At 74.3% G+C, this 57,671-nt stretch carries 39 protein-coding genes and 1 pseudogene (2 of these 40 only partly in view); 20 read left to right on the forward strand and 20 right to left on the reverse strand.

From position 1 onward, the window contains the following. From AB0N63_RS12690 to AB0N63_RS12705, 4 genes are all read right to left on the reverse strand, one after another. Positions 1-6,723, reverse strand: the 5' portion of a protein-coding gene (locus tag AB0N63_RS12690) for an amino acid adenylation domain-containing protein (RefSeq protein ID WP_365527838.1). Its footprint begins 3,024 nt before the window's first position; the window shows 6,723 of its 9,747 coding nt (coding positions 1-6,723); its start codon is at positions 6,721-6,723; its stop codon lies off the left edge, out of view. A gap of 113 nt (positions 6,724-6,836) precedes the next feature. After that, positions 6,837-7,670 (reverse strand): sterol desaturase family protein, encoded by an 834-nt coding sequence (locus tag AB0N63_RS12695; protein ID WP_365527841.1) that lies wholly within the window; start codon positions 7,668-7,670, stop codon positions 6,837-6,839. 175 nt (positions 7,671-7,845) lie between these two features. Beyond that, positions 7,846-8,277, reverse strand: a complete 432-nt coding sequence (locus AB0N63_RS12700; protein WP_365527843.1) for a response regulator — start codon at positions 8,275-8,277, stop codon at positions 7,846-7,848. 3 nt (positions 8,278-8,280) lie between these two features. After that, positions 8,281-8,646, reverse strand: coding sequence for a hypothetical protein (locus AB0N63_RS12705; RefSeq protein WP_365527845.1), 366 nt, complete (start codon positions 8,644-8,646; stop codon positions 8,281-8,283). Between the two features lie 118 nt (positions 8,647-8,764). Between AB0N63_RS12705 and AB0N63_RS12710 the strand changes: the two genes are divergently transcribed. The 3 genes from AB0N63_RS12710 (at position 8,765) to AB0N63_RS12720 (ending at position 12,374) form a co-directional block, all read left to right on the forward strand. Continuing rightward, positions 8,765-10,342 carry an ATP-binding protein gene (locus tag AB0N63_RS12710; RefSeq protein WP_365527848.1) on the forward strand — a complete coding sequence of 526 codons (1,578 nt, stop codon included), beginning with the start codon at positions 8,765-8,767 and terminating at the stop codon, positions 10,340-10,342. Beyond that, positions 10,339-11,550: a SpoIIE family protein phosphatase gene (locus AB0N63_RS12715; protein WP_365527850.1), complete on the forward strand. Its 1,212-nt coding sequence runs from the start codon at positions 10,339-10,341 to the stop codon at positions 11,548-11,550. Before AB0N63_RS12710 ends, AB0N63_RS12715 begins: the two co-directional genes overlap by 4 nt. A 287-nt stretch (positions 11,551-11,837) precedes the next feature. Then, positions 11,838-12,374 carry an EF-hand domain-containing protein gene (locus AB0N63_RS12720; protein WP_365527852.1) on the forward strand — a complete coding sequence of 179 codons (537 nt, stop codon included), beginning with the start codon at positions 11,838-11,840 and terminating at the stop codon, positions 12,372-12,374. A 52-nt stretch (positions 12,375-12,426) separates the two neighbouring features. Here the strand turns inward: AB0N63_RS12720 and AB0N63_RS12725 are convergent, their stop codons facing one another. Continuing rightward, positions 12,427-14,487: a restriction endonuclease gene (locus AB0N63_RS12725; RefSeq protein WP_365527854.1), complete on the reverse strand. Its 2,061-nt coding sequence runs from the start codon at positions 14,485-14,487 to the stop codon at positions 12,427-12,429. 211 nt (positions 14,488-14,698) lie between these two features. Beyond that, on the reverse strand, positions 14,699-16,600 hold the full coding sequence (gene htpG / locus AB0N63_RS12730; protein WP_365527857.1) for a molecular chaperone HtpG: 1,902 nt from the start codon (positions 16,598-16,600) through the stop codon (positions 14,699-14,701). 186 nt (positions 16,601-16,786) lie between these two features. On the opposite strand from htpG, the gene AB0N63_RS12735 reads away from it, so the two are divergent. The 5 genes from AB0N63_RS12735 to AB0N63_RS12755 all read left to right on the forward strand — a co-directional run bounded on the left by AB0N63_RS12735 (position 16,787) and on the right by AB0N63_RS12755 (position 26,251). Then, positions 16,787-17,206 carry a DUF2267 domain-containing protein gene (locus tag AB0N63_RS12735; protein WP_365527860.1) on the forward strand — a complete coding sequence of 140 codons (420 nt, stop codon included), beginning with the start codon at positions 16,787-16,789 and terminating at the stop codon, positions 17,204-17,206. A 482-nt stretch (positions 17,207-17,688) separates the two neighbouring features. Continuing rightward, positions 17,689-19,473 carry an N-acetylglutaminylglutamine amidotransferase gene (locus tag AB0N63_RS12740; protein ID WP_365527862.1) on the forward strand — a complete coding sequence of 595 codons (1,785 nt, stop codon included), beginning with the start codon at positions 17,689-17,691 and terminating at the stop codon, positions 19,471-19,473. 695 nt (positions 19,474-20,168) lie between these two features. After that, positions 20,169-22,388, forward strand: coding sequence for an alpha/beta fold hydrolase (locus AB0N63_RS12745; protein ID WP_365528156.1), 2,220 nt, complete (start codon positions 20,169-20,171; stop codon positions 22,386-22,388). A gap of 71 nt (positions 22,389-22,459) precedes the next feature. Beyond that, entirely contained in the window at positions 22,460-23,947 is a 1,488-nt protein-coding gene (locus AB0N63_RS12750; protein WP_365527865.1) for a hypothetical protein, read from the forward strand. A 144-nt stretch (positions 23,948-24,091) separates the two neighbouring features. Next, entirely contained in the window at positions 24,092-26,251 is a 2,160-nt protein-coding gene (locus AB0N63_RS12755) for a SpoIIE family protein phosphatase (RefSeq protein WP_365527869.1), read from the forward strand. Positions 26,252-26,279: 28 nt separating this feature from the next. Here the strand turns inward: AB0N63_RS12755 and AB0N63_RS12760 are convergent, their stop codons facing one another. The 5 genes from AB0N63_RS12760 to AB0N63_RS12780 all read right to left on the reverse strand — a co-directional run bounded on the left by AB0N63_RS12760 (position 26,280) and on the right by AB0N63_RS12780 (position 30,123). Then, positions 26,280-26,477 carry a hypothetical protein gene (locus AB0N63_RS12760; RefSeq protein ID WP_365527872.1) on the reverse strand — a complete coding sequence of 66 codons (198 nt, stop codon included), beginning with the start codon at positions 26,475-26,477 and terminating at the stop codon, positions 26,280-26,282. Between the two features lie 237 nt (positions 26,478-26,714). After that, complete coding sequence (locus AB0N63_RS12765; protein ID WP_365527875.1) at positions 26,715-27,773, reverse strand: urea transporter; 1,059 nt, start codon at positions 27,771-27,773, stop codon at positions 26,715-26,717. 165 nt (positions 27,774-27,938) lie between these two features. Beyond that, positions 27,939-28,820 (reverse strand): alpha/beta hydrolase, encoded by an 882-nt coding sequence (locus tag AB0N63_RS12770; protein ID WP_365527877.1) that lies wholly within the window; start codon positions 28,818-28,820, stop codon positions 27,939-27,941. Between the two features lie 240 nt (positions 28,821-29,060). Continuing rightward, the gene (locus tag AB0N63_RS12775; RefSeq protein WP_365528159.1) at positions 29,061-29,498 is read right to left on the reverse strand and encodes a cell envelope biogenesis protein OmpA; all 438 of its coding nucleotides are present in this window, start codon (positions 29,496-29,498) and stop codon (positions 29,061-29,063) included. A gap of 199 nt (positions 29,499-29,697) precedes the next feature. Continuing rightward, positions 29,698-30,123 carry a pyridoxamine 5'-phosphate oxidase family protein gene (locus tag AB0N63_RS12780; RefSeq protein WP_365527880.1) on the reverse strand — a complete coding sequence of 142 codons (426 nt, stop codon included), beginning with the start codon at positions 30,121-30,123 and terminating at the stop codon, positions 29,698-29,700. Positions 30,124-30,521: 398 nt separating this feature from the next. Here AB0N63_RS12780 and AB0N63_RS12785 point away from each other — a divergent pair, with 398 nt between their 5' ends. Beyond that, positions 30,522-33,611, forward strand: a complete 3,090-nt coding sequence (locus AB0N63_RS12785; RefSeq protein ID WP_365527883.1) for an NPCBM/NEW2 domain-containing protein — start codon at positions 30,522-30,524, stop codon at positions 33,609-33,611. A gap of 130 nt (positions 33,612-33,741) precedes the next feature. Next, positions 33,742-36,969 carry a SpoIIE family protein phosphatase gene (locus AB0N63_RS12790; RefSeq protein WP_365527886.1) on the forward strand — a complete coding sequence of 1,076 codons (3,228 nt, stop codon included), beginning with the start codon at positions 33,742-33,744 and terminating at the stop codon, positions 36,967-36,969. 70 nt (positions 36,970-37,039) lie between these two features. On the opposite strand, the gene AB0N63_RS12795 is transcribed toward AB0N63_RS12790, so the two are convergent. Next, the gene (locus AB0N63_RS12795) at positions 37,040-37,909 is read right to left on the reverse strand and encodes an SGNH/GDSL hydrolase family protein (RefSeq protein WP_365527888.1); all 870 of its coding nucleotides are present in this window, start codon (positions 37,907-37,909) and stop codon (positions 37,040-37,042) included. A gap of 549 nt (positions 37,910-38,458) precedes the next feature. Between AB0N63_RS12795 and AB0N63_RS12800 the strand changes: the two genes are divergently transcribed. The 9 genes from AB0N63_RS12800 to AB0N63_RS12840 all read left to right on the forward strand — a co-directional run bounded on the left by AB0N63_RS12800 (position 38,459) and on the right by AB0N63_RS12840 (position 49,119). Further along, positions 38,459-38,983 (forward strand): hypothetical protein, encoded by a 525-nt coding sequence (locus AB0N63_RS12800; RefSeq protein WP_233359617.1) that lies wholly within the window; start codon positions 38,459-38,461, stop codon positions 38,981-38,983. Between the two features lie 395 nt (positions 38,984-39,378). After that, entirely contained in the window at positions 39,379-41,514 is a 2,136-nt protein-coding gene (locus tag AB0N63_RS12805) for a hypothetical protein (protein WP_365527891.1), read from the forward strand. Between the two features lie 90 nt (positions 41,515-41,604). Further along, the gene (gene pelF, locus AB0N63_RS12810; RefSeq protein ID WP_365527893.1) at positions 41,605-43,266 is read left to right on the forward strand and encodes a GT4 family glycosyltransferase PelF; all 1,662 of its coding nucleotides are present in this window, start codon (positions 41,605-41,607) and stop codon (positions 43,264-43,266) included. Beyond that, on the forward strand, positions 43,263-44,669 hold the full coding sequence (locus tag AB0N63_RS12815) for a hypothetical protein (protein WP_365527896.1): 1,407 nt from the start codon (positions 43,263-43,265) through the stop codon (positions 44,667-44,669). The genes pelF and AB0N63_RS12815 overlap by 4 nt, the downstream gene beginning before the upstream one ends. A 191-nt stretch (positions 44,670-44,860) precedes the next feature. After that, on the forward strand, positions 44,861-45,862 hold the full coding sequence (locus AB0N63_RS12820; protein WP_365527899.1) for a GDP-mannose 4,6-dehydratase: 1,002 nt from the start codon (positions 44,861-44,863) through the stop codon (positions 45,860-45,862). A gap of 30 nt (positions 45,863-45,892) precedes the next feature. Beyond that, positions 45,893-46,606, forward strand: a complete 714-nt coding sequence (locus AB0N63_RS12825) for a sugar phosphate nucleotidyltransferase (RefSeq protein ID WP_365527901.1) — start codon at positions 45,893-45,895, stop codon at positions 46,604-46,606. 7 nt (positions 46,607-46,613) lie between these two features. Beyond that, complete coding sequence (locus AB0N63_RS12830) at positions 46,614-47,543, forward strand: NAD-dependent epimerase/dehydratase (RefSeq protein ID WP_365527903.1); 930 nt, start codon at positions 46,614-46,616, stop codon at positions 47,541-47,543. Beyond that, the gene (locus AB0N63_RS12835; RefSeq protein WP_365527904.1) at positions 47,540-48,202 is read left to right on the forward strand and encodes a spherulation-specific family 4 protein; all 663 of its coding nucleotides are present in this window, start codon (positions 47,540-47,542) and stop codon (positions 48,200-48,202) included. Before AB0N63_RS12830 ends, AB0N63_RS12835 begins: the two co-directional genes overlap by 4 nt. Beyond that, positions 48,199-49,119 (forward strand): endo alpha-1,4 polygalactosaminidase, encoded by a 921-nt coding sequence (locus AB0N63_RS12840; protein WP_365527907.1) that lies wholly within the window; start codon positions 48,199-48,201, stop codon positions 49,117-49,119. The genes AB0N63_RS12835 and AB0N63_RS12840 overlap by 4 nt, the downstream gene beginning before the upstream one ends. Before the next feature lie 22 nt (positions 49,120-49,141). Here the strand turns inward: AB0N63_RS12840 and AB0N63_RS12845 are convergent, their stop codons facing one another. From AB0N63_RS12845 to AB0N63_RS12855, 3 genes are all read right to left on the reverse strand, one after another. Then, positions 49,142-50,338 carry a cytochrome P450 gene (locus AB0N63_RS12845; protein WP_365527909.1) on the reverse strand — a complete coding sequence of 399 codons (1,197 nt, stop codon included), beginning with the start codon at positions 50,336-50,338 and terminating at the stop codon, positions 49,142-49,144. A 180-nt stretch (positions 50,339-50,518) separates the two neighbouring features. Beyond that, positions 50,519-51,442 (reverse strand): Rieske (2Fe-2S) protein, encoded by a 924-nt coding sequence (locus AB0N63_RS12850; protein ID WP_365527911.1) that lies wholly within the window; start codon positions 51,440-51,442, stop codon positions 50,519-50,521. Between the two features lie 156 nt (positions 51,443-51,598). Further along, positions 51,599-52,447 carry an SAM-dependent methyltransferase gene (locus AB0N63_RS12855; protein WP_365527914.1) on the reverse strand — a complete coding sequence of 283 codons (849 nt, stop codon included), beginning with the start codon at positions 52,445-52,447 and terminating at the stop codon, positions 51,599-51,601. 67 nt (positions 52,448-52,514) lie between these two features. Between AB0N63_RS12855 and AB0N63_RS12860 the strand changes: the two genes are divergently transcribed. Further along, positions 52,515-52,931 (forward strand): MarR family winged helix-turn-helix transcriptional regulator, encoded by a 417-nt coding sequence (locus tag AB0N63_RS12860; RefSeq protein WP_365527917.1) that lies wholly within the window; start codon positions 52,515-52,517, stop codon positions 52,929-52,931. Positions 52,932-52,996: 65 nt separating this feature from the next. Here the strand turns inward: AB0N63_RS12860 and AB0N63_RS12865 are convergent, their stop codons facing one another. The 5 genes and pseudogenes from AB0N63_RS12865 to AB0N63_RS12885 form a co-directional block, all read right to left on the reverse strand. After that, positions 52,997-54,190, reverse strand: a complete 1,194-nt coding sequence (locus tag AB0N63_RS12865) for a spore photoproduct lyase family protein (protein ID WP_365527919.1) — start codon at positions 54,188-54,190, stop codon at positions 52,997-52,999. 135 nt (positions 54,191-54,325) lie between these two features. After that, entirely contained in the window at positions 54,326-54,580 is a 255-nt protein-coding gene (locus AB0N63_RS12870; protein WP_365527921.1) for a DUF2945 domain-containing protein, read from the reverse strand. Between the two features lie 116 nt (positions 54,581-54,696). Continuing rightward, positions 54,697-55,237 (reverse strand): annotated as a pseudogene (locus AB0N63_RS12875) (carbonyl reductase); the annotation flags it as partial. Between the two features lie 415 nt (positions 55,238-55,652). After that, positions 55,653-57,059: an FAD-dependent monooxygenase gene (locus AB0N63_RS12880; RefSeq protein WP_365527924.1), complete on the reverse strand. Its 1,407-nt coding sequence runs from the start codon at positions 57,057-57,059 to the stop codon at positions 55,653-55,655. Beyond that, on the reverse strand, positions 57,052-57,671 hold the 3' portion of the coding sequence (locus AB0N63_RS12885) for an MAB_1171c family putative transporter (RefSeq protein WP_365527926.1). 571 nt of this gene lie beyond the right edge of the window; only the last 620 of its 1,191 coding nucleotides appear in the window; its start codon lies off the right edge, out of view; it ends in the stop codon at positions 57,052-57,054. Before AB0N63_RS12885 ends, AB0N63_RS12880 begins: the two co-directional genes overlap by 8 nt.

Raw genomic sequence — 57,671 nt, forward strand, 5'->3', positions numbered from 1 at the left:
GCTCGGATCGTGCTGGAGGCCCAGCTCCTCCACCAGCAGGACGAACGGGTACTCCTGGTTGTCCAGACCGCCGAGCACCACGTCGCGGACGCGGGCCAGCAACTGCTCCACCGACGGCCCGTCGCCGAGGTCGAGGTGGAGGGGCAGCGGGTTGACGAAATAGCCGTAGACGGAGGCGAACTCCTCCTCGGTGCGGCCGGTCACAGGGCTGCCGACGATGATGTCGTCCTGTCCGGAGTAGCGGTGGAGCAGGACGTAGTAGGCGCTGAGCAGCACCATGAACACGGTGACGTGGTGGGTGCGGGCCACGTCGTGGACCCGGGCGCTGAGGTCGGCGTCGAGGACGAAGAACTCGGAGGCGCCGTTGTGGGTCTGGACGGCGGGGCGGGGCTTGTCGGTGGGCAGTCCGAGGACCGGGACCTCGGCCGGCAGCGCGGCCTTCCAGTAGTCGAGCATCCGGCGCGCCCGGGGTCCGGCGAGGAACTCGTTCTGCCGGTTGAGGAAGTCGAGGTACCGGGCGGAGGCGGGCGGCAGTTCGGGCGTGCGGCCCCGGCGCAGCGCCTCGTAGACGGCGAGCAGTTCCTCGATGAAGGTGAACGTCGAGATCGCGTCGGAGACGATGTGGTGGACGGCCTTCATCAGTACCCAGCGGTCCGGGCCGCGCCGGAACAGCCGCAGCCGGACCAGGGGGTCGTGGGCGAGGTCGTAGGGCTTGCGGTATTCGCGCACGATCATCGCGTGGATGTCGTCCCAGGGGGTGCCCTCGACGTCGAGGAGGGCGACGTCCACGTGCTGCGCGGCCTCGGCGGCGGGCGTGACCGTCTGCACCGGGCGGCCGTCCTCGTGGACGAAGTTGGCGCGCAGGCAGGGGTGGCGTTCGACCAGCACGCGGAACGCGTCGAACATCAGCTTCGGGTCGAGCGGTGTGCGCACCTCGACCGCTCCCCCGATGTTGTAGGCGAAGCCGTCGGGGTTGAGCTGTTTGAGGAACCACAGCGCCTTCTGGTTCTGGGTCAGCGGGTGCCGTGTCTCGTCGTGGAACAGCTCGACCGCGGTGGCGGTGGCCGTCGCGTCGCCGTCGGCCGCGACCAGCTCGGCCAGCGCGTCGTGGAGCTGTGCGGTGAGGTCGGAGACCGAGGCGCTGCTGAGCAGGGTGACGACGGGCAGGGTGACCCCCAGGAGTGCCTGGATGCGGGAGCGCAGTTCCATCGCGAGCAGGGAGTCCAGGCCGAGCACGCCGAGGGCGGCGTCGCGTGCGACCCGGTCCGTCCCGACCCGCAGGACGCCCGCGACGACCTCGGTGAAGCGCGCCGTCACCAGGGCGCGGCGGGCGGTGGCGTCGGCGGCGCGGAAGTCGTCGAGGAAGGTGCCCTGTCCGCCGGGCGGTACGGCCGGGCCGCCGGCCGCGGCGAGTTCGGCGACCAGGGGCGGCGGCGTGGGGTACCAGGCGAGGAAGACGGGCCAGTCGACCACGGTGGCGACGAGCAGCTGGGCGCGGTCCTGTCCGATGACGCGCTCCAGCACGGCCGTTCCGGCCTCGGGCGACAGGGAACTCATGCCGCGGCTGGTGCGGTAGTGCTCGACCAGCCCGAGTTCCTCGATCATGCCGGTCGCCCACGGCCCCCAGTCCAGGCTGAGCCCGGGCAGGCCGCGGGCGCGGCGGTGGTGTGCCAGCGCGTCGAGGAAGGCGTTGCCCGCGGCGTAGTTGGTCTGTCCGGCGGTGGTGAGCAGGGAGGCGATCGAGGAGAACAGGACGAAGTGGTCGAGGGGCTGGTCGGCGAGGTGGCGGTGGAGGAGGTAGGCGCCGAGGACTTTGGGGTCGTGGACCGCGTCGTAGGCGTGCCGGTCCATCTCGGGCAGCAGGATGTCGCGGACCTGACCGGCGAGGTGGAAGACGCCGCGGATCGGCGGGGCGTCGCGGAGCCGGTACTCCGCGAGCCAGGCGGTGAGGCTCGCCTCGTCGGCGATGTCGAGGGTGGCGACGACGGGCTGGGCGCCGAGTTCCTCCAGCTCCCGGACGAAGCGGGCGGCACGGGCGGCGGCGGAGTCTGGGCCGGTGCCCGTATCCGTGCTGGTGCTCGTGTTCGTGCCGGGAGCGGCGGCGGAGTCGGGGCCGAGGCCGGTGAAGGGGCTGGTGCCGGCGGCGGACTCCGTGTCGACGTCGGGCCGGTGGCCGCGGTCGGGCAGCGGGGTGCGGCCGACCAGGATCAGCCGCCGCCCGCCCCAGGCGACGAGGGCGCGGCACAGCAGCCGGCCGAGCGCGCCGAAGGCGCCGGTCACCAGGTAGGCGCCGTCCGCACGCAGCCGCAGCGGCAGCGGCCGGGTGAGGCCGGCGGCCGGGATGAGGCGGCTGGTGCGGCGTCGGCCGCCGCGCAGGGCGATCTCGTCGTCGCCGTGGGGCGTTCCGCCCGGTGCCGTCAGTTCGCGCAGCACAGCCTCGGCCTCGGCCCTGCGGGCGGTGGTGTCGGCGCCGGAGGCCGGGTCCAGATCGATCAGCTTTCCGCGCTGGGCGGTGAGTTCCTGCTGCCACAGCACTCGGCCGATCCCCCAGGCGGGGGCGGCGGACGGCTCGACCGGGTCGTCGGCGGTCACGGCCTGGCTGCCGCGGGTGACGATGTGCAGCCTCGCGTCCGGCAGAGCGCCGGGCAGCGACTGGGCGAGGGCGATGAGGGAGTAGCCGCCGGTGCCGGATGCCTCGCGCAGTTCGGTGGCGGCCGTGGTGTCGAGGGCGGGCAGGTCGAGGTTCCACAGGTGCACGACGTGGTCGTACGGTCCGGCGCCGGCCGATCCCAGGTCCGCGAAGAGGCGTTCCAGGTCGGCGGCGGAGCCGGGCCGGACGGTCGACCGCCGCGTCTCGTGGTCCGTGCCGTAGGCGGCGCCGGGGCGGACCAGGTGGCAGTGCCCGCCGCGGGTGGTGACCAGTGCGGCGAGTTCGTCGGCGAGGCCCTGCGTGTCGGCGAACACGAGGCAGCCGGGTGCCGGCGTGCCGCCCGCCGCGGCGGCATCGGCCGGGTGCGGGGCGTCCACCCAGGTGAGGTCGGCGAGCCAGGAGTCGATGGTGTTCAGGCCCACGGCGGCGGTGGTCCTCTCGACGTCGGCGGCGCGGAAGCCGCCGATACGGCCGAGCGGTGCGCCGGTGTCGTCGTGGACCGTGATGTCGCCGACGAGTTCACCGGCGGCCCGGCGGGTGACGACGGCGTGCGCCCACACCGCACGGTCGCCGACGGCGGCCATGCGCACCTCGTCGATCGACAGGGGCAGCCGGATGCCCGGCGCGCCGTCGGAGGGGTCCTGCGAGGCGTCGTCGGGACGCGGGATCTGCGGGGTCAGCAACGTCTGGAAACAGGCGTCGAGCAGGACCGGGTGCATGTGGTGACGGGCCGCGTCGGCCCCGATCGCCGCCGGAGGACGGATCCGCGCCAGCGCCTCGCCGGGACCGGTCCACACTTCCTCGATGGCCTGGAACGCCGGACCGTAGTGGTAGCCGAGCGCCTCCAGCGCGGCATAGCAGTCGGCGCCGTCGAGGCGGCGCAGGCCGCGGGCACGGACCCGGTCGGCGTCCAGCCGCTGCCCGGCCGCGACCGGTTGCCCGGAGCGGACGACGCCGCGCGCGTGGACGACGCGCTCGCCCGCGTCGCCGGTGGGCGGGGTGGCGACGGTGAAGGCCGCGTCCTCCGGGGAGAAGGAGAACTGCACGGTGGCGGAGGAGCCGGAAGGGCCCGAGGGCCTGGCCGGTGCGTCCTCCGCGTCGGTCCCGCCGGTCAGGAAGAGCGCCCTGCGCAGCTCGATGTCCGCGAACACGGCCTCGCCGCCGGTCATGGCGCGCACCGCCTGCGCCGCCATCTCCACATAGCCCGCCGCCGGGAACACCACGCTGCCCTGGATGCGGTGGTCGTCCAGGTAGGGCAGTTGCTCGGTGTCGAGCCGGGCCTCCCAGGCCGGTTGGGCCGTGGCGAGCCTTCGGCCCAGCAGCGGGTGGTCGCGGCGGCCGAGCCGGACCTGCTCGACCGGCTTGGGCTCGGCCCAGTGGCGGTCGCGCCGCCAGGGGTAACGGGGCAGCGCGACCGGCCGTCCCTTGGGGTGCAGCGTCTCCCACGCGATGTCGACGCCCGCGTTGTGCAGGGCGGCCAGGGAGAGGGTGAACCGTTCGCGCTCGTCCTCCCCGCGGCGGATCGAGGGGAGGCTCTGCCCCTCGGCGTCCTTGGCGGCCAGGCACTCGGCGATGGAGTGGCCGAGGACGGGGTGCGGGCCGATCTCCAGGAAGAGGCCGTGGCCGTCGTCGGCGAGCTGATCGACGGCGGCACGGAAGTGGACGGTGTCGCGGACGTTGCTCCACCAGTAGGCGGCGTCCAGCTCGGGGCCCTTGGCGGGACCACGGGTCGCCGCCTCCTGCCCGCCCGTCGGATACAGCGGGACCTGCGCGGCGCGGGGCCTGAGCCGGGAGAGCGAGGACAGCAGCTCGTCCTTGATCAGGTCCATGCGGGGGCTGTGGTACGGGACGCGCACGGAGAGGAACTTCGCGAAGATCTCCCGCTCACCGAAGCGCGCGGCGAGTTCGGCGAGCGCCTCCTCGTCCCCGGCCAGGGTGATCGCGCTCGGGCTGTTGACGGCGGCCACCGACACGCGGTCGGCGTACGGTCGCACCCATGGCTCGGCCTCCCGCGCGGGGAGACCGACGGCGAGCATCGTGCCGGTGCCCACGAGTCTTTGCTGGAGGCGGCTGCGGTGCAGGACGACCAGGGCGGCCTGTTGCAGGGTGTAGACCCCGGCCTCGTGGAAGGCGGCGACCTCGCCGGTGCTGTGGCCGACGATCGCGTCGGGGCGGACGCCCCGGCTGCGCCACAGCGCGGCGAGACCGATCTGGACGGCGAAGTTCGCGGGCTGGGCCAGCCAGGTCTCGCCCATCCTGGAGTCCGTTTCGCCGGTGGAGAGTTCCTCCACCAGGGACCAGCCGGCCAGTTCGCGGATCTCGCGGTCGCAGCGCTCGACTGCGGCGCGGTACACCGGCTCCGTCTCGAAGAGTTGCCGGCCCATCCCCCACCACTGGGGTCCCATGCCGGTGAAGACCCATACCGGCCCGCGCCGCCGGCCTTCCCGGCGCCGGCCCAGCAGGACGCGCGGGTGCGCCTTGCCGCGTAAATAGGTGTCGAGGGCCTCTTCCAGGGATGTGCGCGAGTCGTAGACGACCGACAGCCGGGATTCGAGGTGCTGCCGGCGGCGGGCCAGGGTGTAGCCGATGTCGGCGAGCGACGCCGCCGGGCCGTGCGGGGTCCCGGCGAGTTCCCGGCGGAGGGCGGCGGCGGCCTCGGGCAGGAGGTCCGGGTCGCGGGTGGTCAGCGGGAGGACGGAGCGGCCGAGGGCCGCGGACACCGTCTCCCGCTCGTCCTCCTTTGTCGTCTCCTCGCGGGCGGGCGCGGCCTCCAGCAGCACGTGCGCGTTGGTGCCGCCGAACCCGAAGGCGTTGACGCCGGCGCGGGCGGGACCGTCGTGTTCGGGCCAGTCGACCGCGCGGGTGGGGATCTCGTAGGGCAGGGTGCCGGGGTCGATGGCCGGGTTGAGGCGGTCGAGGTTGATGTGCGGCGGGATCGTGCGGTGTTCGAGGCAGAGGGCGGTCTTGATCAGCCCGGCGATGCCCGCGGCCGCCTCGGTGTGCCCGATGTTGGTCTTGACCGAGCCGACGTAGCAGGGTGCGCCGGGTTCCCGTCCGATCGACAGCGCCCGGCCGAGGGCGGCGGCCTCGATCGGGTCGCCGACCGGTGTGGAGGTGCCGTGCGCCTCGACGTACTGGAGGCTGCCGGGTGCGATGCCCGCTTCCGCGCAGACCCGCTGGATCAGGGCGACCTGTGCGTCGGGGTTGGGCACGGTGATGCCGTTGGTGCGGCCGTCCTGGTTGACGCCGCTGCCGATGATCACCGCGTGCACGGGGTCGCCGTCGCGCAGGGCGTCGTCCAGGCGTTTGAGCGCGACCACGCCGACGCCTTCGGAACGGACGTATCCGTCGGCGGAGGCGTCGAAGGTGCGGGAGCGGCCCTCGGGCGAGAGGAAGCCGCCCTTGGTCTCGGCGATGGTGTACTGCGGCGCCATGTGCAGCAGGGTGCCGCCGGCCAGTGCGAGGCCGGTCTCGCGGCGGCTCAGGCTCTGGCAGGCCAGGTGGACCGCGACCAGCGAGGAACTGCACGCGGTGTCGAGGGAGACGCTGGGGCCGCGGAAGTCGAAGCAGTGCGAGATGCGGTTCGACACCATCGTCATCATCGTGCCGGTCGCCGTGTGGGCGGCGAGCGACTCGAAGCCGAGGTCGGCGAACTGGAGGATCTTGTAGTCCAGCGTGAACGCCCCGACGAAGACGCCGACGTCGCTTCCGGCCAGCTCGACCGGTCTCTGCCCGCCGTCCTCCAGGGCCTCCCAGGCCACTTCCAGCAGCTTGCGCTGCTGTGGGTCCATGTGGGCGGCCTCGCGGGGGCTGATGCCGAAGAAGGCCGGGTCGAACTCGTCGAAACCGTCGATGTAGCCGCCGCGTCCGCCGACGAGTCGGCCGGGCTTGGTCTTGTCCCGGCTGGCGAGGGTCGCGGTGTCGTACCGGTCGGCGGGGGTCGGGGTGATGCAGTCCTTCCCGTCCATCAGGTTCCGCCAGAAAGCCCGGTGGTCGCAGGCGCCGCCGGGCAGGCGGCAGCCGATGCCGATGATCGCGATCTTCTCGGGGGCGACGTTGCGGGAGTCCGACATGGCCGAGTCCTTGGGTGGTCGTGACGTGGCGGCGCACGTGAAAGGGCAGGGCGAGGCCCGACGGCGACGGGGCCGGCTGTCGGGCGGGGCAAGCGGGATGCGGTGCGGACCGGTCAGCCGGCGGGGCTCCGCCACGCCTGGAGATGACTGGCGAGGACGGCTTCGGTCCCGGGGAAGGAGGCGGGGTCCTTCAGGCCGACGGCGGCCGGCCGGCGGCCGGGACGCCAGGTGTAGCTGCCGAATATGCGGTCCCAGACGGCCAGGTCCGAGCCGTAGTGGCCGGCTTCGGCGAGGTCCGTGCTGTGGTGCAGGCGATGCTGCTCGGGGCTGGCGAGCAGATGGTTGAGCCAGCCGATGCGGACGTCGATGTTGGCGTGGGTGAAGTAGCCCTGGGTGATGACGAAGAGGCCGATCGCGAACACGGTCTCCTGCGAGAAGCCGAGCAGGCTCAGCGACACCTGCACCGCGCCCTGCGCCAGCAGGACGTCCAGGACGTGGTTGACGCCGTTGTTGGCGACATTGACCTTCTGCGGAACGTGGTGCACGCCGTGCAGCCGCCACAGCCAGGGATTGGTGTGGCTCCACCGGTGCACCAGGTAGCTGGCCAGGGACCCCACCAGCAGCGCCAGCGGTGTCTCCACCGCCAGGGGCAGTGCGGGTCCGGCCGGCGACAGGACGCCGACGAGGGCCTCCACCAGGAGCTGCGCCGTGACGCTGCCGGCAGCGGTCACCAGGAAGTAGACCCCGTACCAGCCCCACTCCCGGCGGTCCGGATGCCACCCGCGGTCGTAGGGGATCAGCCGCTCCAGGACCACCAGGTAGGCGATGACCGCGAACTGGAAGGCCGACGTGGTCAGTCCCGGATCGAACCGGCAGCGCAGGCCCGCGACGGCCGTGGCGACCGTGGCGAGGAGCAGCACCGGGTAGGCCGCACGACGCATCCACATGGACGACCACCCCCCTGGTTCTCCGCGTCCCCCGGTTCCTGCCCGGTGCATGCCCCCCGGTGGCTTTGCGTAATCGCGCGACAACTAAGAGTGATGGTACGACTTGCCGGAGGACCCGCGGACAACGGAGAGCCGGGGCCCGTCGGGCCCCGGCTCTCGGTGACTGGCGGTGCGGTCAGGCCTTGGGCGGCTTGACGGCGATGTCGAGGTAGAAGGCGTCGATGCTGCGGACCGCCGCCTCGAACTCCTCCAGGTTCACCGGCTTGGTGACGTAGGCGTTGGCGTGGTGGCGGTAGGCGCCGGTGACGTCGTCGGGGGCGGCGGACGTCGTCAGGACGACGACCGGGATGGTGCGCAGCTCGGGGTCCTCCTTCACCACGGCGAGGAACTCCCGGCCGTTCATGCGCGGCATGTTGAGGTCGAGCACGATCAGGTCGGGGCGCTCGCTGGCCGGGTCGCGCAGATACTCGAGGGCCGCGATGCCGTCGGGGACCTGGGTGAGGTTGCGGGTGCCGCGCTCGGCCAGGGCGTCCTGGATGAGCATGGCGTCCGCCACGTCGTCTTCGACCAGCAGCACGTCGTAGGGGCGGGTTGCGGCGACAGCCATGATTCACGGGCTCCGGGGTGTGGGATGGGGGTGGGGGCGGTGCCTGCCGTTGGTGATCAGCCCGGGCCAGCGGCGCCGGGCTCCTTGCCGGCTCATGCTCACGGCCTGGCCGATCTCGGGGTAGCCGGCGCCGTTCGCGGCCGCGGTGCGGGCCGCCTGGTCCTCCAGGCGCCGTACCGCCTGCTTGACGCCCGCCAGGACGCTCAGACGTACGAGCGCGCGGCGGCGGGCGTCGGCCTCCTCGCAGGTCTCCGCCGGTGGATGGGCGGCGTCCCGCGCCAGGAGCCGGATGAGTTCGTCCATCACCTGCGTCACCAGCGCGGCCGTCTCTCCGCCGGTGGCGCGCGGATTGGTAGGCGGACCAGGCATGCCCCCAGCGTACGGCGTTGATCCGATCGCAGACAACATACGTTGTCAGGCCGCGGGTACAGTGTGCTTGCCGCGCGAGCCGTGGTCCTGGTACCCCGAAGGAGAGACGCGAACCCCGATGAACAGCAAGCCGCCCGGCCCCGAGGGTACGTTCTCGAACTGGACCACCCGGCACTGGCTGCGGGCAGGGGTCTCCGTCACCCTCGTCGTGCTGGCGGTGGTGGGGGCACTGGGTGGCTGGGCCATGTGGCGCACCTCACAAATCACGGACGAGCTGGTGGACCGGCGCTCCCCCGCGCTGATCAACTCCATACGGTTGCAGGAAGCCTTGGTCAACCAGGAGACCGGCATCCGCGGTTACGGGCTGTCCGGCCACGCCGACTTCCTGCAGCCCTACGCCGAGGGGCAGGCCGACGAGAAGGCCGCCCTGGACCGCCTGCGCCCGCTGACCCGCGACGACGCCCGCACCCGCGCCGACCTGGCCGAGGTGGAGCGGCTGATCGCCGTCTGGCAGAGGCGTATCGCGCGTCCCATCGCCGCCGCCCCCGCACCCGAGGCCCCGAAGATCGCCGCCCAGCGGACGGCGGAGGGCAAGACCGCCTTCGACGCGCTGCGCAAGGCGATGGCACGCCAGCAGTCCCATCTGGAGAACGAGCGGGCGGCCGCCGGCCGTGATCTGCGGCGGGCGGAGACCCTGCGGAACTGGATGTTCGCCCTCATCGCCGGCGTCATCCTCGTGGTGGCGTTCCTCGTCTTCGAGGGGCTGCGGCGCGGCATCACCAATCCGCTCACCCAGCTCAGCTCGGCCGCCCGGGAGGTCGCCGAGGGCGGGTTCGCCCGCAACCTGCCCGGCACCGGCCCCGCCGACCTGCGCCGGCTGGCCGCGGACTTGGAGTCCATGCGCCGGCGGCTGGTGGAGGAGCTGCACTTCAGCGAGGAGTCGCGCCGGCTGCTGGACGAGCAGGCGGCCGACCTGAAGCGGTCCAACGCGGAACTGGAGCAGTTCGCCTACGTCGCCTCGCACGATCTCCAGGAGCCGCTGCGCAAGGTGTCCAGCTTCACCCAGCTCCTCCAGCGGCGCTACGGCGGACAGCTGGACGACCGGGCCGACCAGTACATCGCCTTCGCCGTGGACGGCGCCAACCGGATGCAGGTCCTCATCAACGACCTGCTGGCCTTCTCCCGCGTCGGCCGGGTGCACAACGACCACCAGCGCGTGCGGCTGGAGGAGGTCTTCGCGCGGTCCGTGGACAACCTGAGCGTGGCGATCGAGGAGAGCGGCGCGGAGATCACCCACGACCCGCTGCCCGAGGTCGTCGGCGACACCACCCAGTTGAGCATGCTCTGGCAGAACCTGCTGTCGAACGCCGTCAAGTTCCGCAGCCCCGAGCGGTCGCCGCGCATCCGCGTGAGCGTCGAACGCGAGGGCGACCACTGGCGGTTCGCGGTCGCCGACAACGGCATCGGCATCGCGCCGGAGTTCCAGGAGAAGGTGTTCATCCTCTTCCAGCGGCTGCACACCAAGGACGCCTACCCGGGCACCGGCATCGGTCTGGCGATGTGCAAGAAGGTCGTGGAGTTCCACGGCGGGACGATCGGCATCGACCCGGACCACGCGCCGGGCACCCGGATCGTCTTCACACTTCCCGCCGTCGGCGACACGGCCGCGGCCCCGGAGAGAAAGACCCAGCCGTGACCGACCAAGCCGCAGGCGCAGCCGGGAAGTACCACATCCTGCTGGTCGAGGACGACGACGGGGACGCCCTCCTGGTCGAGGAACTCCTCTACGACACCGACCTGCCGCACACCCTCACGCGCTGCCGCACGGCCGCCGACGCGCGCCGGGCGCTCGCGGCACGTCCCGTCCACTGCGTCCTGCTGGACCTGCACCTGCCCGACGCCTCCGGGGTGGAGACGGTGCAGGCGGTGCAGACGGACACAGAGGCCGCCATCATCGTCCTGACCGGACTGGACGAACCCCGCGCGGGCGTGGAGGCCCTCGGCGCCGGTGCGCAGGACTACCTCATCAAGGGAAAGGTCGAACCGGACCTGCTCCAGCGGGCCGTCCGCTACGCCGTCCAGCGCAAGCAGGCCGAGCGCGCCAACGCCGCCCTCCAGATCGGGCGGCTCAGGGCCGAGGAGAACGCCCGTCTGGAACGGGGGCTGCTGCCCGAGCCGCTGCTGGCCTCCGCCGCCGTCACCGCCTCCAGCCGCTACTACCCCGGCCGGGCGCAGGCGCTGCTCGGGGGTGACTTCCTCGACGTCGTGCAGACCGACGACGGGCAGGTGCACGCCGTCATCGGCGACGTCAGCGGGCACGGCCCGGACGCCGCCGCGCTCGGGGTCTGCCTGCGCATCGCCTGGCGCGCCCTCACGCTGGGCGGCCACCGCAACGAGCAGCTGCTGCATCTGCTGGAACAGATACACATCGCGGAGCGCACCGGCAACGACCTGTTCACCACCTGCACCCTGATCACCGTGGACCCGCGGGCGGCCACCGCCACGCTGCATCTGGCCGGCCACCACGAGCCGCTGCTGCTCACGCCGGAGGGGGCCCGGGAGGTCACCGCGGCCCACGGGGTGGCCCTCGGCATCGTGCCGGGGCTCGGCAAGTGGACGGCTACCACTCTCGCCCTGCCGCCGAGCGGCGCCCTCGTCGCCTACACCGACGGCCTGATCGAGGGGTTCGCGAACAGCACCGGCGAACGGCTCGGCGTGGACGGCCTGCTGGGGATCATCGACACGATCCACACGCCGGACCCCGGCGCCCATCTCGACGAGCTGATCGCCCGGACCCGCACCCTCAACGCCGACCGGCACAGCGACGACCTCGCCGTGCTGCGCCTGGACTGGAACACGCAGACGGCGGCGGCCACGGCCAACGCCTGGCGCACCGCGCCCTGACGAGCGCGGCGGGCTGTCGCGCCGACGTCTCCCTCCTCGGCGCGTTCGGCGCGTTCGGCGGCACAAGGGGGAGCTCGAACCGGCGCGGAGCGCGCCCAGCCCACGGGGTTGGGGCGGTTCATGCGCCCGGTGGACGGTTTCCGCTCGTTCGGGTGGACGGCTGCGCTTCGCCCGCCGTCGCCCGCGCGGCGGCCGGATAGTGGAGCGGCCGCCGGAACATGACTCCGGTGGGCGTCCGGCCCCGCCGTCGGCGTGGGCCGCAAGTCCGGAAGGAGAGGTGTGGCGCCATGCGTACCCCTGAGGCGACCGACCGTGTCCAGCTTGTCTTCTCCCTGTTCGACGCCGACGGGAACGGCTTCCTGGAGGCCGACGACTTCGAACTGATGGGCAGCCGGGTGGTCGCGGCGGTGCCCGCTGCCGACGACGCGGCGAAGCAGGCGCTGCTGGCGTCCTTCCGCCGTTACTGGACGACGCTCGTCACCGAACTCGACGCCAACGGCGACGGCAGGATCAGCCCTGAGGAGTTCGAGGCCTGTGTGCTGTCGCCGGAGCGGTTCGAGGCGACGGTCGACGAGTTCGCCCGGGCGCTCTCCGCGATCGGCGACCCGGAGGGCGACGGATTCGTGAACCGCCCCGACTTCGTCGCCCTGATGACCGCCATCGGCTTCCAGCGCCCCAACATCGAGGTGCTGTTCGAGGCCTTCGGCCCCGTGGCCGGTGACCGCATCCCGGTGGCGACCTGGGCGGAGGGCATCCGGGACTACTACCGCCCCGAGAAGGCCGGCATCGCCGGGGACCACCTGACCGCGAGCGGCGGGCGGTGACGCGGCCCGGCCCGGGTGGGGGCGCGGCGGCCCCCGTCCGAGCCGCGCGGGGCTACTCCACCTCGATGCCGAAGTCGCCGACGAGTTCCGCCAGGCCGCCCGGGTAGCCCCGGCCGCCGAGGACGAAGTCCCAGTCGCCGCCGGCCCGGCGGCGGAAGGAGCCGAGGACGAGGGCCGTCTCGCCCGGCCGCCCGTCGGAGACGTCGAGCCGCCCCAACTCGGTCAGGCGCGCATCGAGCAGCCTGATGTGCGCGTCCGAGAACCCGGACAGGTCGGCGTCCGGGTTCACCTCCGGGTCCACGGCGGCCACCAGCACCAGCCGGTCGGCGTCGCCGGGCAGTGCGTCGAAGGCGACGCCGATCGCGGCCTTGTCGGGCGCGGTGGCCGGCAGGGCGCGCACGCTGCCGTCCGGGGACCGCAGGTTGTTGAAGAAGACGAAGTGGTCGTCGCTCAGGACGCGGTCGCCGCGGCACACGAGGGCGCACACGTCCAGGGCGACGCGGCCGGTCCACGACATGCCCAGCACGTTGTGGTCGTCGGGCAGCCCCGGGTCCGCGGCCTGCGGCTCGGGCCGGGCCGCCGGGCGGCGGACGCCGTCGCCCAGTCGGCCGCGCAGCCCGTGACGGTGCAGCAGATCGACCAGTTCGGTTCCGGAGATCAGCTCCAGCGGCTTGCCGCCGGCGAAGGTGTGCGAGCCGGGGCCGAACTTCGACGTCGTCACCAGGACGCCCTTGTTGGCGCCGGTGTCCTGCACGGTGCCGTAAAGGTCGCGCACGGCGGTGGGCGGCACCGTGTTGCGGTAGCGCTTGACCTGCACGACGATCTTCCCGCCGCGGATCGGCGTCGGGTCGAGCGCGTCGACGTCCACCCCGCCGTCGCCCGAGCGCTGGGTGGTGACCGCCTGCATCCCCATGGCGCGGAAGAGGTCGGCGACGAGGTTCTCGAAGGCGAGCGGGTCCATCTCGTACAGGTCGGGGTCCTCGTCGCCGCCGTGGGTGACGACCCGGTCGCCGACCTCCTCGGGCCGGCGGCCCGGCCGTACCGGGGTGAGCTGGTCGGGGCGGGCCGAGAGCTGTCCGCGCAGCGCGTCGGCCAGACAACTGCCGGCGTCCACCTGCGCCAGGTGGAGGTCGCGGAAGGTGGCGCGCTCGGCCATGACGGTGGCCAGGTGGATGTGGCCCGGGCGGCCCGTCGTGGGGTCGTGGCCGTCCACGAAGCCGTTGAGGGTCACCGACTCCAGGGCGCCCGGCTCGTCGGCGGCGAAGAGTTCGTGCAGGACGAGCAGCATGCACTGGGCCAGGACCTCGCGGTACAGCGCGCGGCGCTGACCCACCGGCCGGGCGGTCTCCTTGTCCTGGTCCGTCCCGGCCACGTACCGCACGGACTTCGTCTCGGGGACGACGCCGTAGGGGGGCAGTTCCCAGTCCAGGACGAGTTGCCGGGCCGCCGGGTCGTAGGCGACCGTCACCTGGCGCGGGAAGTCCTCCGGCCAGGCGGTCGAGGCGTAGAGGGCGGCGGAGAAGTACTCGACCACGCTGTCCGGGTCACCGCGCCGGACGCCTTCGGCGAGCCGGAGGACGCCGGCGTTGTGCCGGCGCAGCTCGGCCAGCCGGGCGTCGGCCCACTGCCGGTACTGCCGCTCGTACGCGGCCAGTCGGCGCTGCCGTTCGGCCTCCGCGGCCTGCGCGGCCTGCCGGTCCCGATCGAACCGCGCCCGGGCCTCGGCCTGCGCCTGGGCCCGGCGGCCGGCCGTCCACCCGCTCTGCGCGGCGTAATGCTGGAAGTCGGGCATGGGCACGGGCTGGGCCAGCGGTCCCGGGGCGAACGGCTCGATGTCCTCCGGGCGCATGAGGGAGGCGGCCCGGAAGGCGGGCGCCCGGCAGCCGACGGCGAGCAGGCTCTGCAACGCCGCGACCTGCGCGTCCAGTTCGTCGGTCCGGCGCTGCGCCTCGGCCTGCCGGTACTCGCGGTAGGTCTGCGCGGCCCGCCGTTCCCGGGCGCGTGCCTGCTGCGCCTCCTGCCTGCGTCGTCTGGCGTCCGCCTCCAGCTGGCGCTGTTGCTGCCTCTGCATCTCGGCCCAGGCGCCGGCCAAGCCGGTGGAACGACGACTCATGTGCTGCAAGCCCTCCCCGCGGTGCCCCGGTTGTCCCCACAACCAGGTGTAACGGCACGACTCTATCCAGCGAGGGCCGTGCCGCATATCCGCCCGGCACCCACAACTCCTCTGCGCGGCGCGGCCGGAGGGTTCGCCGGCCGCCGGACGTGCCGGCGGCCGGGAGGGACCGGTCGGGTGCGGGCGGACCGGTGCGGAGCGGGCGGCGCTGTCAGAGGGTGCGTTCCAGCCTGTCGGCGACGAGCTTCACGAAGCGTCCCGCGTCCTTGGGCTGTCCGCCCTCGGCGAGCAGCGCGAGGCCGTACAGCAGGTCGGCGGCCTCGGTGAGTTCCGACAGGTCCTCGCCCTGGCGCGCGTACGCCTGGCGGACGCCCTTGACGAGCTGGTGGTCCGGGTTGAGTTCGAGGATGCGCTTGGTCTGCGGCACTTCCTGGCCCATCGCCCGGTACATGTGCTCCAGGGCGGGGGTGAGGTCGTCGGCGTCGGACACGACGCAGGCCGGCGAGACGGTGAGGCGGGAGGAGAGACGGACCTCCTTGACGTCGTCGGCCAGATGCTCCGTCATCCAGCCGAGCAGACCGGCGTACTCCTCGGTGTGCTTCTCCTTCTCGGCGGCCTCCGCCTCGTCCTGGTCGCCGCCCAGGTCGATCTCGCCCTTGACGACCGAGCGCAGCCGCTTGCCCTCGTACTCCCCCACCGTGCCGACCCACACCTCGTCGACCGGGTCGGTCAGCAGCAGCACCTCTACGCCCTTGGCGCGGAACGCCTCCATGTGCGGGGAGTTCTCGACGCTCTCGCGGGACTGGCCGGTGATGTAGTAGATGTCCTCCTGGCCGTCCTTCATCCGCTCCACGTACGCCGCGAGCGTCGTCGGCTCCTCGGCGTCGTGTGTGCTCGCGAAGGACGCGGCGGCGAGCAGGGCGGCACGGTTGTCGAAGTCGGTGACCAGGCCCTCCTTCAGCACCGCGCCGAACTCGCGCCAGAAGGTGCGGTAGCGGTCCGGGTCGGCGGAGCGCAGGTCCTTCACCGTGGCGAGGACCTTCTTCGTCAGCCGGCGCTGCATCAGCCGGATCTGGCGGTCCTGCTGGAGGATCTCGCGGGACACGTTGAGCGAGAGGTCCTGCGCGTCGACCACGCCCTTGACGAACCGCAGGTAGGGCGGGAGCAGTTCCTCGCAGTCGTCCATGATGAAGACGCGCTTGACGAAAAGCTGCAGGCCGTGCCGGTGGCCCTGGGTGAACAGGTCGTGCGGGGCGTGGGCGGGCAGGAAGAGCAGCGCCTGGTACTCGAAGGCGCCCTCGGCCTGGAGGCGGACGGTCTCCAGCGGGTCGCGCCAGTCGTGGCTGATGTGCTTGTACAGCTCGTGGTAGTCCTCGTCGGACACCTCGTCGCGCGGGCGCGCCCACAGCGCCTTCATGGAGTTGAGCGTCTCGGGCTCGGCGGCGTCCTCGCCGTCGCCCTTGCCTCCGACGAGGCGGACCGGCCAGGTGATGAAGTCCGAGTAGCGCTTGACGATCTCCTTGATCTTCCAGGTCGAGGTGTAGTCGTGCAGCTGGTTCTCGGAGTCCGCGGGCTTGAGGTGGAGGGTGACGGTGGTGCCCTGCGGTGCCTCGTCCACGGTCTCCAGGGTGTACGTGCCCTCGCCGCGCGAGCTCCAGCGGGTGCCCTGGGTCTCGCCGGCCCGCCGGGTGACCAGGGTGACCTCGTCAGCGACCATGAAGGCGGAGTAGAAGCCGACGCCGAACTGGCCGATCAGCCCGTCGCCGCCGGCGCCCTCCTGCGCCTCGCGCAGTTCCTTCAGGAAGGCGGCGGTGCCGGAGTTGGCGATGGTGCCGATGAGCTGTGTGACCTCGTCGTACGACATGCCGATGCCGTTGTCCCGCACGGTGAGCGTACGGGCCTGCGGGTCGGCCTCGATCTCGATGTGCAGGTCGGAGGTGTCGGCGTCGAGCGTGTCGTCCCGCAGAGCCGCCAGCCGCAGCTTGTCCAGCGCGTCGGAGGCGTTGGAGACGAGTTCCCGCAGGAACACGTCCTTGTTCGAGTAGACCGAGTGGATCATCAGCTGGAGCAGCTGACGTGCTTCAACCTGGAACTCAAACGTTTCGGTCGGCATGGTTCGCGAGTACCTCACAGGTGCGCTGTCGCCTGGAATGGGGACACCACTTTACTGGCCCGCGCGGCGGCGCCACCGGCCCGCGCGGACAGTTGACGCGGGGGCGGCGACGGCATCGTGGGTACTCGTCCGCTGTCCGTGCGTCGGTGTTCCGACGATCCGCGCCGTGGGGAAGGACGATCGCCCATGCAGCACGACGAGATGATCGGGAAGGTGCAGGCGCTCGCCCAGCTGCCGGGCCGGGGACCGGCCGAGCGGGCGACGCAGGCGGTACTGGCCACGCTGGCCGAGCGGCTGCCGTCGGGGCTCGCCGGCCATGCGGCCGCGCAGCTGCCGCCGGACTTGGCCGCCTGCGTGCGGCAGGCCGTGGACGCCTCCCCCGGGAAGGCCGCTTCGGGCGAGCGTTTCGGGCTGACCACGTTCGCCGCCCGGATCGCCGCCCGGGCCGGCACGGACGAGGACGCGGCGCTGCGGGAGGCCGCCGCCGTGCTGGAGGTGCTCGACGCCGCGCTCGCTCCGGAGCTGATGGAGAAGGTGGCCGGGGCGCTGCCCGCGGACATCCGCGAACTGCTGCCGCTGGAGCGCGCCGCCGAGGACACGCAGTGACAGGGCGGTGACCGGCGCGGCCCACGGCCGGACCGCCCTCCGCCGTGTCTCGGCACCCCTGGCGGTGGGGCGCCCAGTGCCGCGCCGTTTCCCTGCCGGGGCCGTGCCGTCAGGGTGGGCGTGTCCGCCGGTCAGGGCGGTGCGGTGGCACGCGGTGCACGATCCGCGGGCTTGTACCGGCCGACTCGGGGGCACTCGACAGGGGACACGGACACCCCGTCGGCGCGTCCGCGGGGTGCGGCAGGCCGAGGAGTCTGCCGGGAAGACGAGAACAGACGCGGCGACGGCGAGCGTGCCGAGGCCCGGTCGTGCGAGCCGAGTTCCCGCGTTGCGACCTAGGAGAGTCCTGCCGTCATGCCCCGCATGTACCCGCCCCCGTTCCCGTCCTCGTCCGGCACCGTCCTCGCCGCAGTGCGCGCGGGCGGCCGTGCCGGACGGTGGCCGGCGCCACCCGAGCGGTCCGCCGGAAGGAGGTCCGCCTGATGTGCGGTCTCAGCGGCGAGGTCCGCTTCGACGGCGGGCGGCCCGACATCGCCGCAGTCGAACGCATGACCGACCGGCTCGCGCCGCGGGGACCCGACGGCCGCGGCCTGTGGTCCCAGGGTCCGGTCGCCCTCGGCCACCGCCGACTCAAGATCATCGACCTGTCGGAGAGCGGCTCCCAGCCCATGGCCGATCCGCGCGCCCGGCTGACCGGTGTCTTCAACGGCTGTGTCTACAACTACCGTGAGCTGCGCGAGGAGCTGCGGGGGCTCGGCCACCACTTCTTCTCCGAGTCCGACACCGAGGTGGTGCTCAAGGCCTACCGGCAGTGGGGCACGGCGTGCGTCGAGCGCTTCTACGGCATGTTCGCCTTCGTCCTCGTCGAGCAGGACACCGGCCGGACGGTGCTGGCCCGCGACCGGCTCGGCATCAAGCCGCTGTACCTGGCCGAGACGCCCGAGCGGCTGCGGTTCGCCTCCTCGCTGCCGGCCCTGCTGGCCGGCGGCGGCGTGGACACCTCGCTCGACCCCGTCGCCCTGCACCAGTACCTGAGCTGGCACGCCACCGTCGCCGCGCCCCGCACCGTCCTGAACGGCGTGCGCAAGCTGCCGCCGGCCACCGTGCGCGTCATCGAGGCGGACGGCTCCCGGCGCGACCACTGCTACTGGCAGCCCTCCTACACCCGCCGGGCCGAGCACGCGGGCCTGAGCGCCGAGGACTGGACGGACGCCGTCCTGGAGGCGCTGCGCACCGCCGTACGCCGCCGCATGGTGGCCGACGTACCGGTCGGCGTGCTGCTGTCGGGCGGCCTGGACTCCAGTCTCATCGTGGCGCTGCTGGCCGAGGAGGGGCAGCGGCAGCTGGCCACCTTCAGCGTCGGCTTCGAGTCGGAGGGCGGCGACGAGGGCGACGAGTTCGGCTACTCGGATCTGGTGGCGCGGCGCTTCAGCACCGACCACCACCAGCTGCTCGTCCCCTCCGACCGCGTCTCCCACGCGCTGGACGACGCGGTCGCGGCCATGAGCGAGCCCATGATGAGCCACGACGTGGTCGCCTTCCACCTGCTGTCCGAGCAGGTCGCCAAGGAGGTGAAGGTCGTCCAGAGCGGACAGGGCGCGGACGAGGTGTTCGCCGGCTACCACTGGTACCCGGCGATGGCGGACGCACCCCGGCAGGACGCGGCGCCCGCGTACATCGACGCCTACTTCGACCGCTCGCACGCCGATCTCGCCCGCATGCTGGAGCCCGACATGCTGGCCGACCACGACGCGTCCGCCGAGTTCGTCCGCGCACACATGGCGGCGCCGGGCGCGGAGAGCGCGCTGGACGCGGACCTCAGGCTGGACACGCACGTGATGATGATCGACGACCCGGTCAAACGTGTGGACAACATGACCATGGACTGGGGTCTGGAGGCCCGCGTCCCGTTCCTCGACCACGAGCTGGTCGAACTGGCCGCGGCCTGCCCGCCCGAACTGAAGCTCGCGGACGGCGGCAAGGGCGTCCTGAAAGCGGCCGGCCGCAAGGTGCTGCCGCGCGAGGTGGTCGACCGGCCCAAGGGCTACTTCCCGGTCCCGGCGATCACGCACATGGCCGGGCCGGTGCTGGAGCGGGTGCGCGACGCGGTCACCGCTCCCGCCGCCAAGGGCCGGGGCGTCTTCCGCCCGGAGTACGTCGCCGAGCTGCTGGCGGCGCCCGACGCGCACCGAACCCACCGGGGGGCGAACACGCTGTGGCAGGTGGCTCTGCTGGAGATATGGCTGCAAACGCACGGAATCGACTGACCGGCGGCCCGGCCGCCCACCGCTCGTCCGCGCCGCTCGGACCGACCCGCGCGGAGGGCGGCGCGGAGGGCGGCGCGGAACGCGCGACGCAGCCGGCCGCGGGCGCCGGGGTGCCGGCGGAAGAGCCGACGGCGCGGACCTCACCGCCCCCGGGGCCGACGGCACCGAGTCCGGCGACGACTCCGCCCGCTCCGGACCCGACCGCGGCGGCTTCGCCGACCTCGGGGCCGGCGGCATCGGACCCGTCGACGGCGGGCCCAGCAGCAGCGCCTTCGCGGCCTGCGCGTCCGACGACGGCCTCGCCGACTGCGGGGCCGACCGCGGCGGCTTCGCCGACTTCGGGGCCGGCGGCATCAGGCCCGGCGGCAGCGACTCCGCCGTCTCCGGACCCGGCGGCGGCTTCGGGATGTCCGGCACCAGGCGCCTCGGCACCGGGTGCGCAACCGCCCGTGCCGGGTGCGAGCGGCGGTGCCGCGGTGGCCGGTGGGCCCGCCCGGTCGGCGTCCGGTCCGGGCGGCACCGGGGCGGCGGTCCCGGCCGCCGGGAACCCCGGACGGGCCGACGGCACGGCGGGCGCGGGGCCCGGGCCGGACCCGGCCACCGCGAACCGGGGGCCGCAGGCGGCGCTCCGGGGCGGGTGGGCCGCCGGTCCGTCGGACGGCACGGCGCGGGCGCCGCTGGCCGCGCCCGCGCCGCTGGCGCTGCGCGACGTCCCGGCGGCCCACGACGCACCGCAGCCGGTGACGGCCCACGGCTGCTGGTACCCCTCGGTGGACCCCAGCGGCCGGCAGGTCGCCTTCATCTGCGACCGGGGCGGTGTGCCGCAGCTGTGGACGGGCCCGGTCGACGGGGACTCGGTGCGGCTGCTCGACAGCGACCCGGACCCGGTCACCGAGGTCTCCTGGTCGCCGGACGGCCGGTGGATCGCGTACACCACCGCGCCGGGCGGCGGCGAACTCACCCGGGTCCTGTGCGTGCGCCCCGACGGCACCGGACGGTGCGTCCTCGCCGGCGCCGAGCCGGGCAGCTCGGCCCACCTCGGCTGCTGGCGGCACGACGGCTCGGCCCTCGCGGTGACCGTGGCCGAGCCGTCGACGGGCCCGGAACCGGGCACCGTGCAGGCCGGTCCCGTCCGCGCGCAGGCGGGGGCGCACGTGCCGCCGCACCCGCCCGGCTGGGCCGTGCGCAACGGGCACGCCGTGCTGCTCGGCGGGCCGCCGCCCGGCGCGGTCCGCCCCCCGTACACACCCGTGGCCGCCGGTCCCGCCGCACGGTCCGCCGGTCACGCCCGCCCGGGCGGCGGGCTGGACGGCCCGGACGAGCCGGCGCCCCTGACCCTGTCCGCGTATCTGGTGGACCCGGAAGGCGTGGCCGCCCCGGTGTTCCTGGCGGGCGAACGCGGGGCCGCCACCCTGCGCGTGTGCGACCTGAGCCAGGACGGAAGGCTCGCGCTGCTGCGCCGGGGGCCGCGGGCCCGCCGCGAGGCCCTCGTCGTCCGTCTGCGGGACCTGGCCGTCACCTGCGCGGTGCCGGTCGCCGACGACGACCCGTGGATCGGCGGTTTCGCACCCGACGGCCTGACGGTGTGGCTGCGCAGCGACCACGGGCGGGAGTTCGCCGCCCTGTACGCGCTGCGCCTGGACCCGCAGGGGCGCCGGCGAGGGCTCACCGTCGCCGCGGAGCGCCCCGACCGCGGTCTGGAGCTGCTGGCCCTGGACCGCACCGGGCGCGGGGCCCTGCTGTCCTGGAACGTGCGCGGCCTCAGCGAACTCCAGATCGCCACACTGGACGCCGACGACGGCGTGAGTGCCCCGGACGGCGAGCCGGCCGGGAACGCGACGGAAGACGCGCGGCCCTCCCCCGGTCCCCCCGGCCCCGGTGTCCCCAGTGCCCCGGGCGTCCCGGCGTTCGGCGCCCCGGCCGCCATGCCGCTGCGCCAGGGCGTGGCCGTGCGGGACGTGGCGCTCCCCCACGAGGTGGTCACCCGCGTCGTGCCCACCGCGGACCCGGACGCCCCGGTCGTGGCGCTGTCCGGGTCACAGCGCAGGCCCGGTGTGTGGTGGCTGCCCCAGGGGACGCCCCTGCGCACACCGTGGTCCTCGCGGGACGAGGACGTGGCGCCGGACGGCCGGGCCCCGGTGCGGCCGGTGCCGATGCGGCCCGTCGCCCGGGACGGGCTCGCCCTCGGCGGCTGGTACTACCGCGCTCCGGGCCGCTCCCCCGCCGAGCCCGCCCCTTGCGTCATCCACCTGCACGGCGGTCCGGAGGAACAGGAACGGCCCGTGTTCGACCCGCTCTACCACGAGCTGCTCGGCCGGGGGCTGGACGTCTTCGCCCCGGACGTGCGCGGTTCCGGCGGGCACGGGCGCTCCTTCACCGACGCGGATCTCGGCAAGGGGCGGTTCGCGGCCATCGACGACGTCGCGGACTGCGCGGCCCACGCGGTGCTGGCCGGGCCGGCCGACCCCCAGCGGCTGGCCGTCATGGGCCGCTCCTACGGCGGCTATCTGGTGATGGCCTCCCTGGTGTGGCATCCGGACCTGTTCCGCACCGGTGTGGCGGTCTGCGGGATGTCCGACTTCGCCACCTTCTTCGCCGGCACCGAGCCGTGGATCGCGCGGTCGGCGGCCCACAAGTACGGGCATCCGGAACACGACCGCGACCTGCTGCGCGCGCTGTCGCCCATGAGCCGCATCGACGCCCTGCGCGCCCCGGTGCTGGCCGTCCACGGCGAGCACGACACCAACGTGCCGCCGGGCGAGTCCGAGCAGTTCGTGCGGGCGGCCCGGGAACGCGGGCTGGAGGCGGCGCTGCTCCTGCTGCGGCAGGAGGGCCACGACTTCCAGCGCGCCGACAACCGCCGTCTGTTCCGCCGGACCGCCGCCGAGTGGATCGAGCGCCGGCTCACCGGCTGAGCCCGCCGCCGGGCGGGGCCTGCCGGGTCCTCGACAACGGCTCGCCGACGGCGGATGGCATAGTGCCGCGCATGCCCATACCCACCGCACGCCCAGGCCGCGGCAGTTGGCGAGGCACCGCCCTCGCGGCGCGCTTCCTCGTCGTCCTGCTGACCCTCGCCGGGACGACCACCGTGGCGGCGGCCTCCGTCGCGGCCGGCACGGTCCGGCTGCGGCTCGAAGCCCCCGGGACCTTCGTGATGTACAACGCCGACCAGGGCGCCCGGGCGGTGAACGGCGCTTTCGTACTGCCGGTCGCCGTCGTGCCCGGGAACACCGAACCGGCGCGGAACATCAAGGTCGTCGTGGACGCCTCGGGGCTGAAGGGGGTGGCCCGCGTGACGGACGGCAGCGGCGGCGACTGCGCGCGCCGCGGCGACTGGGTGTGGACGTGCTCGTACGGCACCCTCCGCAACGACGGGGAGAGCATGCCGCCCTTCACCCTGCACGGTGTGGCCGGGGTGCGGCCGGGCGACGGCGGCACGGTCTCCTACACGGCGAGCGCCGACAACGCGGCCCCCGTCACCGGCACGACCCGGATGCTCGTCGGGGGTCCCACGCTGTACGCGCCCGGGGCGGAGGGGAAGGTGACGGGGCTGCAGCCGGGGCGGCCGGCGTCGCTGAGGCCCCGGTTCGCCAACCCGGGCCGGTTCGCCGCCGAGCACGGCGTGGCCCTCACGATCACCGCGCGGGGCGGTCTGGTGCTGACCTCCCGGCCCCGCAACTGCTCCTACGACCCGGAGTTCACCACCGCCTGGTGCCTCTTCACCACGAAGGCCGCACCGGGCGCCGCGTACCGCACCCGGGCGCCGGTGGCGTTCACCGCCGCACCCGGGGAGCTGACCGGCACCGTGGAGTACTCCTGGTCGTCCGACCCGCGGCGGCCCGACGGGCTGACGGTGCGGGGCACGGGCGCGCCGCTCGCCCTGGTCTCCGACGGACCGGCCGGCGGCGGTGGCCGGGCCAGCGCCCTCACCACCGTGGAGACCACCGTGCAGGCCGACTACGCGGCGGTCGCCGGCACCGTGCGGGGCCGGGTCGGCGACACGGTGACCGTACGGCTCGGGGTGCGCGAGCTCGGCCCCGGCCGAGCGGTCGGCGCGCGCGGCACCTTCGAGGTGGTCCCGCCGGAGGGCACCACGGTCACCTCCGTCCCGTTCACCTTCGAGGACACGGACGGCCGATGGGCGTGCCGACGGCCCGGGAAGCCGGGCGGCGCCTTCGTCTGCGACCTCGACGGCGACACCTTCTCGCCCGGCGCCGACAAGACCACCACCGTGGGTTTCCGCTTCCGCATCGACCGCCGGGTGTCCGGCGCCCCAGGGACCGTCCGCGCGTACGGCCCCTACGACCGCACACCCGGGAACGACACCGCCGTCATTCGCTTGGAGGCGTCGCCGGCCCCGCCGTACCGGCCCCGGACGCGGCCCGGTCTTCTCGTCCCGGCGGCGGCCGCGGTCGCGGTGGCGGTCGGGGCCGCGGAGGTGGTGCGCCGCCGCCGTCGCCGGGCCCGCTCCTGACGTCGGGCGGCCCGACAGGGGTCGTCGTCGCCCGCGAACGGCCTTCGCCGCGGCGTGGAATAGTGGGAGGAGGTCCCGGGTCCGCCGGGCTCCTCGCGACCGCCGTGGCCGGGCCCCGGACCGACGGCGGGCAGGGTGGTACCCATGGGCGAAGACTCCACTGCAGACGGTGTTCCCGGTACGCGGCGCCCCACGGCCGCGGCCGACCGCCTGGCCCTGCGGGAGCTGGGGGTCTGCCTGACCGGGGCGGTGTCGGGGCTGGGCGCGTACGGCGGCGGGGTGTACCTCCTGGACCCGGCCGGGAAGACGCTGGAGCTGGCCGTGTTCACCGGGTTGCCGCCGCAGTTCGCGGGCCCCTGGCGGCGGATCCGGGTGGACGCCCCGGTCGGCGTGGCCGAGGCGGTGCGCGAGCGGGAACTGGTGTGGGTGGGCGACACGCAGGAGATGGCCCGCCGCTATCCGCGCACGGCGCTGATCATGCCGTACCGGCTGGCGTTCGCGTGCGTGCCGCTGGAGTGCGACGGGCGGGTGCACGGCGCGCTGTTCGTGAACTGGGCCGGTTCGCGGCCCCGGCTGCTGGGCGCGGACGAGCGCGACCGGCTGCGGGCCGCCGCGTCGGTGCTCGGCCGCGTCCTCGCCCACTGGGCCGACGCCGGGCGGCCCGTCCGGCCGACGGCCGAACCGCTGGTGCTGTCGGGCCTCACCAGCGGCCCGGACCACACGCCGGAACAGTCGGCACTCGCCCGGCTGCCGGAAGGGGTGTGCGTGCTCGGCGTGGACGGCCGGGTCACCCTCACCACCCCCGCCGCGGCGGCCCTGCTGGGCGCGGCGGCCGACGGGCTGGTGGGGCGGGCGCTGTGGCAGGTGCTGCCGTGGCTGGACGATCCGGTCTACGAGGAGCGCTACCGGGCGGCGGCGATGAGCCGGCAGCCGACCGCGTTCACGGTGCTGCGGCCGCCGGACCGGTGGCTGTGTTTCCAGCTGTACCCGGACCTCTCCGGCATCACCGTGCGCATCACCGAGAGCGGCCCGGAGCCCGACCGGCCCCGGCTGCCCGAGGGCGGGGGCGCGCCGCGGGCGCCGGCGCGGCTTGACGGCTACTACCACGTGCTGCACCTGGTCGGCGCGCTCGCCCGGGCCACCGGCGTACGGGACATCGTGCGGCTGGTCGCCGACGAGCTGCTGCCCGTCTTCGGCGCCTCGCGGGCGGTGCTGCTGGCCGTGGAGGCGGACGGGCGGCTACGGGTGGTCGGTGCGCACGGCTGCCGGCCCGGCGTCCTGGAGCGCATCGACCGGCCGCCCGCCGGCGCGGAGACGCCCGGCACCCTGACCCTGTCGACGGGCGTCCCGCTCTTCCTGGAGGAGCGCCAGGAGATCGTGCGACGTTATCCCCTGCACGCCACGCTCGCCCCCGGTTCCGCGTGGGCGGTCCTGCCGTTGCTGACCCCGCAGCGCAGGGTGGGTGCCTGTGTCCTGTCGTACGACCGCCCGCACCAGTTCGGGCCCGAGGAGCGGGCCACCCTCACCGCTCTGGCCGACCTGATCGCGCAGGCGCTGTCGCGGGCCCGCCAGTACGACACGGCCAGCGGGCTGGCCCGGGATCTGGAGGACGCCCTGCTGCCGCACCGGCTGCCGCGCATCCCGGGCCTGGAGACCGCGGTGCGCTATCTGCCGGCGGCCGAGGGGCTCGCCGTCGGCGGCGACTTCTACGATCTCATCACCCTGGGCCACCACCGGGTGGCGGCGGTCGTCGGCGACATCCAGGGCCACAACGCCACCGCCGCCGCGCTCATGGGCCAGATCCGCACCGCGGTGCGCGCGCACGCGTCCGGCGGGGCCGACCCGCGGCGGGTCCTCGCCCTCACCAACCGGCTGCTGACCGCTCTCGACACGGAGCTGCTGGCCAGCGCCGCCTATGTACGCCTGGACCCGCGTCGCCACCGGGCCCTCCTGGCGCTCGCCGGGCATCCGCACCCGCTGCTGCGCCACGCGGACGGCCGGGTCCAGGCGCTGGACGGCCCGGGCGGGATGCTGCTCGGCATCGACCCGAAGGCCGCTTATCCGCACACCCGGCTGGCCCTGCCCGCCGGCGCGACCCTCGCACTGTACACCGACGGTCTCACCGACCGGCCCGGCACCGACCCCGACCACGCGCTGACCGCGCTCGCCCGCCGGCTGTCAGGTGCGGGCGAGCCGGACGCGCCGCTGGACGAGATCGCCGACGCCCTCCTCCAGGACCACACCCTCGGCACCGACGACACCACCCTGCTGCTGCTCCGTCCCAAGGATCCCGTGCCTGAGTAGGCGCTCAGCCGCATCTGAGCACCCGCGCTCATGCGCCGCCGTGCCGGGCACGCGTGTACGGGTGACGTGTTCGGCCCGCCCGCAGGGACAGCATGCACAGCGGTACCCGTCCTGGTCCGTCCGGCCTGCCCGGCAGGCTGCGCGCCCACTGGGTGAGCACGGCGTATCCGGTGGCGGTCGCGGCCGTCTGCGTCTGGGTGACGACCGACCGGACGGGCCCCCACACGAGGACTCCTCGTTCGCGGGTGTCCGGCCGCCGGCGCTCACGGCTGCCGGCGGTCTGCTGCTCCTCCTGCTGCTGCCGGGCGGCTCGTCGTGGGGGTACGCGGTGTGCGTCGTGCTGGGCGCGGCCGTCAACGCCTGGCTGCTCCGGCCGAGGAAGCCGGGGGGTCGGGGGCGACGCGCGGCTGAGGTACGGGACCGGCGCTGCGCCGCCGAGGTGTGCGTCCGGCGACGCGCCGGATCAGGCGGCGGCTGTCCCGGGCGGCGGCAACGGGGCGGCCGGGTGCGTGTGCCGGTCGGCGCACGGGGTCGTCGTGGCGGGTCCGGGGGCCGGGCGGTGGCGGCGGGCCAGGCGCGGGAAGGAGTGGGCGGCGGCCAGGAACGTCAGGGCCGTCAGGACGAACGGCCAGGTCAGGGCGTGTCCTCCGAAGGGCGCCAGCAGGGCTTCCAGGGCCGGTGTCGCCACCGTGGCGGTGACCGCGCCGAGGACGGCGTACAGCAGGGCCGGGCGGCTCGCCTCCAGGAACACCCCGCACAGCGCCAGTGCCACCAGGACCGCGTTGCAGACCAGGGAGCCGTCGGCGATGCGCTCCGCCGACGCGCCCAGCGCCCACGCCGTCGCGGTCCCCGCGGCGCTGCCGGCGCAGGCCGCCGCCCCTGCGGCACGGCTCGCCAGGAACAGTCCGGCCAGCAGCAGTGCGCCGAGGTACCACCGGTCGAGGAAGAAGACCTGCGCCACAGCGGCGAAGAACCCCCGCGCCAGCTCCGCCGGACCGGGCGCGCCGGCGCCGGACACCGCCTCGGGCAGCGACGCCGGGCTCGCCGCGGACGGCCGCACACGGGCGAAAGCCGGAACGGCCAGCGCGGTCCCGGTGGCCGACAGGCAGTACGGCAGGGTCAACGACGGCAGGTCCCACACCCGCAGCAGCCGCACGACCGCCGCCGTGACGACGGTGACCACCACGGCGCCCAAGCAGGCCAACAGGGCGGTGGAGATCCGCTGCGGCCCGAGGAACACCGCACAGCTCACGCCGAACAGGCAGGAGTTGAATCCCTCCGCGCCCGCCTCCACGCGGCCCTCCGCCACCCCCAGCAGCCGGGCCGTCGCGGTCCCGACGGCGGCGCCGCCCAGCCCGTACGTCCCGAGCTCCCAACCCCCCGCGAACAGCGCCGCCACGAACACCGCGCCCGCCGCCGCGTGGGGCAGGAACATGACCTGACCGTGCCCGCGCAGGACATGTCCCGCGAAACCGGTCACGACCGCCGTCCACCGCCCCGAAGCAGGATCGACCCCTCGCACGTGCGACCTCCCCAGACCTTCTCCTCACGGTGCGCGCCCTCACCCAGCGTCGGGCACTGTAGCCCTCAGTGGCCGGGGGCCGGTTCCCGTGTCCGTGGTGTGGACGGGGTGCGGAGGCGGTGCGTGGTCCCGGGCGGCGACAACGGGACCGGGGCCGGCGGGTGTTCAGGTCCAGCCGGGGTACGACTTCCAGAACTCGCCCAACGCTTCGAGGAGTTGCCCGGGTGCCTCTTCCGCCATGTGGTGTCCGGAGTCGATCGGTCCGCCGTCGAGAGGGCCGGCCGCCCAGTCGCGCCAGACGCCGAGCACGTCGCCGTAGAGGTCGGCCATGTCGTCCCGGGCGGCCCAAAGGACCTGGAGGGGGCAGGCGATGCGCCGTCCTGCCCGCCGGTCGGCCTCGTCGTGTGCGCGGTCGACGCCGAGACCGGCGCGGTAGTCCTCGCACATGGCGTGCACGGTGGCGGGGTCGTGGACGGCGCGCCGGTAGTCCTCGTACGCCTCGGCGCCCATCCGGTCGGGCGTGGCCCGGTACCAGGCGTCGGGGTCGGCGTTGATGACCCGTTCGGCGGGTTTGTCGGTCTGGCCGAGGAAGAACCAGTGCCACCAGCTCGCCGCGAAGCCCGCGTCGCAGCGGCGCAGGGCCTCCGCGATGGGGACGGCGTCCAGCACACTCAACGCGGCGACCGCTTCCGGGTGGTCGAGGGTCAGCCGGGTGGCCACGTAGGCACCCCGGTCGTGGCCGACGACGGCGAACCGTTCGTGGCCGAGACCGCGCATGAGCGCCAGGCAGTCACCGGCCATGGCACGCTTGGAGTAGGGGCGGTGCTCCGGATCGGTCGGGGGTTTGGACGACCGGCCGTAGCCGCGCAGGTCGGGGCAGACCACCGTGTGGCCGGCGGCGGCCAGCAGGGGTGCGACGCGGTGCCAGGTGGCGTGGGTGCGCGGGTGGCCGTGCAGGAGCAGCACCGCCGGCCCGTCGCCGCCGTGGCGCACCCGGAGCCGGGCGCCGTCCCCGTCCCGCTCCGTCAACTCGAAGCCGTCGAACACGCGGTCTCCTCCCGCCCCGTACGTCAGGCCACCACTCCTGTGCCCTGGAGCGCGGGCTCCATGCCCGGCCGGTGTCCTGTGGAGGGCATACGGCGTCGGAGGACCGCCGCGGCCCGGGTGGGGCGATGCGCCCGGCCGGCCCGGGTCCGACGACGCTCGGGCGCCCGGGGGCGCGAAGCCGGCCGGTGACGCGAGGTCAGGTCACAGACGCGGTCCCGGGCTGCCGCGGGATTCGGCGCGTCAGGCGGCCCGCTCCCATCGCTGTGCCGCGCGGCGGGGGGTGCTCCGGGACGCCGCCGGAGCCTGTGCGGCGCGGACGCGGTAGGTCGTCCTGGTGGCGTCGACGAGGGGTTCGCCGAGGGCTATTCGTCCCGCCTCGTACAGCGCGTCGCACGCGTCGGTGGCCAGGGCGACGTAGCAGCCGCCCTTGCCGGTCCGCGCGTCCAGCGGCTGCCAGTAGCCGTATCTGCGCCGCCCGTCGGCGTGCACGGTGAGGAAGACGGGGTGACGCGAGTCGCCGACGATGCGCAGGATGTCCGCCCCGGCGGGGCCGGGTGGCGCGGCCGGGCGGCCCCGCCGGGGCGCCGGGCCGCCCGGGCGTGCCGGGGCGGGGCCCGCGGGGACGCCCGCCTCGGCGGGGTTCCGCACGGTGCCGGTCTGCTGCCGGCGGGCGGTCAACGACACTACGTGGGCCTGTGCCTGGCCAGGGACGGGCTGCATCAGCGTGGCCTTCCTGAAGTCGGAGACTGAGGACCGCTTACCCGGAGCAAGCGATGTTGATCTCCCTTTATTGTGGACGGCATTGTGCTGCACGGCACTGACATTGCCGTCCGTCGGCGCGGCCCGGATCGTCGGCGGGCCGGCGGCGGGCGTCAGGTCACACGGACCCGAGGTCGGAGGAGAGCCAGCGCTCCGGGCGCATGCGGACGACGACCTGCTCGCCGTGGTTCTTCCAGGCCGCGTCGACATAGGCGTCGACCTTGTCGGCCGGAAGGTAGCGGGCCGACATCTCGCGCAGCAACTCGACGGTGGCGGGCGACGTCCCGGTGACCGGTCCCTCCACGGAGACGTAGCGGACGGTGGGTTCGATCCGTTCGACCATCAGCGAGAACCGGCCCGCCGCGCCGATGAGCCGGTTCTTGCGGGAGTGCAGTCCGGTCATGATCCATACGTCGCCGCCCGGCGCGTACTGGTACCAGATGGGCACCGTCAGCGGAGCTCGTCCCGCACCGGCGTCGACCGCCAGCGCGGCGATGTGCGGCTCGGCGAGGAAGCTCTCGCGCTCTTGCGGGGTCAGGGGCATGTCGATGTCCTCCAGGGGTCGGGACCGGACGTCCGCCAGCAGCCTTCCCCGCGCCGACGACTTCACCACCGGCGGCCGTGCCGCGCCCCCCCGCCCGACCCGGTTCCTCACCCGCGTGTCCGACGCGTCCGGTCCGGGCGCGCGGTCCGGTCCGCGCGCACACGGTCTGGTCAGAGTGACGGGATGTGCGCTATACCATCCCTCGCATGCTTGTTTCTGCTCGCTTTCAGCTCATAGCAAGCAGGTTCAATCATCACACGCCACGGCGCCACCTCTGTGGCAGCACGGCAGCACGGCGGATTCGAGCACCACGGCACCATCACGGCACCAAGGCAGTTCCAGTACCGGGTCCCGGTAGGTCCGGACCCGCGCCGATCGACGTGTGCGAAGGGATCGACATGACCGTTCCACCCCGCAGACGCACAACCACGGGTTCCCGAGGGGCGGTTCTGGCCGCCGCCGCGGTGCTGGCGGTGCTCGGGACGACCGCGGCCGGGCCGGCCGCACCGGCAGCCGGCACGTCGGCGGACGCCGCCGCGACCGACACCGTCATCGGCGCGGTCACCGGCTTCTCCCGGTCGGGCGCCGTCTACACCTTCACCGCGGGCGCGGCGAAGGCGCGCGTCTCGTTCGTCTCCGCCGACACCCTCCGCATCGAGGCGGCGCCCGACGGGACCTTCACCGACCCGGTCGGCGACGACATCGTGCTGCCCCAGGGCAAGCCGCCGGCCACGCGCTGGTCCGACCGCGGGGACCGCTACGAACTGTCCACGGACAAGGTGACGCTGCGGGTGTACGGGTCGCCGCTGCGGTTCGCCCTGTACCGGGCCGACGGCACCCGGCTGTGGGCGGAGAGCCGTGGCCTCAGCTGGAACGGCACGGCCACCACCCAGACCCTCGCGCGCGGCGCCGACGAGCAGTTCTACGGCGCGGGCGAGCAGAACGGCAGCGGCAACACCTCGCACCGCGGCAAGACCCTGGAAGTCGGCGTCGACTACGACTGGAACGAGGGCGGCCATCCCAACTCCGTTCCCTTCTACCTTTCTTCGGCGGGCTACGGCGTCTACCGCAACACCTACGCCCCCGGCGCCTACGCCTTCACCGACCCGGTCACCACCACCGAGCGGGAAAACCGGTTCGACGCCTACTACTTCGCCGGCGACTCCGCCAAGGACGTCATCGGCGCGTACACGAAGCTCACCGGCCGCCCGATGCTGCCCCCGGTCTACGGCCTCGAAGTCGGCGACTCCGACTGCTATCTGCACAACGCCAACAGGGGCGAGCGGCACACCCTGGACGCGCTGAAGGTCGCGGAGGACTACAAGAAGAACGACATGCCGCTGGGCTGGATGCTCGTCAACGACGGTTACGGCTGCGGCTACGAGGACCTCGCCGAGACGGCCGAAGGCCTCAACTCCCGTGACGCGCAGCTGGGGTTGTGGACCGAGGACGGCCTCGACAAGCTGGCCGACCAGGTCAGGGCGGGCCAGCGGGTGGCCAAGCTGGACGTGGCCTGGGTGGGCGACGGCTACAAGTTCGCCCTGGACGGCTGCAAGGCCGCCTACCGGGGGATCGAGGACAACAGCGACGCGCGCGGTTTCACCTGGGCGCCGGAGAGCTGGGCGGGCGCGCAGCGCTGCGGGGTGCAGTGGAGCGGCGACCAGTCCGGCAGCTGGGACTACATCCGCTGGCAGATACCCACGTACGCGGGCGCCACCATGTCCGGCCTCGCCTACACCACCGGCGACGTGGACGGCATCTTCGGCGGCAGCGCCAAGACGTACACCCGCGACCTGGAGTGGAAGTCGTTCCTGCCGGCCGTGATGACGATGGACGGCTGGGCCGCCGAGGACAAACAGCCGTACCAGTACGGCGAGCCGTACACCGGCATCAACCGCAGGTACCTGAAGCTGAAGGAGTCCCTGCTGCCGTACATGTACACGTACGCGGCCGAGGCCAACCGGACCGGCGTCGGCCCCGTGCGGCCGTTGGCGCTGGAGTACCCGCACGACCCGAACGCGGCCGGCGCCGCCGCCACGTACGAGTTCCTGACCGGTGAGGACTTCCTCGTCGCCCCCGTGTACAGCGACACCTCCGTGCGCGACGGCATCTACCTGCCCGCGGGCGACTGGATCGACTACTGGTCCGGCCGCACCTACCACGGCCCGACCACGGTGGACGGCTACCAGGCCCCGCTGGACACCCTGCCGCTGTTCGTGAAGGCGGGCGCGACGATCCCGATGTGGCCGGGCGTCAACTCCTACCGTGACCGCACCGCTGACTCCCCGCTCGCCTGGGACCTCTACCCGCAGGGCCACAGCTCCTTCACCCTCTACGAGGACGACGGCGTCACCCGCAGCCACCGAGCGGGCGCGTACTCCGAGCAGCCGGTGACCGTGACCGCGCCGCGCAGCGGCGCCGGGGCGGTGCGCATCGCGGTCGGGGCGGCCAAGGGGAACTTCGCCGGGAAGCAGCAGAGCCGCCCGTACGCGTTCACCGTGCACACCGGCTCGTCGCCGCGGCACGTCGCCCTGGACGGCCGTGCCCTCCCCAGGGCCGCCTCGAAGGCCGCCTTCGACGCCGCCGCCGAGGGCTGGTGGTACGACGCCTCGGACCGGGCCGGGGTCGTCCGGGTCAAGACCCGCTCCCTGAGCACCGCCCGCGCCTTCCGCGTCGACCTCGACGGGGCGAGCGCGGTCGGCGGCAAGGTCCCGGCGGCGACCGGCACCGTGGCGCTCACCCCGCCCGGGGAGCTGGGCGCCGGGGTGTCCGGCAAGGTCACGGTCGACTTCACCGCGGGCCGCACGGGCAGCACCGCGACCACGCTCTCGGTGACCGCCCCGCAGGGCTGGACCGTATCGTCCGAGCGCACCGTCGGCCGGCTGAAGCCGGGCGAGCGGACCAGCGCGGACTTCACCGTGACGGCGCCGGCCGGGGCCACGGCGGGCGAGGCCGTCCTGACCGGCACGGCCGGGTACCGCGCGGCGGGCGAGGACCACGTCACCGCACAGCGGACCGCCGTGCGCACCATGCCCGCCCCTCCCGGTGAGGACAGCTGGGCCGGTGATCTGCCCTGGCTGAACTCCGTCAACGGCTACGGGCCGGCCGAGCGCGACCGCAGCAACGGCGAGTCGGCCGCCGGCGACGGCCACACCCTCACCCTGAACGGCACCGTCTACGCCAAGGGCATCGGGGTGCACGCCGACTCCGACATCGAGTTCTGGCTCGGCGGCCGGTGCGCCTCGCTGACCGCGACCGCCGGCATCGACGACGAGATCAACGGCTACGGCGGGGTGTCCTTCTCGGTCGTCGCCGACGGGAAGACCGTGTGGACCTCGCCGGCGGTGAGCGGGAAGTCCGATCCGCTGCCGGTGGACGTGCCGCTGGCGCGCGCCCGCCACGTCCATCTGGTGGTCACCGACACCGACGGCACGAAGTCCGGCGACCACGGCGACTGGGCGGACGCGAAGTTCCACTGCGCCGCCTGAGGCGGCCGGCCCACACGTGGCCGCCCCCGTCGCTCCGTACGGGGGCGGCCACACATGCGGCGCGCGGGCAGGGCCGGCGGGCGCGGGAGCGTGCCGAGCGGATGCGACGCCGTCCGCTTACGCTGGCTGGGTGGAGTCGCACCCAACTCCTCCGGACGGTCACGGCAACCGGGAGCCGCCGGTCGCCGGTGTACGTCCGGAGATCCTCGCCTCCTGGCAGCGTTCGCACTCGCTCGGCATCGACCAGGAGGGCGTGACGCTGCCCGTCGAACGCGACCTGGATCCGGACTCCCGACTGCTCAGGGCCGCCGCGCCGGTGCTGGACCGGCTGCGCCGGCGCTTCACCGGCCTCCCGGTGACCATCGCGCTGGCCGACTCGCACGCGCGGCTCGTGGACCGGCGCGGCGACCCGGCGGGACTGGACCTGATGGACGCGGCCTCGCTGGTGCCGGGCGCCAACGTCGACGAGCGCTTCATGGGGACCAGCAGCGTCAGCATGGTACTGAGCACCCGGGCGCCGTTCGTCGTCGTCGGCCAGGAGCACTTCCTGCACAACCTCAAGGAGCTGACCTGCATGGCCGCGCCGGTGCGCGACCCAGTGGGCGGCGGTGTTCAGGGCGCGGTCAACCTCTCCGTGCCCCGGATGCTGGGCGAGCCCGGGATGGCGCTGGTGCTCCAGGACGCCACCGAGCGCATCGGAGAACGGCTGCTGAAGCTGAGCACGGCCCGCGAACGCGAGCTGATGCGGTCCTTCCACCGGGCCAGGAGGGTCAGTGGAGCGGTACATCTCCACATCGGCTCGGGCGAACTTCTGCGGCCCGGCGGACCGGCGCCCGAGCTGAGTCCGCAGGAGCGGATGGCGCTGCTGGAGCGGGCCATCGAGCTGATCTCCGCCAGCGGCGAGGCGTACGCCGAGGTGCCACTTGCGGGCGGGCGCGTCGCCCTGCTGCGCCGCCGGGAGCTGCAGCACGGCGAGGCGGACGGCGCGGCGGTGGAGGTCGGGTTCGTGGACCGGCGCGGTGGTGCGTCCGGCGCGGTCGCCGTGACCGCGACCGCGCCGGACGGCCGTGAGGTGCCGCTGCTGGGCCTTCCCGATCCCTCGGCGGGCGGTCCGGCCGCCGCCGGGCTGTTCGCGCCGGTGGCGCCCGCGCCGCACGGACGGGAGCGGATCGAACCGCCGGTGCCGGGGCCGGGCATACCGGGACCGGCCGGGAACGGAATGCCCGCGCACGGGGTGGAGGGGACCGGAGTGCCCGCGCACGGCGCGGAAGACGTGGCCCCCAGGCCGGGGAAGGCGGGGCCGTACGAACCGCCGCCCACCGGGGCGGACCGGCAACCGTCCTCCCCCGTCGCGCCGGGCCAGGGTCAGCCCCGCACCGTCACCGAGCCGGACCGAGGCCGACCCCCCGCCATCACCAAACCTGAGGCGAGCGGTGCGCCCGCCACCGGACGGGGCGAGGGCCCGCCACCCGGCGCCGAACCGGGTGGGAGCCCGCCGTCCGGTGCCGAGCCGCCGGCGAGCCCGCTGTCCGACGCGGAGCCCGCCGACCGGTGGTTGTTGCTGGTCGGCGAGCCGGGGGTCGGCCGGATCGCCGCGGAGGCGCGCGGCCGGCTGTCCCTGCTGAACGAGGCGGGCGTCCGCCTCGGCACCAGCCTGGACATGCGGCGCACCGCCGAGGAGCTGGCGAAGATCGCCGTGCCGGGCTTCGCGGACCTGGTCGTCGTCGATCTGGTCGAGAGCGCCCTGACGGGCGAGGAGCCACCGCTCGGCCGGCCGTGGCCGGAGGCGGGGCTGCGCCGGGTGGCGGCCTGGGCGGGCGAGGAGTACGGCGACACGTCGGTCGACGGCGTGGACCGGCCCGTGGAGTATCCGGTCGGTACGCCCCAGGCGCGGTGTCTGGAGACGGAGGGGCCGGTCGCCGACTCCGTGCCGACAGCGGCGCTGGCCGGGCTTCCGGCCCGGGGCGTGCACCCGGTGGAGCTGCTCGGCGAGGGCGTGCACCATTATCTGGGCGCGCCGTTGTGCGCCCGCGGCTGTCTGCTGGGCCTGGCGGGTTTCTACCGGCGCGGCGGCGAGCGGCCGTTCGAGCAGGACGATCTGACGCTCGCGGGCGAGCTGGCCGCCCGGGCCGCGATCAGCGTGGACAACGCCCGCCACTACCGCCGGGAGCACCAGGCGTCGCTGACCTTGCAGCGCAGTCTGCTGCCGCGCGCGCTGCCCAGGGTCAGCGCCGTCGGCCTGGCCTCGCGGTATCTGCCCGCGGACGCCCGGGCGGGGGTGGGCGGGGACTGGTTCGACGCGATCCCGCTGTCCGGGATGCGGGTGGCGCTCGTCGTCGGGGACGTGCCCGGCAACGGACTCCAGGCGGCGGCGACCATGGGCCGGCTGCGTACGGCGGTGCAGACGCTGGCCCGACAGGACCTGCTGCCGGAGGAGGTGCTGACCCATCTGGACGACCTGGTCAGCCACACCCTGACCGAGCCGGACGGCTCCCCGGACGGGGAACAGGACCCGGCGACCGGGGCGACCTGCCTGTACGCCGTCTACGACCCGGTGTCCTGCCGCTGCACGGCGGCGCGTGCCGGGCATCCGCCTCCCGCGCTGCTGCCCCCGGACGGCGAGGCGCGGCTGCTCGACCTTCCGGCCGGGCCGCCGCTCGGGCTCGGCGGGATGCAGCCGTACGAGTCCGCCACCGTCGAGGTGCCGGCCGGCAGTCTGCTGGCGCTGTACACGGACGGCCTGCTCAAGGAGGAGCGCGGCTACGGGGACACCGACGCCCGCCTGTCCCGGCTGCTGGCCTCCCTTGACGAGTCGGGTCCGGCGCTGGAGGACGTCTGCGAGGGGGTGACGCGGACGCTGCTGCCCGGCGGCCCGCACGACGACGTGGCCCTGTTGCTCGCCCGCGTCCACGCGCTGCCCGAGGACCGGGTGGCGTCCTGGGAGTTCGCGTCCGATCCTTCGGTGGTGGCACGGGCCAGGGCGGTGACCTCGGCGCAGCTGGCGGCGTGGGGCATGGCGGAGCTGGAGGCCAGTACGAGCCTGGTGGTCAGCGAGCTGGTCACCAACGCGGTGCGCTACGGCGGCCAGGGCCCCGTGGGACTGCGGCTGCTGCGCGGCGACTCGCTGATCTGCGAGGTGTCGGACCGCAGCAACTCCTCGCCGCGGATCCGGCGGGCGGCCACGACCGAGGAGGGCGGCCGCGGGCTGTTCCTGGTGGCGCAGTACACCAAGAGCTGGGGCGCCCGTTACATGCGGCAGGGCAAGACGGTGTGGGCCGAGCAGGCCCCGCACGGCGGACCGGCCGAGCCGGAGATCGACGAGCAGGCGCTGCTGGACATGTTCGACGACCTGGACTGACCGCGTGGCCGGAGCCTCGACCGGGCCGATGGCCGGTCCGGACCGGTGACCGGGGCCGGGCCGCCGCGGGTCAGCCGAGACCGAGCACGCTCATGGTCCGTTCGGCCATGCGCCGTTCGCCGAGGGCGTTGGGGTGGACGGGGACGATGTTGCTGCCGAACAGCAGCGGTTCGATCCAGCGGGTGCCCTCGGGCTTGCAGGCGTCGTGGCCCTCGGAGACCTGGGCGAAGTCCACGTAGGTGGCGCCGCTCTCCTCGGCGGCGTGGCGCACGACGTCGTTCAGGTGTGCCTGGATGCCGCGCAGATAGGCCACGTCCCCGGAGGCCACGGGCAGCTTCACGAAGCAGGACGGGTCGGGAGCGGCCGGGGTGATCCACGGGTAACCCAGCACCGCCACGCGGGCGTTGGGGGCCTTGTCGCGGACGGCGCGCAGGGCGGACCTGAGCGCGGGGTAGGTGTTGGCGTCGATCTGGTCGTCGAAGAGGGTGCCGTTCTTGTCCCGGCAGGGGCTGCCGGTGCCGCCGCTGAGTACGCCCGCCGTGGCGCAGGAGGTCAGGGCGTTGATGAAGGTGCCGTTGTCGTTGCCGCCGATGGTCAGGGTGACCAGGCCGGTGTCCGCGCCGAGCGCCTGGACCTGCGGGGCGACGCCCGGGTACTGGGACTCGGTGAAGTCCTTCGTCTGGGCGCCTCCGCAGGTCACGTCCTTGAGACGGGCGCCGGTCCGGGCGGCGACGACGTGCGGGTAGTCGGCCGTGGAGCGCAGGCAGAGCAGGTTGCTGAGGTCCACGGGCAGGACACCGGAACCGGCGCTGTAGCTGTCGCCGAGGGCGACGTAGTCCAGGGGGGCGGCGGCCTGGGCGGTGCCGCCGTGGAGGCCCAGGGCCAGCGCCCCGGCAGCGATTGTCGCGGTCATGACATGACGCAGGCTACGCTTCGGCATGTGCTCTCTCTTCTTCTCGGGAGGCGGGCGCGAGGAGGCGGGCAGGGCGGCGCCCGTGGGGTGGGCTCACGTGCGGAAGTGCGACGGCTGGAGCGGTACGCACCGGGCCGCGCGGAGGGGCGCGCCGACGGTCACGAAGGAGCGGCGCGGTAGCTACCGACAGGTTCTACCGTTAGGTAATGTGCAGCGGTCGCGAGAGCCGGTCAACATCGCGGACCGAAGTTCTTGAAACACTCACAACCGGGCCGCCGCCCAGGCCGTCGAGAACCCCGGCCCTCGCCGCACCCGCTGCCCTATCCCCGCCTGAAGGTCAGGTACGCGCCAAAGTGGGTCCGCGCGGACCCGGACGTTCCGGCCGCGGCGAGACCCGACATCCTTGCGGAATCACTCCGTCACCATGCCGGTACAGTGGGTGTTCGAGTGTCGCACACCCGGTTGCACACCACCCCCACCGCACCTTCACGCCGCGCACACCTTCGGCCAGGCCGGGTGCGGGGCGGCAGGCGAGGGGCAGACGGGGCGGCTGCCGCTTCTCTAGCCTCCCGGGCCATGCGATCACCTCTGATGCGGCGCTTCGGCCTCGCCACGGTCCTCGGTCTCGTCCTCGCCGTCTTCGGTCTCGCCCCCAGCGCGAGCGCGGACCCGGCCCCGGCCGCCCTGACGTTCTCCACCGACACCGCGACCACCACCCCCGGCGGCACGGTCCAGCTGTCCATGACGCTGACCAACAACCGGACCTACGACGTCTGGTTCGTCTACCAGACGATCGACCCGACCTGGCTGACCACCCAGCGGCCCGACCTGAAGTACAGCTTCACCGGCTGCTCACTGGCCACGGCCGCCGGCAGCACCCCCTGTTCCGGCACCGGTCCGGCCAACCTCGGCGCCAACTACGGCGCGACGATCCCGCCCGGCCAGAGCCGCACCGTCACCCTGACCCTGCAGATCGCCGCCGACTCGGGCTGCAACGGCAACATCGGCTTCTACTCGTACTACTACGCCGAGTTCAGCGACAGCACGAACACCAACGGCGGCCCGGTCTACACGCCGGACGTCCGGGTGGCCTGCGCCTGAGGGCCCGGAGGCGCCGTCCGCGACGACCTGATTTCGGCCGGAAGCCGACGAGCCGGCACGGCCCGCGCCGGCGGCGCCCCACCGGCGGACCGGAGACGGTCCGCCGGTGCACGCACCCGCCCCGACCTGCGCACCCGCCACCGCGGACCCTCTCGTGCCACGGCCGGCACCGGGCGACCGCCAGCGCGTCCAAGGCCGGGGGCCGGCACCGTGGTCACCTGCGTTTTTCCGTCAGGACGCGCAAGACGGCCACGAAAGTCACACAAACCCATCACCATATGACGCGACGGATGTGCGACGACCGGTCTCGAGGGGATGCCGGCGCCGCACAAGGGGGTGCGTCCGCTCCGCGGAGCTGTGCTCACCCCTGCCCGGGGGGAGAGGACTTCACCGCAATGAAGCGGACCATTCGCACCACCGCGCTCACGGTGGGCGCGCTCGTCGCCGCGCTGGGGCTGCCCGCCGGCGCCGCGCACGCAGACGCCACCGCGCCCCGCGTCGATCTGCGCACGCTGATCGTCAGCGACGGCGGTCCCGCCACCGATGCGATAGCCGCCGAGTTGGACACGGCCGGAACGCCCTACACCGAGATCGACCTGACGCAGTCCAAAAGACCCGTGATCGACGCCGCCTTCCTCGCGGACACGGTGGACGGCCGGCCGCGGGCCAAGTACCAGGCCGTCGTCCTGCCCAACGACAATCCGTTCCCGGCGGGCTCCGCCGAGATGACGGCCCTGGCATCCTACGAGCAGGCCTACGGCGTCCCTCAGGTGGACGCCTACACGTACGCGCGCCCCGAGGCGGGACTGCAGTACCCGACCGCCGGCGGCTATTCCGGCAGCATCGACGGCGTCCAGGCCGAGGTGACGGCGGCGGGCAAGGCGGGTCCCTTCGGCTACCTCAAGGGGGCCGTGCCCTTTGAGGACAACTCCCCGACCGTGGGCGAGAGTTACGCCTACCTCGCGCAGCCGGCGCCGGGCGCCGACTTCACCCCGTACGTCCAGGCCCCGATCCCGGGCCGGTCCGCCAGCGGTTCGCTGGTCGGCGAGTACCGGCACGACGGGCGGCGCGAACTCGTCGTCACCTTCGTCTACAACCAGTACCAGGAGCAGTTCCGCCTGCTGGCCCGGGGCATCGTGGAGTGGATGACCGGCGACGTGCACCTGGGCGCGACCCGCAACTACTTCGCCGTGCACGTGGACGACGTGTTCGCGGCCGACGACCGCTGGGACACGCGGCTCAACTGCACGCCGGGCGACGTCGACTGCCCCGTCGGCGAGGGCACCCCCGACCCCATCCGCATGACCCCGGCCGACGTCGACCACGCCACCGCCTGGGAGCAGCAGCACGGTTTCACCCTCGACCTGGTCTACAACGGCGCCGGCAGCGTCGACCAGCGGTCGGACAACGACGGCGTCGACCTGCTGGCCGACAAGCTGATCGCCGACCGCGACGAGTTCCGCTGGGTCAACCACACCTACACGCACGCCTTCCTCGGCTGCCGGCAGGACGTCACGGTGGTGCCCTGGAGGTGCGACACCAACGCCGACGGCAGCACCAAGTGGGTCAGCCGGCAGGACATCTCCGACGAGATCGCGCTCAACCGGGTCTGGGGGCGGAGCGCCGGGCTGCCGCTGCAGAACGACGAGTTGGTCACCGGCGAGCACTCCGGGCTGAGGATCCTGCCGCAGCAGCCGGCCGACAACCCCAACCTGGGCCCGGCGCTCGCCGACAACGGCGTCACCTGGCTCGCCTCCGACAACTCCCGTGACCCGGTGCAGCGTCAGGTCGGTCCCGCCACGACCGTCTCCCGCTACCCGATGAACGTGTTCTACAACGCCGGGCACGCGAGCGAACAGGTCGACGAGTACAACTGGATCTACACCAGCCGCGCGCAGGGCGGCAGCGGCATCTGCGAGGACAACCCGGCCACCACCACCTGTCTGCCGGCCCCGTTGGACACCGCCACCGGCTACAGCGACCACATCGTGCCGCTGGAGACGCGGATCGCCCTCGGCCACGTGCTGGCCGGCGACCCCAAGCCGCACTTCATCCACCAGTCCAACCTCGCCGAGGACCGTCTCGCCTACCCGGTGCTGAACGGAGTGCTGGACGGCTACCACGCCCTGTTCACCGACGGCACCCCCCTGGTGAACCTCCGGATGAAGGACATCGGCGCCGAGCTGAAGCGGCGCGCCGCCTGGCAGACGGCCGTGCGGTCCGGCCAGGTGAGCGCGTACCGCATCGGCGGCACCGTCACGGTGACGGCCCCGGGCGGCGTGGCGGTCACCGCCACCCTGCCCGCCGGCGCCACCCTGAACGGCACCGCGTTCGGCACGCCGTACGCGGGCGCGGTCTCCGGCTGGGTCCCCTCCGCCGGGCAGCCGCTGACCCTCACCGTGCCCTCCTCCACCCCGGCGACCGCCGCCGTCCACGGCGGCGCCGGCCACGGACCGGTCACCGCTCCCGCGCCCCGCACCCGGGTGCCCGCGGGGGTGAGCCGGCCGGCCGCCGGAACCACGGCGAGCTGAACGGCGCACCCTCCCCTCCCCCGGTCCCGGCCGCCACGACGCGGCCGGGACCGGCACGACCACCCCACTCCTCGGCCGTGGAGCACCTGGATGCACGTTCACCGCGGCGCGCGCCGCACCGACCCGGCACGCGTCACCCTGCTCACCGAAGGCACCTATCCGCACAGTCACGGCGGCGTCAGCGTCTGGTGCGACCAGCTCGTCCAGGGCATGCCCGACCTGGAGTTCGACGTGCTCGCCGTCACCGGCACCGGCCGTGAGCCCCTCGTGTGGGACCTGCCCGCCCACGTGACCCGCGTGCTGTCGGTCCCCATGTGGGGCGCCCCGCCCGAGGGCCGCCCGCCGCGCGGGCGCGCCCGCAACCGGCTCACCGCCGCCTACGAGCACTTCCTGACCGCGCTGCTCGACCCGTGCGCCGAGGACGGCTTCGCCCCCGCCCTGTACACGATGGCGCGCGCCGCCGCCGACGGCGCGCTGAGCCCCTTCCTCCGCGGCGACCGGGCGGTCTCCGTGCTGAGCGCCGTGTGGAACCGGCCCGGGCTGGTGGTGCGCGAGGCCCGGCCGACCCTGCACGACGCGCTCACCGCCACCGGCCTGCTGGAGCACGCGCTGCGGCCGCTGGCCGCGCCGCCGCCGGACGGCTCGGTGGCGCATGCCGTCAGCGGCGGGGTCGCGGTGCTGCCCGGTCTCGCCGCGCTCGAACGGCACGGCACCCCCCTGCTGCTGACCGAGCACGGCGTCTATCTGCGCGAGCGCTACCTCGGCTACCGCACCGCGCCGTACCGCTGGCCGGTGAAGGCGGTCGTCCTCGGTTTCTTCCGGCTGCTGGCCGAGGAGAGTTACCGCAGGGCGGCGCTGATCACCCCGGGCAACCGCTACAACCGGCTGTGGGAGGAGGAGGGCGGCGCCGATCCGCAGGCGATCCGCACCGTCTACAACGGCGTGGACCCGGCCGCCTTCCCGCCGGCCGGCCCCGAACCGGAGACGCCCACGCTCAGCTGGGCGGGCCGGGTCGACCCGATCAAGGACCTGGAGACCCTGATCCGCGCGTTCGCCCTGGTGCGGGCCGAACTCCCCGAGGCGCGGCTGCGGTTGTTCGGCGGCACGCCGCGCGGCGGCGAGGGCTACCGGGAGCGCTGCGAGGCGCTGGCCGCGGAACTCGGGCAGGCGGACGCCGTCCGCTTCGAGGGCCGGGTGGAGGACATCAAGGACGCCTACGCCGCCGGCAACGTGGTGATGCTGTCCAGCATCAGCGAGGGCTTCCCGTTCACGCTGATCGAGGCCATGTCGTGCGGCCGGGCCACCGTCTCCACCGATGTGGGCGGGGTGCGGGAGGCCGTCGGCGACACCGGCCTGGTGGTGCCGCCGCGCGACGCGGACGCCATGGCCGCCGCCGCGCTGCGGCTGCTCGGCGATCCCGGTCGCCGCCGGGCGATGGGCGAGGCAGCGCGGCTGCGGGTCATCGAGCAGTTCACGCTGCGCCAGACCATCGACACCTTCCGCTCCATCTATCTGGAGCTGTCCGAGCGGCGGCCAAAACCGGCGCCGGTCGCCCGGGAAGACGTTCTCGCGGTCGCGGCGGGGGCGGGGCATCCGGCACGTGCGGGAGGTTCCGCGGATCCGGGACGCCCAGCGGGTCCGGCAGGCCCCGGAGGTACCTGGAGCCCCGCCGGCGTTCCGACGATCGCTCCGGCTCCGGCCGAGGCGCCCGCGTCCCCGGCCGGGCCGGTCGCGGGGAGCGTGGCGATATGAGCGGGCCACTCTCCCTGGAACCGGGCGGGGCGGAGCAGGACACGCTGGCGCTCCGCCTGGCCGGGCCCCGCCGCGTCCGGCCGCGCCGGGCGGACGACAGCACCCTCGCCCTGCGCCGGCCGCGGCTCGGCCCCGACGAGGGGGAGATCAGCCGGCTCGCCGCCGAACTGGCCGACCGCGTCGGCCCGGCCGTCCACCCCTACGAGGTCGCCGCGCTGCTGGAGGCGGAGGGCCTGTCCGCCGACGTCATCCGGCACCGGTACGGGCACCCGAACCTGTTCTCCCTGGCGTCGGCGCTCTACGAGCGGGTTCCGCGCACCTTCCCCGAGCCCGCGCCGGCGAGCGACCCATGGCGGCCCGACCATGTGCGCTGCCTGCTGCGCGGCGTGCTGTTCGCGCTGCCCGGACTGGCCTATCTGCTCGCCGGGCCGCTGTGGCACCCCGGCACACATGTGTCCGCGCTCGTCGTGGCCGGCATCGTCTCCTGGGCGTGGGGCCAGGCCCTAGGCCACCGCGCCCACCTGCGGATGGCCACCGGCCGCCGGGAGGCCGCCCGCACCCTGCTGACCGGCGCCCCGGTGGGCGCCGTCCTGGCCACGGCCGCCGCCGCCCCGCTGACCGGCGGCCCGACGGTCCTGTGGGTGGTGGCGGCGCAGTCGGCGTATCTGGCGGCGGCGGGAGTGCTGCTGGTACTGGCCCGGGAACGGTGGCTGCTGGCCGCGCTCGGTCCGCTGGTGGCCGGCGCCGCGCTGCTGCCGTGGTGGGAGCCGCCGGCGCCGGTGCGCGCCGGCCTGCCGCTGCTCGCGATGGCGGCCACGCTGGCCGCCACGGGCCGGGCGCTGTCGGTCGTCCTCGCGGTCCCGGCCGCCGCCGACGGCCCGCGCCCGCGCCTGGCGGTGTCCCTGCCGTACGGCCTGTTCGGTCTGGCCGCGGCGGTCCTGGTGCTGCTGGAGGGCCGGCGGCACCCGTACGCGGTGATCGCGCTGACGGTGAGCATGGGGCCGGCCGAGTGGCTGCTCTACCGCTACCGCGGCTGGTCGGTGGCGGCGCTGCGCCGGGCCGCGACGCCCGCCGGCTTCCTGCTGCGCTCGGCCGGCATCCTCGGCCTGTGCCTGCTGGCCTATCTGGCGCCGCTGGTGCCCGCGGCGCTGCTCACCGGCGCACCACCGGCCGAACTGCTGTTCCTGGCCGCCACGTTGTGGACGGCACTGCTGCTCCAGGCGTTCGGGGCGGCCTGGCCGCCGGCCGGGGTCTGCGTCCTGGCCGCGGGCGGCGCGGGCGCGGCCGCGGCGCTGCGCCTGCCACCCGGGGCGGCCGCGCTGCCCCTGTGCTGCGGCGTCGCCGCCCTGTGTCTGTCGGCGTGTGTGCTGCGGCTGCTCGGCCGCCCGGCTCCACACATGTGACCGGCGGGCCGCCCAGCGACCCGGCCGCCCTCCCCGGATCCGGCGGTCACACCCGCTGACGCACTCCATGGCACCGCCCCGGGAAACACCCGCGTGAACACCTCGAAGCCACCCGGCACGCATCTCCCGAAACACCCGCGCAGACGCCCCGCACGCCGCAACCGAAGCAACCCATCTGAAAGGAACACGAGTTGACATCCGCACCGCTCGCCGCCGTCACCGGAGCCGAGGGTTTCATCGGCTCCCACCTCACCGAGGCGCTGGTCGCCTCGGGCCACCGGGTCAGGGCCATGGCCCAGTACAACTCCTTCTCCTCCTACGGCTGGCTGGAGACCCTGTCCGCCGACGTCCTGGACCAGGTGGAGATCGTCCTCGGCGACGTCCGCGACCCCGGGTCCGTCCGCGGCCTGCTCGACGGGGCCGACTGCGCCTACCACCTGGCCGCCCTGATCGCGATCCCCTACTCCTACCAGGCGCCGCACAGCTACGTGGACACCAACGTCACCGGCACCCTCAACGTGCTGGAGGCGGTCCGCGCCCTCGGCACACCGCGCCTGGTGCACACCTCCACCAGCGAGACGTACGGCACGGCGCAGACCGTGCCGATCACCGAGGACCACCCGATCAACACCCAGTCCCCGTACGCCGCCTCGAAGGCGGGCGGGGACCGGCTCGCCGACAGCTACCACGCGAGCTTCGACACCCCGGTGGTGACCCTGCGGCCCTTCAACACCTTCGGTCCGCGCCAGTCGATGCGCGCGGTGATCCCCACCGTCATCGGCCAGGTGGCGGCCGGGCAGCGCACCATCACCCTCGGCGACCTGCGGCCCACCCGCGACTTCACCTTCGTCAAGGACACCGCGCAGGCCTTCCTCGCCGTGGGCACGGCCGACGCCGGACGAGTGGTGGGCCGCACGTTCAACGCGGGCACCGGCGGGGAGATCTCGGTCGGCGACCTCGTCGCGCTGATCGGCAAGGTGATGGACACCCCGCTGGACGTGCGCGAGGACTCCGAGCGGCTGCGCCCGGCGAACTCGGAGGTGATGCGACTGGTCGCGGACGCGACGCGGCTGGCCGAGGCCACCGGCTGGCGGCCCGCGCACACCCTGGAGCAGGGGCTCGCCCACACCGTGGAGTTCTTCCGCGACCCGGCCAACCTGGCCCGCTACAAGACCGGCATCTACAACATCTGACCCGTCGGCACGTCCACGAAGGAGAGGCCCATGCACGCAGTGATACTGGCCGGAGGCAAGGGCGTCCGGCTGCGGCCCTACACCACGGCGCTGCCCAAGCCGCTCGTGCCCATCGGCGACCAGCACGCCATCCTGGAGATCGTGCTGCGCCAGCTCTCCGCGGCCGGCTTCGCCAGCTGCACCATCGCCATCGGCCATCTGGGCGAGATCATCCGCGCCTACGTCGGCGACGGCTCCCAGTGGGGCATGCGCGTCGACTACTCCACCGAGGAGAGCCCGCTCGGCACCATGGGACCGCTGCTGACCATGCGGGACCGGCTGCCCGAGACGTTCCTGGTGATGAACGGCGACGTCCTCACCGACCTCGACTACGCCGACGTGCTGCGCCGGCACCGCGCCTCGGACGCCCCGCTGACCATCGCGACGTACGCCCGCCAGGTGCACATCGACTTCGGGGTGCTGACCACAAACGCCAGCAAGGTGGTCGCGTTCACCGAGAAGCCCAAGATGGACTACCGCGTCTCCATGGGCGTGTACGGGCTGTCCCGGGCCACGCTCGACGGCTACACACCCGGCCTGCCGCTGGGCTTCGACGAACTCGTGCTCGACCTGCTCGCCGACGGACGTCCGCCGCACGCCTACGAGTTCGACGGATACTGGCTGGACATCGGCCGTCCCGACGACTACGACCGGGCGAACGCCGAGTTCACCACCCGCAAGTCGCTGCTGCTCAAGGGAGCCTGAGCCCCCCATGCGCATTCTCGTCCTCGGCCGCACCGGATACCTCGGGCGCCATGTCGCCGGACACCTGCGGGGCCTGCGCGGCGCCCTGGTGTCCGGCGCCGGCCGCACACCGGGGGCCGGCGCCGGCCTCCGGATCGACCTCGGCCGCGACCCGGTCGGGCGGGTGGCCGGGCTGATCGCCTCGGCGGCCCCGGACGCCGTCGTCAACTGCGCGGGCGCGACCGGCGGCGACGCCGTCACCCTCGCGGAGGTCAACGCCCGCGGCCCGGCCGTGCTCGCCGCCGCGCTGCGCGAGGCGGCGCCCGCCGCCCGGCTGGTGCACCTCGGCTCCGCCGCCGAGTACGGGCCGGGCACGCCGGGGACGAGGGTGACCGAGTCGGCGGCCACCCGCCCGGTCGGCCCGTACGGGGCCACCAAGCTGGCGGGCACGGTCGCGGTGACCGGCTCCGGGCTGGACGCGGTGGTGCTGCGGGTGGGCAACCCGGTGGGGCCCGGCGCGCCGGTCAGCGGGCTGCCCGGCCGGATCGCCTCGCTGCTGCGCACGGCCGGCCCGGACGCCGGCGCGGTGCTGCGGCTGGGCGATCTGTCGGCGTACCGCGACTTCGTCGACGTACGCGACGTGGCCCGGGCCGTGGAGCTCGCCGTCACGGCGGCCGGGCCGCTGCCGCCGGTGCTCAACATCGGCGGCGGCGAGGCCGTCCGGGTGCGCGAGCTGGTGCGGCGCCTGGCGGACACGGCGCGTTTCGCCGGGCGGATCGAGGAGGACGGGGGCGGCTCGGACCGCTCGGCCGAGGTGTCCTGGCAGTGCTCCGACATCACCGCCGCCGACGCCGCCCTCGGCTGGCGGCCCCGGCACACCCTCGCCGAGTCGCTGGCCGCGCTGTGGGCCGCGGCGCGGGCGCACCCGCGCGATCCGGGAGGCGACGGCACACCGTGAGCCTGCTGATTCCGCTGTACGTCCACCCCGCCGAGGACCCCGGCGCCTGGCACCGGCTGATCAGGGCGGCGGCGCACACCTACGGGGTGGTGCTGAACCCCGCCAGCGGGCCGGGCGACGCCCCCGACCCGGCGTTCGCCTCGGTGGCGGGCGCGCTGCGGGAGGCCGGCGCGCGGCTGCTCGGGTACGTGGACACCGACTACGGGGCGCGCGACCCCGCCGAGGTCGCCGACGAGGTGCGCCGGCACCGGGAGTGGTACGCGGCCGACGGCTGCTTCCTGGATCGGGTGACCGCCGCGCCGGACGGGCTGGCCGCCTGCCGGCGGCTGGTCCGGGCGTCCCGCCGGCTCGGCGCCGGGACGGTGGTGCTGAACCCGGGTGTGCACCCCGCGCCCGGGTACGCCCGGCTCGCCGATCTGACGGTCACCTTCGAGGGGCACTGGTCGACCTATGTGTCGGCGTTCAGCCGCCCGTCGTGGACCGCCCGGCAGCAGCCCGGACGGCTCTGCCACCTCGTCTACGGCGTGCCTGAGGCTCTGGTGCCGCTGGCCGTGCGCACGGCACGCGAGCGCGGCGCGGCGGTCTGCGGCCCGGTGACGGGCGAACCCCCGAACCCGTGGGTCGAGTTGACCCCCGCGCTGACCGGGAGGGAGCGATGAGGAAGACCGCGAGGACGACACTCACAGGTGCGGCCGTGCTGGCAGCGCTGGCGCTTTCGGCGCTGACCGGCTGCTCGGGCACGGACCGCGGCGAGGGCACGCCCCGGCCGTCCGGCACGGGCGGTTCGGGCACCGCGCACGGCACGGGCGGCGCAGGCGGTACGGCGTCGGGGTCCGCGCGGCCCCCGGCGCCCGGTTCGTCCGGCGGCCCGCGCAAGGCCCTGTGGCGGCCGCGCCCGGGGCTGGCCTGGCAGTGGCAGCTCGACGGCAGGGTCGATCCCTCCACCGACGTGCCCGTCTACGACATCGACGGCTTCGAGAACTCCGCCGCGGACGTGGCCCGTCTGCACCACGCGGGCCGCAAGGTGATCTGCTACGTCAACGTCGGCTCCTGGGAGGACTTCCGGCCCGACAAGGACGCCTTCCCGCGCTCGGTGCTCGGTGGGACCAACGGCTGGAAGGGCGAGCGCTGGCTCGACATCCGCCGTCTGGACGTGCTGCGGCCGATCATGGAACGGCGGTTCGACATGTGCCGGGACAAGGGGTTCGACGCGGTCGAGCCCGACCTGGTGGAGGGCTACGGCAACCGCACCGGTTTCCCGCTCACCTCGCGCGACCAGCTGCGCTACAACCGGATGATCGCCGCGATCGCGCACGAGCGGGGCCTGTCGGTGGGGCTGAAGAACGACCTGCCGCAGATCCCCGCGCTGGTGGGCGACTTCGACTTCGCCGTCAACGAGGAGTGCGCGCAGTACGGCGAGTGCGGGCGGCTCACCCCGTTCATCGAGGCGGGCAAGGCGGTCTTCCATGTCGAGTACGCCGAACCGACCAGCAGCTTCTGCTCCCAGTCCCGGCGCCTGCACCTTTCGTCCATGCTGAAGAAGCCGGAACTCGGGGTGTGGCGCGAACCCTGCTGACGGCTCGTCAAGTCCGGTGCCTCTACCGCCCGAAGCGGACCGGCAGGCTGCGCGGGCCGCGGATCATCATGCCCGGACGCCAGGTGATCGCCGCCGGGTGGATGTCCAGGGCGAGGTCGGGGCACCGTTCCAGCAGGGTCCGGACGGCGATCCGCGCTTCCAGACGGGCCAGCGGCGCGCCCAGGCAGTAGTGGATGCCGTGGCCGAAGGCGACATGGCCGCGCGCGTCACGGCGGATGTCGAACCGGCCGGGGTCGGGGAAGCGCGCGGGGTCGCGGTCGGCGTCGGCGAGGGCGACGAGGACGAGTTCGCCGCCGCCGGGAACAGAGGTGCCGGCGAGGGTGACCGGTTCGGTGGTGAAGCGGTAGGTGGGGGTCTCCACCGGGCCGTCGTAGCGCAGCATCTCCTCGACGGCGCCGTCGACGAGGGAGAGGTCGGCGCGCAGGGCGGCCAGCTGGCCGGGGTGGGTGAGCAGGGCGAGGACGCCGTTGGAGATGAGGTTGACGGTGGTCTCGTGGCCGGCGACGAGCAGCAGCCAGGCCATGCCGACGAGTTCGTCGTGGGCGAGGCCGTCGCCGTTCTCGTCCGTGCCGTGGATCAGTCCGCTCAGGAGGTCGTCGCCGGGGTCGTCGCGCTTGGCGGCGACCAGGTCCTCGATGTACCGGGCCATCGCGGCCGCCGCGCCGCGGCGCTGTTCCGGGTCGGTGGCGCCGGTGGCGTCGTTGGACCAGGCGCGGAAGGAGTCGCGGTCGAGGTCGGGGACGCCGAGGAGTTCGCAGATGACGGAGATGGGCAGCGGGAAGGACAACGCCTCGACGAGGTCGGCGCGGCCGTCGGGCGCGGCGAGCATCGCGTCCAGGAGCGCGTCGGTGGTCTTCTGGACGCGCGGGGCGAGTCCTTCCACCCGGCGCGGGGTGAACTCGCGGGAGACCAGTCTGCGCAGCCGGGTGTGGTCCGGCGGGTCGGCGCGGAGCATATGGGGGCCGGAGGAGACGGAACCCAGCGGCAGGGCGGGGGACGCCTTGCTCCAGTCCTTGGTGAGCCTGGGGTCGGCGAGTGCGGCGCGGCCGGCCTCGTAGCCGACGACGAGCCACGCTTCGGCCCCGCCCTCCGGCATCCGGATGCGGTGCACCGGCCCCTCGGCCCGCAGCCGTGCGTAGACCGGGTAGGGGTCGCGGGTGAACGACTCGCCGAGCGCGGCGAGGTCGACGATGCTCACGGCTGCTGCCTCACTGGTCGGGGATGGATCTCCGGTCGGCGGGCCGCGGGACGCGCCGGCGTCCGGCCACCTTGCGACTCTAGCGCCAACTCCCCATTGTGGAGGCTGATCTGCCGGGGATGTCATGGCCGCGCCCCGTCCGAGGGCGGGCGGGGCGCGGGCGCGACGGGCAGGCGGCCGTCACGAGGTGCGCAGTCGGGCCTCGACCCGGTCGTCGACGATGCGGGTGTCGAAGGCGGGCTGGGGAGCGGTGGCCGGGCCCTGGACGTTCCAGCCGTCGGAGAGGCGGAAGACGCTGCCGTGCCAGGGGCAGCGCAGGCACCCGTTCTCGACGGTCCCCTCCGAGAGGGGGCCGGCCATGTGGCTGCAGCGTTCGGCGAGGACGTGCACCGTCCGGGGGCCCTCGCGGACCACGACGACGGCGATGCCGTCGATCTCGCGCTGCACGGGCCTGCCGTCGGGCAGGTCGGCGAGTTCGGCGACCGGGTGCCAGCCCGGGGAGACCAGGTGCGGCACGTGTTCGGCGTGGTTGGCTCCGGAGGCCTGGCGGTAGGCCAGGTGTCCGCCGAGCGCGCCGCCGACGGCGACCGCGCCGAGTCCGGCGAGGCCCAGCAGCTTCCCGCGTGCTTCCCGGCCGCGCAGGCGTGCGGTGAGCGATCCGGTGTACAGGGCGAGGGCCGCCATGTTGGCGGTGGCGTGGACGGCGCCGACGCGCATCTGCTGGCGGTGCAGCTCGGCCCAGTCGACCAGGCCGGAGACGGCGGCCGGCGTGGCGCTGAGCAGTCCGGTGGCGATCAGGGTGCGGACGGCTCGGCGCTGGCCCGGTACGAAGTCGAGGACGGCCGCCGACAGCCAGCTGCCGATGGGCAGCTGCACCATGAGCGGGTGCACGGGGTGGCCGAGCCACCGTCCGTGCAGGGCGTCGCGGACGGGCCCGAGGGGGACGCCGCGGACGGCGTCGCGGATCTTGTCGAGCATCCGGTCGGCTCCGGAGAACCGTTCGAGCCGGTCGACGGCGCGCAGGATGCGGCCGGGGCCGGCTTCGTCGGGCAGGAGACGGCCTGCTGCCGCCGCGACGCGGCGGGTGCGCGTGTTCTCTGTCATGGATGCCGAGTAGCCGCCTTGGGCGCGGGCAATCGGTCCGGTGCTCCGGGCGTCGGTCGGCGAGGCGCCGGAGGCGTGCCCGTGGGCGGTGCCGGGCCTGTGCGGATCCCGGGCTCGGCGGCTGCCGGCTCCGCGTGGACGCCGGCTCTGCGGCTGTCAGATCTGCGCGGATCCCGGCTCTGCGGCGCCCGCGTCCCGGTCGGGCGCCGTGCGCTCGGCGCTGATGAATCCGGCGGTGGTGACCCTCTGGGTGGGCCGGCCGTAGCCGGCGGCGACGGTGACGAGGTCGCTGACCTCCACGGACCATCCGTGGCGGGCGAGCCACTCGTGAGTGCCGGGGCCGAGTCCGCCCTTCCAGAGGTCGGTGATGGAGGCGAGCTCGGCCTCCCTCGGGGTGGCGCTCACGTCCCGGCCGCGCTCCAGGAAGAGCCGGCTGCGGGGCGCGGAGAGGGCGCCGACGGTCGACAGGAGGTGCGCGGCCTCGTGCTCGGCGAGATAGACCAGCAGCCCCTCGGCCAGCCATGCCGTCGGCCGGGCGGGGTCGAAACCGGCCCCGAGCAGCCGGTCGGGCCAGTCGTCGCCGAGCAGGTCGGCGGCGACCACGCTGCGCTCGCAACGGGCCTCGGCGGCCTCCTCGCCGAGGACGCGCTCCTTGAAGTCCAGCACGGGCGGGAGGTCCAGCTCGAACAGGCGGGTGCCCGGCCGCCAGTCCAGCCGGTGGGCCCGGGCGTCCAGGCCCGCGGCGAGGAGGACGACCTGGTCGCAGCCGGCGCCGAGGAGACGGTCGTCGTAGTAGCGGGTGCGGATCACCCCCTGGAAGGCGAGGGCCCTGGCGAAGCCTTCCGAGCGGCGGGCGGAGGGCATGGGCGTCCCGGAGGCGGCGACGAAGGCCACGGCGTACGGGTCGCGGAAGAGCGGGTCGGGCCGGGCGGTCTCGACGGCCCGGACCAGGGCCACGGACAGGGCGGTGCGCGAGACCGCGCTCAGGGGCTCGGAAGTCGTCATACCGGAAAACTACATCTGCGTCGATGCATCTGTGAAGATTCATCGGTACAGATGTAAACTGCGGCGCATGGATGGTGTACGGCTGCTCAGGCTCGGCAAGCGCCTCACGGACATCGGGCGCGACGTCGTGGCCCACCCCGCCTCGGGGAACACGCTCACCCCCGGGGAGATCGCCGTCGTCGCGGACGTGCTCAAGCATCCCGGGAGTTCGGTCCAAGACATCCGCGCCCGGACGGGCTTCGTGCAGAGCCATGTCTCCACGTCCGTCCAGCGGCTGCGGGAGCGGGGGCTGCTGGAGGCCGCCCCGGACCCCGCCGACGGCCGCCGCACGCTGCTGACCCTGACGGACCGGGCACGCCGCGCCGTCCACGAGCGCGCCACCCGCCCCGCCGAGGAGGCCGTCGCCGCCGCCCTGTCCGACCCCGCGAAGGCCCGCCGGGTCACCGAACTCCTGGACGAGCTGGCCGATCACCTGCTGCCCTGACCGGCCCGGTTGCGGACCTGACGCACACGGTGGCCGCGAGGAGCGGCACCGGACGGTCCCGGCGGTCAGAAGGCGTAGCGCGGGGTGAGCCAGGGCGCGTGGGCCGCGATCAGCTCGCGCAGCCGCTGTACGGCGGGACCCTTCACGCCGGTGCGGTAGCGGACGTTGCTGTCGCCGTTCTGCGACCGCTTGGCCTGCTGGAGATCGGGGCGCCACAGCAGGTCCTCGGCCAGCGGGTGCCAGCCGAGGTTGACCTCGTGCAGGCCGCGGTTGTGGGTGAGCAGGATGACCTCGGCGGCGGCCTGCGCCTTCACGGCCGGCGGCAGTACGTCGTCCAGGTGCCGCAGCAGCTCCGCCCAGTCCTCCTCCCAGCCGGGCCGCAGCACGACCGGCGACAGGTTGAAGTGCACCTCGTACCCCGCCTCCAGGAAGTCCCCGGCTGCGGCGATCCGCTCGGCGACCGGGCTGGAGCGGATGTCCAGCAGCCGGGAGTCCCGGGGCGGCATGACCGAGAACCGGATGCGGGTGCGCCCCCTCGGATCGAGGCGGAGCAGGTCGCGGTTGACGAACTTCGTGGCGAAGCTGGCCTTGGCGGTCGGCCGGCCGCGGAAGGCCCGGATCAGATCGGCGGTGTTGTCCGAGATCAGCGCGTCCACGGAGCAGTCGCCGTTCTCGCCGACGTCGTAGACCCAGGCGGCGGGGTCGCACTGGTTGGGTTCGGGCTTCACGCCCTGGCGGGCGATGTGCCGCTCCAGGTGGGCGACGATCCGGTCGATGTTGGTGAAGACGGTGATCGGGTTGGCGTAGCCCTTGCGGCGCGGTACGTAGCAGTAGGCACAGGCCATGGCGCAGCCGTTGGAGGCGCCGGGGGCGATCCAGTCGGCGGAGCGGCCGTTGGGGCGGGTGGTGAGCGTCTTGCGGACGCCGAGAACCAGGGTCTCGGTCTTCACCCGCACCCATCGCTCGACGTTGCCCTCGTTGCCGTGCAGGTGCGGGATGCGCCAGTGGGAGTCGACCTCGATCAGGCGGGCGTGCGGGAAGCGCGCCAGGATCTGCCGGCCGCGCGGCGAGGCCGCCGCCTCGGGTTCGGCGTGGATCTCGCGTACGTCGAGCAGGCGGACGGCTTCGGGGGACGGGGGCGCCGGCGGGGACTCGGAGGCGGGCTCGGTCCCGGTCCCGCCGTACAGGTCACCGAGGGGGAAGAGGCTCTCCTGCCGCGAGAGCTGCGGGCCTGGGGCGGCCTGGTCCGACGGGGGCATACGCGTTCCGGGGGGTGTGGACGTGCGACGGGCCCCTCCATTGTCCCGCGCCGGAACCGATCACCGCCCCACGCCACCGAACCGGTCGCCGCCCGGAACCGGCCTGCCGCCCCACGCCCGCACCGATCACTCGCCTTACTCGCGGCCGCCCGAGCCGCGCTGCTCCTTGCGCTTGAGGGCGGACGGCTTGTGCACGGCCGGACGGCCGGACTTGTCACTGCGCACCTCGTACTGGGGGTCGTCGGGCGAGGCGTCGACGGTACGGCCGGCGGCCTCGGTCCGTTCGGTGATCTTCCGCTGCACCGTCCCCGTGGTCTCCGTGCCGTGCGTGCGCCAGGCGACCTTGTCGCCCTTGGCCGGCTGCTTCTTCCCGGAGGTGTCCTTCGCCATGGGAGTGCTCCTTCCGGACACGCGGACGGCGCGCGTCCGCGTCCCACCCTGCTCGCTCCGGGCGCTCCCCGCATATCGGGGCCCCGCCCGGGCGCCCTGGGGCCAGGGTGCGGCGGTCACGGCGGGAGCACTCGGTCCTGTCCGGCGGTCGGCTCCCGCCTGCCACGGCAGACGCTTGCCGAGGCGGACCGGCTCTCTCCGTACCGGGCCGGGTCGGCGCCCTCCGGGAGCACCAGGTCGAGCACCGCTTCGGCGGCCCGGGCGGGGGTCCGGGCCTGGCTGTGGTCACCGCACCGGGGCCGGAAGGCGCGGGTGCGGTGACCATGCCGGGACAGACGGCGGCGATCAGGGTGCGGCGGCGAGGTCGCGCTCGCGGCGTTCGAGGCGACCGCGCGCACCGCGGCGACCTGGACCACCTTCGGGGGCACGTTCACCCACAGCGGCCAGCCCCGCCTCCCGCGCGGTGCCGGAGTGGACGGCACTGCGCCGGGACTCGACCGCGCACTCGGCCCGCTCCAGGACCGCCCCGTCGAACAGCGGGTGCGGCCGGGGATCGAGGCGGCCGAGGGTGCCCGGGCTGCGGGCCACGACGAGCAGCCGGCCGCCGGGGGTCGGCGCCGGGCCGAAGAGGGCGTGGGTGGCGCCGTTGGCGACGTCTGTGTGTCCGCCGCGCCGGCCGCCGCTCCCCCGGGCGTGCGTGTCCAGCCGGTGCGCGGCGGGCCCCAGGAACCGGCGGGTACCGCTGGCCGGCCTGCCGTACCCGCCGCCCGAGCCGGTGCCGCGCGTCGCCGCCGCTGCGCGTGTCGCCGCCCTTAAGATCGGCGCGCCGTCGTGGGACGCTCGGGGACACGGCCGCCCTCCGGCCGCTGGCGGGACGGCGGGACGCGGTGCTGCGCGTCCCGCCCCTCTGGAGGCCGGCGCGGCGACGGGGCCCGCAGGGCGGCCGCACCAGTGCGGCCCTCAGCCGCCTCTCCCCGGCAGGCCGCCCGGCTCCGAGCGCCCGCCATCGGTGCCGGACTGCCGTCCGCGGGTGCCGGGCTGCCCGCCCGAGTCACCCCGCACCCGCAGCCGCTCAGCGTGGCGTCGCGGCCGCCTTCCGCTCCGTCTCCGTCAGCGGGGCCTCCTGGAGCAGGGGCTTCTTCGGGCCGAACAGCATCGGGACGAGCATGTCTGCGGAGAACAGCCGCGTGGCGGGCTTCTCCAGGCTCATCACGTCCAGCAGCGCGCCCAGCGCGCGCGGGCTGCGCGCCCCCGTGGCGACGGCCCGGTCCACGAACCGGGCGAGGAAGCGCTCCAGCGCCGTGGGCGGCGTGTCGGCGGCGCCCGGGTAGAAGGCGTCCTGGCCGACGGCGAGGTCCCAGGCGCCGGCGACGGGGCGGGACGCGGCGCGCTGGAGGCGGCGCGCGGTGCCCGGGGCGGTGAGTGCGGTGGTGCGCAGGACGTCGCGGACGGCGAGGGCGCACTGCGCGGCGACGGTGAGACCGTGGCCGTAGACGGGGTTGTACGCGGCGACGGCGTCGCCGACGACGAGGTAGCCGTCGGGCCAGTGCCTGACCTTCTCGTAGTAACGGCGGTGGTTGGCGGTGCTGCGGGAGAGGATGACGTCCTCCAGCGGTTCGGCCTCCTTCAGCAGCTCGCCGATGACGGGGTCGCCGAGCCCGAGCGCGAAGTCCGCGAAGGCGTCCGGGTCGGCGGTCGGCTCGGCGCCGCGGGTGCCGGCGAGGGTCACGATCCACCGGCCGCCCTCGACCGGCAGGATGATGCCGCCCCGGCCGGGGGCCTTGGCCGGGTTGGCCTGCACGTTGATCAGTGGGAAGGCGCCGTCCGCGGTGGTGCCGGGGGCTCGGTGAGACCGGGTGGCGTAGGTGACGCCGGCGTCGACGCGGCGTTCGTCGACGCGGGGCAGGCCGAGGTCCTCGAGCCACTGCGGGGAGCGGGAGCCGCGACCGGAGGCGTCCACGACCAGGTCGGCGGCGAGGGTGAGTTCGTCGTCGACGGTGCGCACCCGTAGCCCGGTGACGCGCCGGGCGTCGCCGGCCGGCGCGAGAGCGGTGGTGTTCTCGCGGAGCGTGATGCGTTCGTCGGCGAGGACCCGGCGGCGCAGCACGTGGTCGAGCAGGTCCCGGGAGCTGACGAGGTTGCGGTGGTGGGTGGCCAGGAAGCGCCGGAACCAGACCTCGTTCGGGGCCCGGGAGACCATGTCGCCCATGATGTGCACCAGTCGGCCGCCCTCGGCGACGACGTCGTCCACCACGCCGGGCAGCAGTTCTTCGAAAGCCCGTACGCCGCCGCTCCAGACGAGGTGGGCATGGCGGGCCTGGGGCACGCCGCGGCGCGGCTCGGCCGCCTCGGGCAGGGTGTCGCGTTCGACGATCGTGACGTCGGCGAACTCGGTGAGCGCGGCGGCGGCGAAGAGGCCCGCCGCGCTCGCGCCTATGACGATCGCGGCTGGTCGGCCGGTCGTGGCTCTGTCAGGCATGGACGTTGAGACTTTCTGTGCTGGTCGCCCGCCGGCGGACGCCGTCGACGGTGCGGGGGTGGCGAAGGGCGAGCGAGACGGCGTCGAGGTGGTCGCTCAGGTCGACGGCGGTGCTCGGCGGCCGGTCGCCCGGGGCGGCCGGGGTTCCCTCGCGGCAGGCGGCGACGGCGGCCAGGACGGCGACGGCCCCCGCCAGGCCGTCCGCAGCTGCCTCGCCGTGCAGGGCCGCGGCGGCCCGGCGGGCCCGCGCGTACAGACCGTGGTCGAGATGGCGGGCGAGCAGGCGCAGGGCGTCGTGGATGCGCTGGCGGCGTTGCAGCAGGCGCAGGTCGAGCGGCGACCAGAAGCCGATGCGGGCCTTGGCCGAGGCGGGCGCGAGGACCTTGACGGTGCGCCACAGCGGGCGCAGCCGCCGGTACTCGGCCCCGTCGCGCACCCAGGCCGCCAGGGCGGGCCCGGCCTGCGGGACGATGAACCCGACGGCCAGCAGCGCGGCCTGGGCGAGTGCGAAGGGCGGTGCGGCGCGGGTGCTCAGCACGTCCCAGTCCGTGCCGCACCACCGGGCGGTCACGGCGGTCAGCTTGGCCGCGTCGTAGACCAGTCCGGCGCTGA

Source organism: Streptomyces sp. NPDC093260, assembly GCF_040683715.1.
Classification (GTDB): domain Bacteria; phylum Actinomycetota; class Actinomycetes; order Streptomycetales; family Streptomycetaceae; genus Streptomyces; species Streptomyces sennicomposti.

Excerpts from the sequence above, each read along its gene's own strand:
- AB0N63_RS12880 (WP_365527924.1), bottom strand. The coding sequence starts at position 57,059 with ATGCCTGACAGAGCCACGACCGGCCGACCAGCCGCGATCGTCATAGGC.
- AB0N63_RS12800 (WP_233359617.1), top strand. The coding sequence starts at position 38,459 with ATGCGATCACCTCTGATGCGGCGCTTCGGCCTCGCCACGGTCCTCGGT.
- AB0N63_RS12805 (WP_365527891.1), top strand. The coding sequence starts at position 39,379 with ATGAAGCGGACCATTCGCACCACCGCGCTCACGGTGGGCGCGCTCGTC.
- AB0N63_RS12750 (WP_365527865.1), top strand. The coding sequence starts at position 22,460 with ATGCCCATACCCACCGCACGCCCAGGCCGCGGCAGTTGGCGAGGCACC.
- AB0N63_RS12825 (WP_365527901.1), top strand. The coding sequence starts at position 45,893 with ATGCACGCAGTGATACTGGCCGGAGGCAAGGGCGTCCGGCTGCGGCCC.
- AB0N63_RS12815 (WP_365527896.1), top strand. The coding sequence starts at position 43,263 with ATGAGCGGGCCACTCTCCCTGGAACCGGGCGGGGCGGAGCAGGACACG.
- AB0N63_RS12860 (WP_365527917.1), top strand. The coding sequence starts at position 52,515 with ATGGATGGTGTACGGCTGCTCAGGCTCGGCAAGCGCCTCACGGACATC.
- AB0N63_RS12870 (WP_365527921.1), bottom strand. The coding sequence starts at position 54,580 with ATGGCGAAGGACACCTCCGGGAAGAAGCAGCCGGCCAAGGGCGACAAG.
- AB0N63_RS12785 (WP_365527883.1), top strand. The coding sequence starts at position 30,522 with ATGACCGTTCCACCCCGCAGACGCACAACCACGGGTTCCCGAGGGGCG.
- AB0N63_RS12735 (WP_365527860.1), top strand. The coding sequence starts at position 16,787 with ATGCAGCACGACGAGATGATCGGGAAGGTGCAGGCGCTCGCCCAGCTG.
- AB0N63_RS12705 (WP_365527845.1), bottom strand. The coding sequence starts at position 8,646 with ATGCCTGGTCCGCCTACCAATCCGCGCGCCACCGGCGGAGAGACGGCC.
- AB0N63_RS12840 (WP_365527907.1), top strand. The coding sequence starts at position 48,199 with ATGAGGAAGACCGCGAGGACGACACTCACAGGTGCGGCCGTGCTGGCA.
- AB0N63_RS12795 (WP_365527888.1), bottom strand. The coding sequence starts at position 37,909 with ATGCCGAAGCGTAGCCTGCGTCATGTCATGACCGCGACAATCGCTGCC.
- AB0N63_RS12755 (WP_365527869.1), top strand. The coding sequence starts at position 24,092 with ATGGGCGAAGACTCCACTGCAGACGGTGTTCCCGGTACGCGGCGCCCC.
- AB0N63_RS12830 (WP_365527903.1), top strand. The coding sequence starts at position 46,614 with ATGCGCATTCTCGTCCTCGGCCGCACCGGATACCTCGGGCGCCATGTC.
- AB0N63_RS12720 (WP_365527852.1), top strand. The coding sequence starts at position 11,838 with ATGCGTACCCCTGAGGCGACCGACCGTGTCCAGCTTGTCTTCTCCCTG.
- AB0N63_RS12780 (WP_365527880.1), bottom strand. The coding sequence starts at position 30,123 with ATGCCCCTGACCCCGCAAGAGCGCGAGAGCTTCCTCGCCGAGCCGCAC.
- htpG (WP_365527857.1), bottom strand. The coding sequence starts at position 16,600 with ATGCCGACCGAAACGTTTGAGTTCCAGGTTGAAGCACGTCAGCTGCTC.
- AB0N63_RS12855 (WP_365527914.1), bottom strand. The coding sequence starts at position 52,447 with ATGACGACTTCCGAGCCCCTGAGCGCGGTCTCGCGCACCGCCCTGTCC.
- AB0N63_RS12700 (WP_365527843.1), bottom strand. The coding sequence starts at position 8,277 with ATGGCTGTCGCCGCAACCCGCCCCTACGACGTGCTGCTGGTCGAAGAC.
- AB0N63_RS12865 (WP_365527919.1), bottom strand. The coding sequence starts at position 54,190 with ATGCCCCCGTCGGACCAGGCCGCCCCAGGCCCGCAGCTCTCGCGGCAG.
- pelF (WP_365527893.1), top strand. The coding sequence starts at position 41,605 with ATGCACGTTCACCGCGGCGCGCGCCGCACCGACCCGGCACGCGTCACC.
- AB0N63_RS12710 (WP_365527848.1), top strand. The coding sequence starts at position 8,765 with ATGAACAGCAAGCCGCCCGGCCCCGAGGGTACGTTCTCGAACTGGACC.
- AB0N63_RS12695 (WP_365527841.1), bottom strand. The coding sequence starts at position 7,670 with ATGTGGATGCGTCGTGCGGCCTACCCGGTGCTGCTCCTCGCCACGGTC.
- AB0N63_RS12740 (WP_365527862.1), top strand. The coding sequence starts at position 17,689 with ATGTGCGGTCTCAGCGGCGAGGTCCGCTTCGACGGCGGGCGGCCCGAC.
- AB0N63_RS12725 (WP_365527854.1), bottom strand. The coding sequence starts at position 14,487 with ATGAGTCGTCGTTCCACCGGCTTGGCCGGCGCCTGGGCCGAGATGCAG.
- AB0N63_RS12850 (WP_365527911.1), bottom strand. The coding sequence starts at position 51,442 with ATGACAGAGAACACGCGCACCCGCCGCGTCGCGGCGGCAGCAGGCCGT.